Raw genomic sequence first — 56,494 nt, 5'->3', positions numbered from 1 at the left:
CCTTCGAAGTGCGCCGAACCATAGGTGGTCACGTGGTCGAAGGTGTCGATGTTGTCCTTGATCGCTACCGGTATGCCGTGCAGCGGGCCCAGGTCCAGGCCCTGGGCAAACAGTTCGTCGGCCTTGCGCGCCTGCGCCAGCGACACTTCGGCATCCACGGCGACAAAGGCATTCAGTGCCGGGTTCAGGCGCTCGATGCTGTCGAGCGCGGCCTGGGTCAGCTCGACACTCGTCAGGCTGCCGGCGCGCAGGCGCCGCGCCAGGTCGCCGACCGACAGGCCAAAAAAGTATCCAGTGTGGGTTGGCTTGGCCAGGTTCATACAGGCAACTCCATCAAACCGTTGCAGGTGTAGGGGAAGGGACAACCTGCCGGCTGCCGGGGCGCACCATCAGCATCGCGCTCATGCCCAGGGCCGTGGCCACGGCGGCGGCCACGAACATCGACGAGTAGCCATAGCGCACGGTCAGGTAGCCGGTGAGCATCGGCGCGATGAACGAGGCGGTGTTGGCGATGAAGTGGGTCATGCCGCTGTAGGCACCGACGCGGTTGGATGGCGCGGTGTCGATCACCACCGCCCAGTAGACCGAGTTGGGCAGCGCGTTGAGGGCGTTGGCCAGGGTCATCAGGGCGATCACGCCCCATACGGTCTGGGCCTGCGACACCAGCATGAAGCACAGCGTGGTCAGCAGCAGGCAGGTTGCGGCCAGCCAGCTGCGCGCCACCTTCAGGTTGCCGGTGCGACGCAGCAGCAGGTCGGAGATCTTGCCGCCCAGCAGCACGGTGAAGCAGGCGCCGGTCCACGGGATCATGCCCATGTACCACAGCGACGACAGGTTGTAGTGGAACTCGTCCTGCAGGTACTTGGGGGTCCAGGTCAGCAGCAGGAAGGTGACGTACACGAACGAGAAGTAGCCCACCGCATTGAGCAGCAGGTCCTTGTTCTTGAAGAAGTGCCAGATCGGCGCAACGCTGGTGGTCGGGGTGCTGGCGTTGGCGGCAGCGGCGCGCTCCTGGCGCAGGAACTCGCGCTCGGCCTCGGACACCCGCGGGTTTTCATCCGGGGTGTTGGTGAAGCGGGTCATGAAGAAGATCAGCAGCGCCAGGCTGACCACGCCCAGTACCACGAACATGCTGCGCCAGTCGCCGGTCAGGGTCTGCAGGCCGACCGCCACCGGGGCGGTGAGCAAGGCGCCCAGCGGTGTGCTGAGCAGGCCCACCGAGACCACGAAGCCGCGTTCCTTGGGCGTGGCCCAGTTGGCCACGCTCTTGTTGATCACCGAGTACGCCGGGCCTTCGGCAAAGCCGAACAGCACGCGGATGGTGGCAAAGCCGGCCATGGCCGAACCGCCCATGAAGGCCAGGCCCATGTCGCCGGCAAAGGCGGTGGCGATCTCGAAGATCGACCAGGTGCCGCCGGCGATCAGCCATACGCGCTTGGCGCCGAAACGGTCGGCCAGGATGCCGCCGATCAACGCACCGACGATGTAGCCGTAACCGAAATAGCCCAGCACGTTGCCCCAGTCGGCCTTGTCGAAACCGTACTCGGGGAGAATGCTGGCCGAGGCATACGAAATGGCACCACGATCGATGTAGTTGAGCAGCGCCATCAGCATGATCAGGAAGAAAATCTGGTAGCGAAAGCGCGGAACGGGTGGGTTGTTCATAGGGATCTGACTCTTCAAGTGATGGCAGAAGTCAAAAATGCGGCCGCGTCCGGCGTATTTTTATTGTGTTGCCCAAACGTTTGGGTTGAGCGAATGTATTCACACAAAAACATTTAGTCAATCGTTTGGGTAAAGGTTGTTTGCCGAGACAAGCCGTCGATTGGGTTAGAATCGCGCCCCGAAATCAGCCACGGTTGGAAGCCCCTCGAACATGCCCACTCCATCACGCCCTGCCACCTTGAAGTCCATGGCAACCGCCCTCGGGGTGCACGTTTCCACCGTGTCGCGGGTGCTCAATGGCGACCCTGCCGGGGTCGAGCGCGCGGCATCGGCCGAGGTGGTGGCGCGTATTCGCGCGTTGGCGAAAGAGCTGGATTATCGGCCGAACACGCAGGCATCCAACCTGAAGTTGCGCAAAAGCCAGGAGATCTGCGTGCTCATGCCGCGCCTTACCGACCTGGTGATGGCGACCATCTACGACAGCATCGACGCCGCCGCCGAACAGGCTGGCTACCTGACCTTCGTGTCCAATACCGACGATCAGCAACCCCGCCAGCTGGCGCGGGCCGAGCATGCCCTGCGCCGCTCGGTGGCGGGGTTGATCGTGGGCGACTCGCACGTGGGCGAGCAGCAGCCACTGCTGGAGCTGCTGGGGCGCAAGCACATCCCCTACGTGCTGGTCAGCCGGCAGATTGCCGGGCACCTCACGGCGGGCAGCGATGACGAGTTGGGCGGCTGGCTGGCGGCCGAGCACCTGTACCGCCTGGGCTGTCGCGACGTGGCGATCCTGGCGGGCGAGCGGCACGCCTCCACCGGTGCCGACCGCACCCGCGGCTTTACCCGGTACTACCGCGAACAGGGCATTACCCTGCGCCCGGAGTGGACGCTCAATGGCCCGTTCGACAGCCTCACCGGGCACAAGCAGGGCGAGTACCTGCTGGGGTTGAACCCGCGCCCCCAGGCGTTTTTCGCGGTGAACGACTTTCTGGCCATCGGCCTGATGGGCGCCGCGCGGGACAAGGGCCTGGAGCCGGGCAAGGACATCGCCGTGGTGGGCTTCAACGACACACCATTGGCCAACGAACTGATCGTGCCGCTGACCAGCGTGCGCCTGCCGCTGGCCGAGATGGGTCGGCATGCGGTGGAGTTGCTGCTCAAGCGCATCAAGGGTGAAGCGGTGGAGTCGATCATTCTGGCGCCGCAGTTGCAGGTGCGGGCGAGCTCGGGATTGCGGGTGGCTGGCTGAAGAACGGCTGGCAAAGAGGCCCGCACGCCCACCAATTGCATCGCGCCCTGCTCCCCGCATAGAATGCGAACGATTCACAATCACTTCTTGCGCGCAGGCCCCGACCGACGATGCCCACCAGCGACACGCTCCCTCCGTCCGAGGTCGACCTGCTCTACCGTACCCACCACTCCTGGCTCAACACCTGGCTGCAGCGCCGCGTTGGCTGTCACGCCCACGCCGCCGACCTGGCCCAGGATACCTTCGTGCGCCTGCTCAAGGCTCGCCACGCGCACCCGCTCAAGCAGCCGCGTGCCTACCTGAGCAGCATCGCCCGCGGCCTGATGATCGACCAGTTCCGCCGCCGCGCGCTGGAACAGGCCTACCTCGAAAGCCTGGCCCACCTGCCCGCCGCGCACGCGCCCAGCGAAGAACAGCGCTGGATGATCCTCGATACCCTGCAACGCCTCGACCGCCTGCTGATGCAGCTCAAGCCACGGGTGCGCCAGGTGTTTCTGCACGCGCAACTGGACGACATGAGCTGCCCGAAAATCGCCGAACAGCTGGGTGTGTCCCGCGCCACGGTGGAGCGCGACCTGGCCAAGGCCATGGGCGTCTGCTATCGGTTGCGCCATGCCCGGGGCTGAGCCAGCACCGGGCCAGGCCCACGTCGACCAGGCCATCGAATGGCTGGTGCAACTGCGCTACAACACGCCCACCGTACAGGCCGAACAGGCCTTTGGTCGCTGGCTCGACCAGCACCCGCACAACGCCCTGGCCTGGGCCCAGGTCCAGGCCATGAGCGAGGAATTCAGCAGCCTGCCCCGCGAGCTCAGTCGGCGCACCCTGGAGGGCACGCAGCGACGCAGCATCGGCCGGCGCGACAGCCTCAAGCTGCTGGGCCTGCTCGGCGCCGCCGGCACCCTGGGCTGGGTCGGTCGCGATCCGCTCGGGCTGCCCACCCTGCTGGCCGACAAGCACACCGCCACCGGTGAGCGGCGCACCTTCCACAACAACGACGGCAGCGTGATCCAGCTCAACACCGCCAGCGCCATCGACCTGCGCTTCGCGGCCGACCTGCGCGCGCTGAGCCTGATCCAGGGCGAGGTGTCCATCGATACCGGCAACGACCCACGCCCACTGCGCGTGACCACCCGTGACGGTGTACTGCAAACGCAAGGCTCGCAATTGCTGGTACGCGAACGTACCGACGGCACCCTGCTGGCGGTGCGCCAGGGCAGTGTGACGCTGTACCCCGGCAACGGCACCGCGCCGCGCATCGCCCGCCCCGGCGAGCAACTGCTGTTCAGCGCCAGCGGCCAGGTCGGCCCGGCCGTGACTCACGCCGACCCGTGGGGCTGGCGCGAAGGCGTGCTCAGCGTGCAGCGGATGCCCCTGGGCGAGTTCATCGCCGAGCTGTCGCGCTACCGCCCCGGCGTGCTGCGCTGCGCCGAGGCGGTGGCCGGGTTGAAGGTGTTCGGCACCTATCAGCTGGCCGACACCGACCAGATCCTGGCGCTGGTGGCCGAGGCACTGCCGATTCGCATCGACTACCGCACCCGCTACTGGGTCAGTGTCAGCCCGGCTTGAATCTGTTTGAAAAATAAATGAGGTGGTTTCTCATTCAGCTTCGGCCTGTAGGGATAAAGGCGAAACGTCTGTCTCTTCTCAGGAGCCCCGAATGATCCACCCCAGTGTTGCCCGCCCCGATCCCCTTCAGCGCGCCGTGCGTGGCGCCTTGCTCGGCCTGGCCCTGAGCGCCGCCGCTGCGCCGTTGCTGGGCGCTGCCGCACCTGCGGCCACCCAGCAGGTGCAACGCTGGAACATTCCCGCAGGGCCCCTGGACGCAGCGCTTGAGCAGATGGCCCGCCAGGGTGGGCTGAACCTGTCGTATGACGCCGCCAGCCTGCAGGGCAAGACCACCGCCGGCGTGTCCGGCAGCCACGACAACGCCCAGGCCCTGGCGCTGCTGTTGCAGGGCAGCGGCGTGCAGGTGCAGCAGAAGTCGGCCAACAGCTTCCTGCTGCTGCCGGCGGTGGACATCGGCGACGCCCTGGAGCTGGGTGCCACCAGCATCTCCAGCGACCGCCTGGGCGAAACCACCGAGCACAGCGGCTCGTACACCACCGGTGCGGTGACCATCGGCAAGATGCCCCAGACCCTGCGCCACACGCCGCAATCGGTGTCGGTGCTGACCCGCCAGCGCCTGGACGACCAGAACATCACCAACCTCACCACCCTGATGGAGCAGACCCCGGGTGTGGTGGTCGACTACGTCGACAGCGAGCGCGTCACCTACTACTCGCGCGGCTACCAGATCGACGCCATCCAGTATGACGGCGCCACCGTGGTGCAAGGCAGTGGCGGCGGCTCGTTCATCCAGAGTGACTCGGCGATCATCGACCGCGCCGAGATCCTGCGCGGCGCCACCGGCATGCTGCGCGGCGCGGGCAACCCCTCGGGCACCGTCAACCTGGTGCGCAAGCGCCCTACCCGGGACTTCCAGGCCTCGGCCAGCGTCACCGCCGGCTCCTGGGATGCGCAGCGCTACGTGGCCGACCTGTCGGGCGCGTTGACCGACAACGGCGCGATCCGAGGCCGCATGATCGCCGTGCACGATGACAAGGACTCGTTCCAGGACAGCCGCATGGAGCGCAAGAACGTGTTCTACGGCGTGCTGGCCGCCGACCTGGGCGAACGCACCACACTCACCGGTGGCATCGAATACACCGAGCTGGAGGCCACCGGCTCGTGGGGCGGCCTGCCGGCCAACTTCGATGGCTCGCCGCTGAAGCTCTCGCGCAGCACCTACCTGGGCGCCGACTGGAACCGCTGGAACCGCAGCAACCTGCAGACCTTCGCCGAACTCGAACATGTGTTCGACAACGACTGGACGCTCAAGGTATCGGGCACCCGCACGCAGTTTCGCCTCGACGACCACGGCTTCAAGCAGACCTACTTCACCCGCGCCAGCACCACCAACCCCTACCTGATGAACTACCAGGTGACCGAGGGCGACGGCGGCGAAAGCGAGCAGACCAACCTCAGCGCCACCCTCAACGGCCCCTTCCAGCTGCTGGGCCGCGAGCACGAACTGATGGTGGGCGTGGAGCGCATCCGCAACGACTCCACTGCCTCGGCCACCAACTTCACGGCCTCCGGGGTGTTCGACATTCGCGAATGGGACCCCAAGACCAGCCTGCCCGAGCCGTCGATCAACATCAGCGCAAAGCCGGTGATGACCCGCACCACCCAGCAGGCGGCGCACGCCACCTGGCGCATCTCGCTGGCCGACCCGTTGACCGCGGTGATCGGCGCGCGCATCAACTGGTACGACTACGAGCAGGAAAACAACCTCAAGACCTCAGGCAAGTACAGCGTCGACCGCGAGATCGTGCCGTATGCGGCGCTGATCTACGACCTGAACAACAACCTGAGCCTGTACGGCAGCTACACCGAGATCTTCAACCCGCAAAGCGCCACCGATGCGTCCAACGCGGTGCTCGACCCGGTCACTGGCGAAGCCTACGAGCTGGGCATAAAGGGCGAGTTCTACGATGGCAGGCTCAACACCTCGCTGGCGGTGTTCCGCATCTACCAGGTGGGCAACGCCCTGGATGACCTGGGCAGCCCCGACCCGTGCCTGCCCAACTACACCAGCGGCCACTGCAAGGTGGCCGCCGGCAAGAACCGCAGCGAAGGGTTCGAACTGGAAGTGACCGGCGAAGTGCTGCCCGGCTGGCAGGTGTCGGGCGGCTACACCTACACCACCACCGAGTACCTCAAGGACACCCTCAGCAACACCGGCAACGTGCTGCGCCCCACCGACCCCAAGCGCCAGTTGAAGCTGTTCACCAGCTACCGCCTGCCGGGGGCATACGACGCCTGGACCGTGGGTGGCGGGGTCAGTGCGCAAAGCGACATCTACTCGCGCAACGGCAATGCCGTGGCCTCGCAAAGCGGCTATGCGGTGTACAGCGCGCTGCTGGGCTACCGCTTCAACCAGCACTATTCGCTGCAGCTCAACGCCAACAACCTGTTCGACAAGCACTACTACAAGAAGGTAGGCGCCACGGCCACGGGGTACTACTACGGCGACCCGCGCAACGTCTCGCTGACCCTGCGCGCAAGCTTCTGAGGCCGGCCGCTACTGCGCGGTGCGGGCCGCATAGGCCTTGCGCCGCGAGCTGCGGGCAAAGCACACGAACAGCGCGGCCATCGCCGCCAGTGCCATCGGCAGGCCATGGGGGGCGACGTCCATGGCCGCGCCACTGACCAGCGGCCCCACCAGGCTGCCCACACCCCACAACAGGCCGACGCTGGCATTGGCCGTGACCAGGTCCTGGCCCTTGAACTGCTGGCCGATCAGCACCAGCGCCAGCGTATACACCCCGCCCGCCACCGCCCCCAACAGCACCAGCGCCGGCCACAGCAGCCACTGCACCTGGATAAGCCACGGCAGCGCCAGGCCGATCAGCATCGCCACCACGCCGCACACCAGGTGTACCGTGGTGCGCTCGCAGCGGTCGGCCAGCCAGCCCAGCGGCAACTGGAACAGCATGTCGCCGGTCAGGATCACCGTGACCATCAGCGCTGCCACGCCCACCGCATAGGCGTGGTTGGTGGCGTACACCGGCAGCAGCGAGAGAATCACCGCATCGAAGAACGAGAAGAACAGCACGCCCATGCACAGGGCCGGCGCCACACGAAAGAAGCCGCCCAGCGTAAAGCTCTTCTCGCCGTCGTCACCGTGCTCCACATAGTCGTTGGGCACTGTCCACACGATGCTCGCCAGGGCCAGGGCATAGCAGCCGCTGACCACGATGATCACCCAAGGGCTATGGGTGCCGAACAGCGCAAGCATGGTCGGGCCGAGCATCTGGCAACCGGTGAAGGCGGTGGCGTACAGCGCCATGACCTTGCCGCGGTTGTGCTCTTCGCTCAGTTCGTTGACCCAGGATTCGCCCAGGATGATCGCGATCCCCATGCCCACGCCCATGCCCAGGCGCAGCAGGCCGAGCAGCCAGGTGGAGTCGAACGCCCACTCGATCAGCCCCACGCTCAGGGCGCACAGGCCGAAGCTGAGCAGGTAGATGGTGCGCCGGGTGAGGTGGCGGCAGCAGGCGTCCACCAGGAACGCCGAGAGCATCATGCCGGCAGCGGGCGCGGCCGACAGGATGCCGATGTGCAGGGTGCTGGCCCCGGCATCGAGCAGGCGCAGGGAAACCAGTGGCAGGGTGGCGCCCAGGCTCAACCCTACGATCGAAACGGCGAACAGAAGGCCCGCCAGCAAACGCGTGTTCATCTACAACTCCGAAACCCGCCGACGCGCACATGCGCGCAGGCATCAACATGACTGTGTTCTGAAAGCGACGGTCAGTTCAGGCGCGCGGAGGAGAAAAGGTGAAGGCGAACAGGACGCTGCGCCGACGCTTGAGCACCGTATCGCACGGCCAGTCGCACAGCAGGGCCTGGACTACCGGCGGCTTTGCTGCGCAAGGACGGGAGAAACGTTTCATGGGTCGACTACAGGAAAAGGAAGGCCGGCACTCTAGGTGAAACCCCGGCCAGGCGTCAATCGCATCGACGCCTGGCCGGCGCGCTGTCAGCGCTTGCGCGTGGACGGCAGCAGAATCGCCAGCAGCCCGAACAGCGGCAGGTACGAGCACAACGTGTACACGTACTCGATGCCGTGAATGTCTGCCAGGTAGCCCAGCAGCGCCGCGCCGATACCGCCAAAGCCGAACATCAGGCCGAAGAAGATCCCCGCGATCATGCCCACGTTGCCCGGCACCAGCTCCTGCGCGTACACCACGATGGCCGAGAACGCCGAAGCCAGGATGAAGCCGATGATCACGCTGAGCACGCTGGTCCAGAACAGGTCGGCATACGGCAGCGCCAGGGTGAACGGCGCCACGCCCAGAATCGAGAACCAGATCACCGCCTTGCGCCCGATGCGGTCGCCGATCGGCCCGCCGAAGAAGGTCCCGGCAGCCACCGCCCCCAGGAACAGGAACAGGTACAGCTGCGAACTGGCCACCGACAGGTCGAACTTCTCGATCAGGTAGAAGGTGAAGTAGCTGGTCAGGCTGGCCATGTAGAAGTACTTGGAGAACACCAGCAGGCCCAGCACCACCAGCGCGCCGATCACCCGGTTGCGGCTCAGGCCGTGGGTGGCGGCCTGGCCGGCCTTGGCCTTGAACAGCGCCAGGTGGCCGCGGTACCAGCGGCTCAGGCCGTAGGTGACGATCACTGCAAACAGCGCGAACAGGCCGAACCACACCACGTTGCCCTGGCCGAACGGGATGATGATGGCGGCGGCCAGCAGCGGCCCGAAAGCCGAGCCGGCATTGCCGCCGACCTGGAAGGTCGACTGCGCCAGGCCGAAGCGCCCGCCCGAGGCCAGGCGCGCGATGCGCGAGGTTTCCGGGTGGAAGGTCGAGGAGCCGATGCCCACCAGTGCCGCAGCCAGCAGAATCATCGGGAAGCTGCCGACATACGCCAGCATCACGATGCCCACCAGGGTGCACAGGGTGCCCAGGGGCAGCAGGTTGGGCATCGGCTTGCGGTCGGTATAGAACCCGACGGCCGGTTGCAGCAGCGAGGCGGTGATCTGGAAGGTCAGGGTAATCAGCCCCACCTGGGTGAAGCTCAGCCCGTAGTTGGCCTTGAGCAGCGGGTAGATCGACGGCAGCACCGCCTGGATGAGGTCGTTGATCAGGTGCGCCAGCGCACAGGCAGCGATGATTCGCATCACCAGCGGGCTGCTCTGGCTGGGCGCGCCGGTGCTGGCGTGCGTACTTGACGGGGCGGTGCTCAAGGCCATGGGAAAACGTCCATCGGGTGGTCGGGATCCAATTATCCAGAATTCGTTAGCAAGCGCACTATTCTTTTCAGTGAGTGAGTGGGCTACTTGTTAATAATTCTCAGTAACGCTAGTCTGCGGCGCGACCTTTCGCCGGCAAGGCGCCCGCCCAGGCAACATCCACCCCGGTAAGACCATGCCCGACAATCAGGAAGACCGAAGCCTGACGCTGCTCTACCAGCGTCACCGCAACGAGCTGCTGGCCTTTCTCACCCGTCGGGTGCGCTGCCGGGAGACTGCGCGCGACCTCTTGCAGGACGCCTTCGTGCGCCTGATGCACAGCGAGCGCAGCGAGGTCGGCAACCTGCGCGCCTTCCTCTACCGCATCGCCAGCAACCTGAGCATCGACCACGCGCGCCGCAACCAGGTGCGCGGGGTCAGCGACGAGCAGGCCCTCGACCAGTTGCTCACCGACACCAGCCCCGAGCGCAGCGCCGTGGCCGGCAATACCCTCGACCATCTGGAGCGCCTGATCGACGGCCTGCCCTCGCCCACCCGGGAGGTGTTTCTGCTGGCCCGGGTCGAGCAAATGAGCTACAAGGACATCGCCGCACGCCTGGGCCTGGAGCCCCGCGCCGTGGAGCGCCACCTGAACAAAGCCCTGAGCCACTGCGCGGCCGCCGCCCTGCACGCGCGCCAGCCGAACGAAGCCGAATGACGCCCGATCACTCCCCCAGCGCTGAACGCGAACAGCAGGCCTTGCACTGGTTTACCCGGCGCCGTGCCGATGACCTCACGCCCACCGAACGCGACGCCTTCGACGCCTGGGTGCACGACGCACAGAACGCCGCCGCGCTGGCCGCCGTCGAACAGCTCTGGCAGACCCTGGAGCTGCCCGCCCACCGGGTGCGCAAGGCCGACCGGCACCGCGCCAAGAAAAGCCGTTGGCCGCTGTATGCGGCCGCCGCCAGCCTGCTGCTGGGCGCCGGCCTGAGCGGGTTGCTGGTGCCCTCGCTGCACACCCTGGGCAGCGACTACGCCACCGCCGCCGGCGAGCGCCGCGAGGTGCAACTGGCCGACGGTTCGCGCCTGCGCCTGGACAGCGCCAGCGCGGTGGACATCGACCTCGACGGCGACACCCGCACCGTGCGCCTGCGCCAGGGCCGGTTGTTCGCCGACGTGGTGCACGACGGCAGGCCCTTCGTGGTGGAGGTCGACCAGGCCCGGGTGCAGGTGCTGGGCACGCGCTTTTCGGTCAGCCGTGGCGAGCACGATGACGTGGTGCTGCTCAGCGGCAGCGTCGAGGTCAGCACCGCCAGCCAGCGCCAGCGCCTGAGCCCCGGCCAGCGCCTGACCCTGCACGGCGAACGGCTCGATGCGCCGCAGACGGTGGATGCCGAACGCCTGCTGGCCTGGCGCGACGGTCAGCTGCGGGTGCGCGATGTGCCGTTGCAGCAGGTGCTCGAACAGCTGGCCACCTACAAGGGCACCCGCCTGGTGCTGCTCAACGAGGCCGCCGGCCAGCGACGGGTCAGCGGCAGCTTCAACCTGGACCAGGCCGACAGCGCCCTCGATGCCCTGCTCAGCAGCCAGAAACTGCGTGCCGATGCCGTGTTGGGGCACTGGCTTATCGTGCGCTGAAAATATTTTGCCGACGGCGCGGTAATTCCCGTTTCTGCTGCGTCACACCCCCAACATAAGAAGCATTACCATTTGCACCTTCTTGGGGGAGGAACCATGCAGTACCCACGTGACGTCGCATTCACCCGTCGACCCTTGGCCAGCGCGATCCTGGCCGCCAGCCTGCTGGCGTTGCTGCCAGGCGCCGCCGTGCAGGCCGCCGAGGCCACTCAGGCCCAGACGCAACGCATCGATTTCCATATCTCGACGCAGTCGCTGGTCGATGCCATCGAGCTGTTCAGCGCGCAAAGCGGCTACCAGGTGATCTATGACGCCAACCAGGTAGCGGGCATCGTGTCCCCCGAGGTGCAGGGCCAGTACACCGCCGAACAGGCGCTGCGCACCCTCACCGGCAGCAGCGCACGGCTGAGCCAGCCCAACCCCAACAGCTTCCTGATCGAGCTGCCGGTGGATCTGGGCAGCGGCCTGCAACTGGATGCCGTGAGCATTTCGGGCAAGGCGCCAGGCTCGACCACCGAAGGCACCGGGCTGTACACCACCTACTCCTCCAGCAGTTCGACGCGCCTGAACCTCACGCCCAGGGAAACCCCGCAGGCGCTGACCGTGATGACCCGCCAGCGCCTGGACGACCAGCGCCTGAGCACCCTGACCGACACCCTGGAAGCCACCCCGGGCATCATCGTCACCCGTGACGGCCTGGGCGCCGAGAGCGACAGCTACTATTCGCGCGGCTTCGTGATCCAGAACTACGAAGTGGACGGCGTGCCTACCACCACGCGCATGGACAACTACACCCAGAGCATGGCGATGTACGACCGGGTGGAGATCGTGCGCGGCGCCAGCGGCCTGATCAGCGGCATGGGCAGCCCGTCGGCGACCATCAACCTGATCCGCAAGCGCCCCACCTACGAGGGCCAGGCCAGCATCACCGGCTCGGCCGGCACCTGGGACCGCTACGGCAGCGGCTTCGACGTGTCCGGCCCGCTGACCGAAAGCGGCAACGTGCGCGGCCGCCTGGTGGCCGACTACAAGACCGAAAAGGCCTGGGTCGACCGCTACAAGCAGGACACCCAGCTGCTGTACGGCATCACCGAATTCGACCTGAGCGAAGACACCCTGCTGACCCTGGGCTTGAGCTACCTGCGCACCGACGTCGACTCGCCGCTGCGCAGCGGCCTGCCCACCCGGTTCAGCAACGGTGAGCGCAGCAACCTCAGCCGCTCGATCAACAGCGCACCCACCTGGTCGTACAACGACCACGAACAGACCAGCTACTTCGCCTCGGTGGAGCAGCAACTGGGCAACGGCTGGAGCGGCAAGCTCGAGTACAGCCACTCGGAAAACAAGTTCGATGAGCTGTTCGGCTTCGTCATGGGCGATCTGAACCCGAACGGCAGCGGCATGAGCCAGCTGCCGGTGCGCTTCTCGGGCACCCCGCGCCAGGACAACCTGGACCTGTACGTGACCGGCCCGTTCAGCCTGTTCGAGCGCGAGCACGAACTGATTGGCGGCGTGACCCTGTCGCAGTTCAGCCAGAGCGTGCCCGAGTGGGGCGGCTGGCGCTACGACTACAACGCCACCCCGGGTGCGTCGATCGACAACATCTTCGACTGGGACGGCAAGCAGCCCAAGCCGGCGTTTACCGAAAGCGGCAAGTCGTCACAGGAAGAAAACCAGTACGCCGCCTACCTCACCACCCGCCTGCACCTGAGCGACGACCTGAACCTGATCCTGGGCAGCCGCCTGATCGACTGGGAGCGCAAGACCGAGGACCGCCCCTATGGCGCGGCCAGCAGCAACACCGACCGCAAGGAAACCGGCGTGTTCATCCCCTATGCCGGGGTGGTGTACGACCTGAACGACACCTGGTCGCTGTATGCCAGCTACACCAAGATCTTCAACCCGCAGGGGTCGTGGGTGCAGGACGCGCAATTCAAGCCCATCGACCCGATGCAGGGCATCGGCTACGAGATGGGCATCAAGGGCAGTCACTTCGACGGCAAGCTGAACTCCAGCGTGGCGGTGTTCAAGCTCGAACAGGACAACCTGGCGATCTGGCAGCACGACAACGTGTACGAGGCCAAGCAGGACACCACCTCCAAAGGCATCGAGATGGAGATCAACGGCGAACTGGCCGAGGGTTGGCAGGCGTCGGCGGGGTATGCCTATACCCTGACCACCGACAACCAGGACGAGCGCATCAACACCGTGCTGCCGCGTCACAGCCTCAAGACCTTCACCAGCTATCGCCTGCCCGGGGTGCTGGACAAGGTGACCGTGGGCGGTGGCGTGAACTGGCAGAGCAAGGTGGGCAACGACCTGCACACCTTCACCCAGGGTAGCTATGCCATCGCCAACCTGATGGCGCGCTACGACATCAACGAGCACCTGGAAGCCTCGGTGAACCTGAACAACCTGTTCGACCGCGAGTACTACAGCATGGCCGGCCTGTACGGCACCTACGGCGCACCACGCAACGTGATGACCAACTTCACCTACAGGTTCTGAGGGGTTTTTGGCTAAGCGGTTGATCGGGCGTTAAATTTTTTGAAATTGGGTGTTGACACAACATCGTTTCGAGCGAATAATGCGCGCCACTTGGCTACATAGCTCAGTTGGTTAGAGCATAGCATTCATAATGCTGGGGTCCGGGGTTCAAGTCCCTGTGTAGCCACCAAGTACTAAAAAGGGCTTACCGAAAGGTAGGCCCTTTTTTCATGCCTGAAGAAAAGTGCCGGCCGCTTCGCCGGCAAGGCCGGCCCCTGCACGCCCGCAGGAGCCGGCCTGATCCTTTCAGAGCGACCAGCGCAACGTCAGCATCGCATTGCGTGGGTCACCGTAGAAGTTGCCGCCATACACCGTGTTGGTGGCAATGCTCTGGTAGTACCTGGTGTCGAACACGTTGTTCACGTTCAGGCGCACGTCCAGGTGCTCGGAGGCCTTGTAGCTGAGCATCAGGTCGACCAAGGTGTAGGCATCCTGCTCGATGCGGTAGGTGCTGTCGGTGGCGTACCAGTTGTCACCCTTGTTGTAGATCGCATTCTGCCGGTACACCCCGCCGCCGACCTTCCAGCGCTCGAACTCGCCCGGCAGCTGGTAGGTGGTGAACGCCTTGAACACGTGCCGCGGGATGTCGGTGTCGAACAGCCGTCCCTCGTTGGCCGGGTCGCCGTCCTTCACGTACTTGACCTGAGCGAAGGTGTAGCCCGCGCCCAGTTCCCAGCCCGGCAGCACGGTGCCGTTCACTTCCAGCTCGATACCCTCGCTGCGCAGCTTGCCCGCCGCCTCGGAGCAGCTGGGCACCAGGTCGGAGCACTGGTAGCGCTCCAGGGTCTTGGCGCGATTCTCCTGGTCGATGCGAAACACCGCGGCACTGGCATTCAATGCGCCGTCGAAGTACTCGCCCTTGATCCCCACCTCGTAGTTCTTGCCCTCGATCGGCTTGAGTTCGCTGCCGCTGGCGTCCTGCTCGGACTGCGGCTTGAAGATGTCGGTGTAGCTCACGTACACCGAATGCTGCGCATCCAGGTCGTAGATCACCCCGGCGTAGCGGGTCAGGTTGCGCGTGACGCTCACGTTGACAGGCTTGCCCAGGCGCGTGCCGTTGCGGGTCTGGGATTCGCTGTCGTACCAGTCCAGGCGCCCGCCCACGATCAGCTTCAGGTCGTCGGCCAGGTTGAAGCGCGACGTGACGTAGGTGCCGGTCTGCGAGGTTTCGCGGTCCTGGTGCCAGTAGTTCAGGTCCAGGCGACGCTTGGGCAGGCTGCCGGGGTCCCAGGCATGGATGTTCATGCCGATCAGGTCGTCGCTGTAGTTGCCCTTGCCCTCGAAGGTCAGCTCGCGGCGGCTGGCCCCGACTACCAGTTCGTGTGTACGCCCCAGCAACTGGTACGGCCCGGTGGCATAGGCGTCATAGCTGCTCTGCTCGTCGTCGTAGTGGTACTGCCCCAGGTACTGGCCGAACACCTCGCCCTCATCGCCCATGCGCTCGGTCATGCTGCCGAGCATCTTGAGCTTCGACCAGGTGCGGCTGGCCGCCAGTAGCAGCTTCCAGTCGTTGTCCAGGCGATAGTCCAGGCGGCTGAACAGGGTGGTGTTGTCCTGGTCCCAGTATTCCCAGTCGTTGCCCAGGTAGGTGGAGCGCGAAAGGTGCAGGTCGCTGCCGTCGATGCCAGTGGGCAGGCCGCCCCAGGTGGAGGTGTTGTTGACGCTCTGGTTCGACAGCCCCAGGGTGAAGGTGCTGTTGTCGCTCAGGTCGGCCTCGCCGATGGCATAGAACACCGAGCGCTCGGTATCGGCCACGTCCTGGAAGCTGTTGCGGGTCTGGTAGGCGGTGACCATCCGGCCGCGCAGGGTGCCGCTGTCGTTGAGCGCGCCGGAGCCGTCGACCTCGGTACGGTAGTTGTCCCAGCTGCCGGCACTGCCGGTGATGCTCAGGCGCGGGTCGGCCGTGGGGCGCTTGCGCACCATGTTGATCGCCGCCGATGGCGTGCCCGAGCCCTGCATCAGGCCGGTGGCGCCGCGCACCACCTCGACGTGGTCGTAGATCGCCATGTCGGGCGTGGAGTTCATGTCCCGCGAGAGGTAATGCGACAGGTCGTTGGAGAGCCCGTCGTTCATCAGGTTCTCGACGGTGAAGCCGCGAGCATAGAAGGTCGGGCGCTGCGGGCCGTCCTTGGTCATGGACATGCCGGGGGTGTTCTTGAGCACATCTTCCAGGCTCTGCATGTCCTGGTCGTCCATGCGCTGGCGGGTGATCACACTCACCGACTGCGGGGTTTCGCGGATGCTCAGGGGCAGCTTGGTGGCCGTCTGCATCGGCCCGGTGGTGTAGGAGCCGGTACCCTCGGTGGTGCTCCCCAGCACCTGCCCGTTGATACTGGTGGCGCCCAGCTCCACCGCGCCGTTGGCCGCCGGCAGCGCCACCAGCACGTAGCCGTCGCTGCTGGCCTGGGCCTGCAGGCCGTGGCCGTACAGCAGCGCGGCGAAGCCGTCCTGCAGGGCATAGTTGCCCTGCAGCCCGGCGCTGGACAGGTTGGCGACCTGGCCGGCATTGAACGAAATGGCCACCCCCGACTCGCGGGCATAACGGCTCAGCACGTCGCCCAGCGCCCCGGCCGGGATGGCATAGCGCTGCACCTGCTGCTGCGCATGCGCCGGCTGCAGGGCCAGCAGCGGCAGCGTGCCGAGGGCTAGATGAACCGCCAGCGCCAGGGCGCGGCTGGGCTTGAGGGGCTTGTGTGAAGGCATGTTCCCGACTCTCCGATGTATTGGCTAATACAAGGACGCACAGGTAACGGGAACTGGAAGCGTTTGATAAGGATTTCTATTCAAGAGTGACTCGCGTGACCCACGGGGTGTAGTGCTGCACCCGGATCGGGAAGCTGCGCGCCAGCAGGCGCAACGCCCGCTCGCTGTCGTCGGCGGGCAACACGGCGGTCACGTTCAGGTGCGCCAGCGCCTTGGCATCGAACAGCAGGTAGCCGCCGTGATTGCGTGCCAGGCGCTCCAGCACCTCGCCCAGCGGCTGCTCCTTGACCATCATCTGGTGGCTGGCCCAGGCCTGCTCCAGCCCGGCGGCGTCGACCGCCTGGAGTGGCTGGATGCCAGTGGCGTCGAAGCGCACCTGCTGGCCGGCGCTGACCGTGCGGCTGCTGCCGGCGCTCTTGACCTCGGTGCTCGACTCGAGCATGGCCAGGCGTGTGCTGTGCTCGCTGCGCTCGACCATGAAGCGGGTGCCCAGGGCACGGATGCTGCCGTGTTCGGTAACCACGCGGAACGGGCGACTGGCGTCCTTGGCCACATCCAGCAGGATCTCGCCGCTGAGCAGGCGCAGGGTGCGCGATTGGGCGTCGAACTGCAGGTCGACCGCCGACCGGCCATCCAGGCTGATGCGGCTGCCGTCCGGCAATTGCTGTGTAGTCCACTGGCCGCTGCCGGTACGGATATCGGCCATCAGATAAGCCGGCGGATAGTGCTGCAGCACCAGGCCGGCCGGCAGCAGCAGGCCCAGGCTGATTGCCAGCGCCTTGAGCGCGCGCTTGCCACGGGGTTGCGGCGCAATGCGCTTGAGCGCCGCGCGGGCCGGCGCACGGGGCAGCTCACGCAGTGGCGCGAGGCTGCCCTGCAACTGGCGCACGGCCTCCAGGTGCTGCGGGTCGCTGGCCAGCCATGCCTCGAAGGCCTGCTGGTCGCCGGCACTGGCGCTGTCGTCCAGGCGCACCAGCCATTCGGCAGCCTTGCGCAGCGTGGCCGCAGGCAGGTTCACAGGGCAGGATCTGTGGCAGCGTGGCAGTGCAGCAGGGCCTGCACCAGGTGGTTCTGCACCGTCTTGGTCGAGACGTTCAGGCGTGCGGCGATCTCGGCATGGCTGAGCCCTTCGAGGTGACGCAGGATGAACACTTCGCGGGCGCGCACGCTCATCAGGTCGAGGGCACGGGCGATGTGCTCCAGGGCCTGGAGCGCGGCCAGCATCTGCTCGGGAGAAGGTGCCTGGTCGAGGTACTCGACATGCCGGGCGAGCGCTTCGCGGTAGGCCTGTTCGAGCTTCTGCCGGCGCCCGCGGTCGATCAGCAGACGCCGCGCCACGGTAGCCAGGAACGCCCGCGGCTCGCGCGGGGCCACATAGCTGCCGGCGCTGAGCAGGCGCATGAAAGTGTCCTGGGCCGTGTCGGCAGCGTTGTGCGGGCAGTCCAGGCGTTGGCGCAGCCACACCAGCAGCCAGCCGTGGTAGCCCTTGTACAACGAAGCGAGACTGTCGGCGGGTGGGGTGGCTTTCATGTCGGCGGCACTAAATGAGAATGGTTATATCTTATGGCGCCGCTGGTGGGAGATGCAATGGCGGGATCGGTGGTGCGCCTTTCGCTGGCTAGCCAGCGCAGCGGCCAGGCGCTCAGCGCACATTCACGAACACCACCGCCACCCCCAGGCCGATCAACGCCACCCCGATCACCCGGTCCACCATGCGCTGGCGGCGCAGCATCGCCTGGCGCAACGCCTCCCGCGAAAAGAACAGCGCCACCAGGCTGAACCACACCCAATGCGCCAGCGACATGAACGCCCCATAGGCAAAGTTGAGCCCCAGCGAGGCCCCCGGCTGCACCACCTGGCTGTAGGCGCTGACCACGAACAGCATGGTCTTGGGGTTCAGCGCATTGGTCAGAAAGCCCGATGCGAACGCCCCCCATGCACCGCGCCCCGTCACCCCCACCGCGCCCTCCAGGGCCACCGGCGCACGAGTGCGCAGCGACCGATACCCCAGGTAGATCAGGTACCCTGCTCCCACCACCTTCATGGCCATGAACAGCCCCGGCGACTGGCTGATCAGCACTGCCACCCCCAGCACCGTGTACACCACATGCACCTGCACGCCGCAGGCAATCCCCAGGGCGGCGAGCAATCCGCTGCGCCTGCCAAACGCATAGCTGCTGCGTGTCACCATGGCAAAGTCCGCCCCCGGGCTGATCACCGCCAACACGGTAATCAAGGCTACCGCCAGCAATTCACCCACCGTCGATACTCCATGAAATGACGCAGATGATTCTGCGCAGCGCCATTATCGAAAGCTTCAGCACGGCAAAAAAGCGATTTATAGTGGCGCAAATCCGCTAGTTTTCCTCACACATATGAAACTGCCCGCCCTCGCCGCCTTTCGCTATTTCGACGTCGCCGCCCAGACCGAAAGCTTCGTGCGCGCCGCCCAACAGCTCAACGTCACCCACGGTGCGGTGAGCCGTCAGGTGCGTCTGCTGGAAGAATCCCTGGGGGTGCAGTTGTTCGAGCGGCGCAACCGCGCCATTTTCCTCACGCCGGCCGGGCGCGCCCTGCACGACACCACCCTGTCGGTGTTCGAGCAGCTGCACGCCAGCGTGCAACGCCTGCAGCAGGCCCGCGACAACGTGCTGGTGCTGTCATGCGAGCCGACCATCGCGATGAAGTGGCTGATCCCGCGGCTGCCGGCGTTCCATGCCGCGCACCCGGACATCCAGCTGCACCTGGTGGCCGCCGGCGGGCCGGTGGACTTTGCCCGCAGCGGCATCGACCTGGCGCTGCGCCGCGGCGACTTCCACTGGGATGCCAGCCTGCACAGCCTCAAGCTCTGCAACGAGGCAGTAGGGCCGGTGTGTCGCGCCGACCTGGCACTGCCCGACAAGGGCTTTGCCGGTACCCGCCTGCTGCACAGCGCCACCCGTCCCGACGCCTGGAAGCACTGGCTGCGCCTGAGCGGCCAGTCGGCCAGGGGCAGCAGCCGCGCCGGCTACGAACACTTCTACCTGTGCATCCAGGCCGCCCTGGCCGGGCTGGGCGTGGCGCTGGCCTCGCGCATGATGGTGCAGGACGAGCTCGACAGCGGGCAGTTGGTGGCACCCTACGGGTTCACCGAGGACGGTTCGGCCTACTACCTGCTGAGCCCCGAGCCCTTCGCTGCCGGCACGGCGCAGCGGCGCTTTGCCGACTGGCTCACGGGCTCTTGAACAGGCTGCGCAAAAACGCCAGCAAGCCGCCCAGGGTGGCGATCGCCGCCAGCCAGCTGACGGCGGGCAAGCCCAGCCACACCGGCCCGGCAGCGGCGATCTGCGGGCCGAAGGCAATCACCAGCGCACTGATCAGCAACGCCAGCGACAGCCGCGTCGAGGCCAGGCGCAACGAACGCTCCAGGCGCTCCAGCCCCGGCACATCGACGCGCATCTCCAGCACACCATGCTTGAAGCGGTTCACCAGCAGCCGCGTCAGCTGCGGCAATTCACCGAGCAGGCCGCGTCCCAGTTCCAGGCCATCGAGCCCCAGGCGCCTGGCAATCTTCCAGCTCAGCTGCGCCTTGAGCTGAGCCCTGATCGCCGGTCTGGCGGTGGCCACCAGGTCCAGTTGCGGGTCCAGCCGGGTCAGTACGCCGTCGGCGGTCACCAGGGCCTTGAACAGCACCAGCAGGTCGGGCGGCAGCAGCAGGCGGTATTCGCGCATCAGCCCCAGAAAATCCTCGATCAGCGCGCCCATCTTCAGCGCCTTGCCGCCGTGACGCGCCATGTACTCGCCGGCCGCCTGCTCGATGGCGGGCATGTTGCGCACGCCGTCGTCGTTCCAGTCCACCAGTACCGTCACCAGTGCATCGCTGTTGCCCTCGGTCAGGGCGCGCATGAACGTCATCACCTCCAGCCGACGGCGCTCGCCAAGGCGCCCGACCATGCCGAAGTCGATGAAGCCCACGCGGTTGTCGTCCATGGCCTTGAGGTTGCCCGGATGCGGGTCGCCATGGAACAGCCCGTCCTCCAGCAGCATCTTGATGAACGCGGCGGCGCCGCGGCTGGCCAGCAGGCTCGGGTCCAGGCCCTGCTCGATCAGCGCCTCGCGCTCCAGCGGGGTATGGCTGGGCAGGTACTGCTGCACCAGCAGCCGCTCGCTGCTGTGGGCCCAGTAGATGCGCGGAATGACGATGTGCGGCTGGCTGGCGAAATTGGCCGCCACCGCGTCGCAGTGGCTGCCTTCCTGGGTGAAGTCCAGCTCTTCGAGCATGGACCGGGCCAGTTGCCGCACCATCTTGCGCGGCTGGTAGTCGGCCAGGGCGGTGTTTTGCTCGACCAGTTGCGCAACGCTTTCGAGCAACTGCAGGTCGGCGGTCATCTTGCGCCGCAGCCCCGGACGCTGAACCTTGACCACCACCTCCTCGCCCCCGAGCAGGCGTGCCCGATACACCTGGGCCATGGACGCCGCCGCCAGCGGGGTGGTGTCGAACTCGGCGAATACCTGGTCCAGTTCGGCGCCCAGGTCTTCGAGCACCTGGGCCTGCAGCTGCGCCCAGGGCAAGGTAGCGGCGCTGCTGTGCAGGGCCTGCAACTCGTCGATCCATGCCGCCGGCAAAATGTCGCTGCGGCTGGAGAGGATCTGCCCGAGCTTGACGAAGGTCGGGCCCAGCGCCTCCAGCGCCCGCCGCACGCGTTGCGGGGTGCCTTCGTCGGCGGGCAGGCCGGCCACCGTTTCGGCCTCCCCCAGCAGCCTACCCAGCCCCAGGCGGAACAGCACGTCCTGGGCGCCGAAGTTGGCCAGCACCACGACAATCTCGCGCACACGCTGATGATGCTTGAGCGCAGTCCAGGTCGATTCGAGCATGGGGCGATTCCTCGGGGCGGGTTGATGTGCAGGGGGTGAACTACTTCCGTACCTTGCGGGGCCCAGGAGTTCCTCGCCCCGCCATCGCCGAGCTGTTCAGGAGCTGGGCGCCAGGCGCGGGCAAAACGACGAGTCGGCACTCAGGTCGCCGCCCCAGGTGCGGTAGCCGGCGGTGTCGATATGGATGCGCCCCGACGGGTAGCGGCCAAGCCCCATGTTCCAGGCCTGGCCCTGGGTCTGCCAGAACTCGCACAATGGTCGCGGATCGGCCCACGCCGGCAGCAGCAGGTCGACCGCGAAGGCGCGGGTATGCGCACTGTCGCGGGCACCACCGGCGCAGCGGTTGAGGGTGGGGTTGCGATAGGCCGAGACCACTTCGTAGGTTTTCAGGCGCTGCTGCTCGCCCAGGGTCTTGAGCAAGTGCAGGGTCGAGCGTACCGCCGGCCACTGGTCGGGCGGCGCCACGGCGAACGGCTCGGCGTTGCACAGGCGCCAGTCGCTGGCCGAGCGCAGCAGCTGGTACAACGGCACTACCCCATACAGCCGCGCCTGCACCAGCATTTCGCGAAACGCGCGCGTATCGTGGCTGCCCGTCCACTGCGCGAACGACCACAGGTCGCGCTCGTCGGCGTGGGCCGGCAACACGCTCAACAGCCCGGCGAACAGTGCAATGCCCGGATACCCCTTCATGGTCCTGCCCCCTTCCCCTCGTCCTGAGAACTACCCCAGTATGGCAAGCCTTCCGCACATCGGGAGTTCATCGACAAGGAGTTGAACATGCGTACACCTTTTGCCCTGGGCCTGATCGCCCTTGCCGCCAGCAGCGCCGTGCTGGCCGACGCCCGCGTACCGCTGGGCGATGCGCAGCGCGTGACCCGCCTATTCGCCTACCCCAACAACTGCGGGGTGATCTGCTTTCGCGACTGGTCGCTGGAGCGCACCGTGGAGCACTACCTGACACAGAGCGTGCAGCGCGATGGCTACCCGACCGCCACGGTGACGGTGCGTCGCGAGCACGACCAGCTGCATGCCGACATCAGCGGCGTACCGACCACCTACGCTGCCCCGCTCAAGGCCCTGCTCGACAGCGGCGAACTGGCCTATGCAGGTGCCGACCGGCTCAATCGCGAGGGCAAGTGGGCGTACAACTGGGCGTTGTTCCTGCCGTTGGGCATGGCCCTGGAGAACCGGCGCAGCATCGAGCTGCTGCACTTTCCGCCGGACTACTCGCTGACCCAGGCCCAGGACTACCTGCGCTCCAACACCACCGACCGCTGGGCCCAGCTGCTGACCTTCAACGGCGTGCCGGCGCAACACACCCCGGCCTACCAGACCATCGTGGACATCGCGCCGATTGCCGCGCCAGCCAGTGCCGGCAAGGACCTTGAAGGGGTGTACGGGTATTTCACCGACTACCAGGTGCGCATGGTCAGGGACATGACTGCGGCCGCTGACGGCGCCAGCCTGCCGATAGTGGCGTTCGGTGCGCCGGTGCGCAGCTGGGTGCAGCAGCAGTACGGGCCAGAGGTGAAGGTACTGGGGCTGGTGAGCATCAGCCCGGTGCCTGGGCGCAACGTGCCGGTGCTGGGCGCGAATCACCCGAGCGCGATCTGGTACGCCGCCGACCCGAAGAACAACGACAACGACCCGGACAAGGCCGATGCGGCCGGTTTGCGGATGATGGGGCAGGACTTGAGCGCGGCGTGCTGGCAGGCGGGAATGGGGCGCAACCCGAAGGCTGATGCAAGTGCCACGCTGGGGGCATGCACGCAAAAATGGCAGGTGAAGGAGAAGAAGCAGACCTGCGGGCTGTTTTTCCGCACGGTACGCCAGATGACGCCGGAGCAGGCCCATGCCAAGTGCAATACGGGGGTTATGACGCGGGCGTTACGCAACCTGTAGGAGCCGGCGTTGCCGGCGAAGGCCGCACCACGGACAGGTAGCACGGCCTTCGCCAGCCAGGCTGGCTCCTGCAACAGCCAATGGGCGGTCAGTCCTGCGGACGCAACCGGTACTGCGGCGGCAGCTGCTCGAACCCGCTGATGGTGGTGTTCAGGCTTTTCCACAGGCCGTCCTTGATCCCGTAGATGCACCCATGGATCGACAGGCTCTGCCCGCGATGCCAGGCGTTCTGCACGATGCTGGTGTGCCCCACGTTCGCCACCTGCTGGATCACGTTCAGCTCGCACAGGCGGTCGACCTGCTCTTCCTCGGTCGCCAGCTTGGACAATTCCACACGATGCTCGTAGTACACGTCGCGAATCGCCCGAAGCCAGCCGTCGATCAGGCCCAGCTGACGGTCCTGCATCGAGGCCCGCACGCCGCCGCAACCGTAGTGCCCGGTCACCAGGATGTGCTTGACCTTGAGTACGTCCACCGCGTACTGGATCACCGACAGGCAGTTGAGGTCGGTGTGCAGCACCACGTTCGCCACGTTGCGGTGCACGAACAGGTCGCCCGGCAGCATGCCGACGATCTCGTTGGCCGGCACCCGCGCATCCGAACAGCCGATCCAGAGGAATTCCGGAGTCTGCTGACGCGCCAGCTTGGCGAAGAAGTCCGGATCTTCCTGCTTGATCGCATCGGCCCAGCGCGCGTTGTTATCAATCAGTTCTTGTAGATCGTGCATGGTCAAGCCTCATGGGAATGCGCATGTGTGACTGGCGCCACCCCGTTCGGGTCACGCCTTTGAATCTTCCCGCCAGTGGCCGGTCCACCCCTTACAGGCCACCCGCAGGAGAATAGACATGACCGAATCACATCGCCCGCCGCATGCCCCGGAACCCGCACCGATCGATACCATCGAGGACCAGATGGGCTCGGTGCAGCCGCTGGACTTCGATCAAGACCCACCGGTGACCGACACGCACTACGACCCCAGCGACGATGACCTGACGCCCGAAACCCTGATCCCCGAAGACGGCGCCCGCTCAGCCGATGAAGTCGGCGGCGACCACCCGGCCGACTGGGACCTGAGCGTAGTCGACGAAGATGACATTGGCGGCGGCAACGGCCTGGACGAGGCCGAACTGGCGCGCCGCGACCCGCTGGACGGCAAGCGCGAGCGCTGAAGGGTTATTCTTCGAACAGCGTGCAGGCCATCACCAGCGCATCTTCGCGGCCACCCGCCACCGGGTAGTAGTCTCGTCGTCGGCCGATCTCGTTGAAGCCGAAGCGCTCGTACAGGCGATACGCCGACTGGTTGCTGGCGCGCACTTCGAGGAAGCACTCGCGGCCGTTGCTGGCGTAGGCGCGCTTCATCAGCTCTTCGAGCAGGCGCAGGCCCAGGCCACGGCCCTGGCTTTCGGGCTTGACGGTGATGTTGAGCAGGTGCGCCTCGTCGATGATCACGTTGATCACGCCGTGGCCCACCTGCTGCTGGCCTTCGAACATCAGCCAGATTTCGTAGTTCTTCAGCCCGTCGAGAAAGATCCCCCGGGTCCACGGGTGGCTGAAGGCGGCGTATTCGATCTTCAGCACGGCATCCAGATCCGCCTCGGTCATGCGGCGAAAACTGATGTTGTCACTCATTGCGTGGTTTCCAGCGCGCCATCAGCCGGCGCATGGCTTGCCAGACGTGCGCCTTGCGGGCGGGCTCGTCCATCAACAGTTCAAGGCCGGGCAAGGCCCAACAGTTGCCCAGGCCCTCCACCGGCAATTCGCGGTAGTACGCCTGCTCGTCGGCTTCACCGGCAAAGCGCACCGCCGGCAGGCCGACCAGCCACAGGCAGCTGCAGGGCGCCTCTTCAAGGCGGGCCTGGATGAAACCCTGGACAAAATCACGCGCCGCCAGCGGGCCCTGGTCGAGGGTGCCGCGCACCAGCAACGGCCAGCGTACCGGCTCGCCGATGATCTGCGGGCTGTCGGGCAGGCCGGCGGCGCGCAGCATGTCCTTGAGCAGCAGGTAGGACGGGTCGCGGCTCTGGAACGGCTGACCGGTGACCAGCTCCACCAGCACCAGGCAATCGCCGGCACGCAGCAGCTGCAAGGCAAAGCGGGGCGGCGGTACCAGCGCTGGCTTGACCACGGCGGCGGTTTCTTCGGCGTCGAGCACCGGCTTGCTGGCCGGCTTGGCGCTGACCGTCGGTCGCGGAATCTCGATTTTTGGCCGCTCGGCCGGCTTGGCAGCCGGTGCAGACGCCTTGGCCACCACTGCCGGCAGCACCACCGGCGCCTCGACCAGCGGTTCGGGTACCCGCAGCAGCTCGGGGCGCGATGGCGCGGCGAACGGCAGTTCGGCGCGCGGCAGCCAGTGCACCACTTGCATGGCGTTCAGGTAGGCGCGGCGGCGGGACTCGGTAAGCAAAGGGCGGCCATCTGTGGATAAGTCGGGGCGAGCATTCTACCGCCGTTACGCCGCCGTTGCAGGTACAAAACCGCCCGACAACACCGGCAAACGATCAGGGGGTGAATCGATCCCCCCCTGATGCAGTACAATCGGCGCTTTTACTTGGCAACGAGTCGACCCGCCAATGATCGAACCCAAGCGCGTCCTGCGCGCCCTAGCCGAACACTGGGCCCTGCTCGAGCCGTTGTGCGAGCGCTTCGACGGGGGCACCCTGAGCCTGGCCGAGCTGCGCGGGCAACTGGCCGCACAACAGCTCGACAGTACGCCCCAGGACATCACCAACCTGCTGGACGTGTGGATTCGCCTGGACATCCTGGTCCCGGTGGCCAAGAGCCCGAACCGCTTCGAGCTCAACGCCCAGATCCACGACTTCCTGGCCTACCTGCGGCGCGAGCACCGCCTGGGCCTGTGCCTGGAGATCGAAGCCTACCTGCGCCACCTCGAGCGACTGGCCGGGCATATCCAGGACGCCTTCGACATCCGCGACGGCAACGACCTGGCGCGCCAGCTGCGTCTGCTCGACATGCGCGTGCGTGACGTGCTGAAAAAACTCGACAACGACGAGCAGGCGCTGGTGGCGGTGGCCGAGCGGGCCAAGACCAGCGACCGGCAGATCCCGCTGCGCCAGCGCTACGCCGAAGTGCTGGCCACCTGGGACGAATACGTCGAGCCGATGATCCAGCTGGTGAACGCCGACGGCGCCTTCGAACAGGGCGTGCGCAAGGTCGAGACCGTGCTGCTGCGCCTGCTGGGCGAGCAGGCGCGACTGGGCCACCTGGTCGACGACGACATGCTGCTGCGCACCCACGCGCGCATCCTCGAGATGCAGACCAGCGCCCAGCTGACCCTGCGCCACGCCCGCGAGCTGCTGCTGCCGCTGCGTGAAGAGGCGCGCCGGCACAACGCCGTGACCCGTGGCGCCGCACTGGCGCTGTCGGTGATCCGGCGCAAGGGCATCGACGCCGTGCCGCAGGCGGCCATGCCGCTGTTCACCCGCCCGCAGAGCACCTTCCTCGGCAGCGCCAGCCAGGTCGAGGCCTACGTGTATGCCCTGGCCCGCTTCGAAGCCAAGCCGGCGCAGTTCCCCAAGGCGCACAAGAGCCACAAGGGCGCCGCGCCGCGTGCACCGCGCACGGTCAAGGAGATGCTCGAGCGCTGCGAAGACGCCCTGCCGCTGCCCGACCTGATGGTGTGGCTGCTGGAGCAGGAGCCCGAAGGCGCCACCGACGAACTGCTGTACTGGTTCTCGCGCCTGTCGCGGGAAAAACGCTTTACCCGCGCGCGCCTGGAGCGCCGCGAGTACACCACTCAGGAACACCTGGTCAGCCTGCGCTCGTTCGCCCTGACTTCAAGCCGCGAACCGTCGCCCGAGCCTACTGCGAGCCCTACCCATGCATCTTGATCTTTCCGAACTGTCCCAGCTCGCACCGATCTTCCGCGAGCTGTTCAAGGGCTTCCACATCAGCCGGCGCGACCCGGAGCTGTACGCCCAGCTGTCGAACTTCCAGGACCAGTACCGCGGCCTGTTCAAGGCTCTGGGCTTCGAACTGGTGTGCGACACCCGTGGCTTCTACTACTTCGTGCCGGAACTGGCCGCTGCCCAGGTCAACAAGACCGCCCAGCGCCTGTCGCTGTTCACCTTCATCCTGGTGGAGCACCTGGCCGACCAGGGCCGCGACCCGATGTCGGTGCTCGACGGCGGCAGCCTGGGGCGCGACGAGCTGCCCTCGCTGCTGGAAAAGTACCGCGACCTGTTCCTGCAGGCCGAGGTGCAGACCCCCGACGAGCTGGAAGAGAAGATCATGCGCCGCATGACCCAGCTCGGCTTTGCCAGCGAAGACAACGGCATCTACCGCTTCCTGCCGCCGATGCACCGCTTCCTCGACGTGTGCCTGTCGGTGCAGCAGGACCGCGACCTGGCCGCCAGCCTGCACAGTGCCCTGCCGCTGCCGACCCCGGTGCTGGTGGTGGAAGAAACCCCTGAAGAGCTGAACAGGACCGACGACCCGCTCGACCTGAGCCCGTTCGAGGAAAGCGAAGAAGACGCCTTGGCCCGTGCCATTGCCCAAGAGCAACAGGAGATTGACGCATGAGCCAGGACCGCTACGGCATTCGCCGCTTTGCATTGCTCAACACCGCCGGCTACAGCCTGGGCCTGTTCCCGCTGGAGCACCCGCTGTCGGTGTACGGCGCCAACAACCTGGGCAAGAGTGCGTCGATCAACGCCCTGCAGTTCCCGATCCTGGCGCGCATGTCGGACATGAGCTTCGGCAAGTACAGCCTGGAGCAGTCACGCCGCTTCTACTTCGCCAGCGACACCAGCTACATCCTCTGCGAGGTCAACCTGCCCCACGGCCCGCACGTGATCGGCGTGGTCGGGCGCGGCCCTGGCGGCGGCTTCGGCCACCAGTTCTTCGCCTATGCCGGCGAGCTGGACCTGGGCCACTACCAGAAGAACGACACCTGCCTGCGCCAGAAGGAGCTGTTCACCAACCTGGAGCGCAACGGCCTGAAAGCCTACGAGCTCAAGCCCGACGAACTGCGCCGGCTGCTGGTGGGCGGGCACACCTCGGTGCCGCTGGACCTGACTCTGATTCCGCTGCGCTCCACCAGCGAGCAGAGCCTGAAGACCTTCCGCGCCCTGTTCATCAACCTGCTGCACATGCGCGAGATTACCGCGGCCAAGCTCAAGCAGCTGTTCCTCGATGCGTTCGAGCACAGCCTGCGCTCGGGCAGCGTCGACTACATCGCTGCCTGCGAAGAAGCCTTCCGCGACGTGCGGCGCATGGAACAGGACTACAACTCGCTGGTAGCCGCCGGCCCGCTGGTCGAGGCCCTGGCCAATGGCGTGGCCCAGCGCGACATCCTGCGCGGCAAGCTGCACCGCCTGTCACCGCTGCTCGACCAGTTGCTCGGCACCTGGCAGGACTACGCCGGCGCACGCAAGGAAGAACTGGTGCTGCAGGCCGAGCACTACAGCCACGAGCAGGACGCGCTGCAGAACAACCAGCGCGGCGGCACCCAGGAGCTGATGCGCCTGGAGCGAGAAATGACCGGTATCCAGCGCTGGCTGGGCGAACTGTCGGTGCTCAAGCACCGCTTCGCGCTGGTGGATGACGTCAAGGTGCTGGAGCAGCAGCTGCTGGCCGCCAAGGACGCCCACGACGAACTGGCCGGTGCCCTGGCGCAGTCGCGCCAGTTCAGCGCCGAGGACCTGGAAGAGCGCCTGCGCGACCTGGAGAAACGCCTGAAGTCGGTCAAGCAGCAGCTCGACCATGCCGACAACAACAGTTATGCACGCCTGCGCGAAGAGTTCTCGCAGCAGGACGTCGAGCGCCTGATGCGCCTGTTCAACGGTGCGCTGTTCAGCCTGCCGCTGGGCGAGCGCGGCATCGAGCTGGATGACAGCGACGTGTGGGTCAAGTCTCTGGAAGCGGTACTCGACGGCTTCAAGGGCGAGCGCTTCGAGGCGCCGGGGCTGTCCATCGACCTCAGCCATATCGAGCCGCCGGCCTTGCAGGCTCTGGCCGACCGCGCCGCGCTGCGCGACCAGAAGGAGCGCCTGGAAAAAGAGCTCAAGCAGCTCAAGACCCAGCAAGCCGTGGCCGCCGACCGCGCCGCGAGCAAGACCCAGACCGAAGCGCTGTACCAGCAGGTGCTGGATGCGCAAAAGGCCCTGGAAGACTACCGCCGTACCCAGACCCTGTCGGCCGAGGAAGGCGACAAGCTGGAACAGCTGGCGCAGATGGAGGCGGCCCAGGACGAGCTCAAGCGCTCCAGCGACGCGTTCACCGAGCGCGTGCAGCAACTGTCGGCCAAGCTGCAACTGGTCGGTCGCCAGATCGCCGACATGGAGGCCAAGCAGCGCACCCTCGACGACGCCCTGCGCCGTCGCCAGCTGCTGCCGGCCGACCTGCCGTTCGGCACGCCGTTCATGGACCCGGTCGACGACTCCATGGACAACCTGCTGCCGCTGCTCAACGACTACCAGGACAGCTGGCAGGGCCTGCTGCGAGTGGATGGCCAGATCGAGGCGCTGTACGCCCAGGTACGCCTCAAGGGCGTGGCCAAGTTCGACAGCGAAGACGACATGGAGCGCCGCCTGCAGCTGCTGATCAACGCCTATGCGCACCGTACCGACGAAGCCCTGACCCTGGGCAAGGCGCGGCGCGCGGCGGTGACCGACATCGCGCGTACCCTGCGCAACATCCGCAGCGACTACGACAGCCTCGAGCACCAGCTGGCACTGTTCAACCGCGAGATCAACAAGCGCCAGGTATCCAACCTGCAGAGCTTTCGCATCGTGCTGGCGCCGAACAAGGAAGCGCTCAAGCACATCGACCAGATCATCCACAGTGCCGGCCAGTACGAGGAAGGCGAGACCCTGTCGGTGTTCGACCTGAGCCAGAGCGCCGAGCAGGACAACAAGAACGAAGAGGCCAAGGAGTACCTGGCGCGGCTGGTGGCAGCCAACCACAACCAGCTGGGCCTGAAGGACCTGTTCGAGCTGGCGTTCGAGATCACCAAGGTGGGCGGCCAGCCGATCATCCATACCGACATCGATGGCGCGGCCTCCAACGGCACCACCATGACCATCAAGGCGCTGACCAACATGTACCTGTTGCTGCACCTGATGGACCGCGACCAGGCCGGGCGCGTGCGCCTGCCGTACTACCTGGACGAGGCGGCCGACATCGACGAACGCAACCAGGCGGCATTGCTGGAGACCAGCCTGCAGTTGGGCTTCGTGCCGATTCTGGCGAGCGTGAAGCCGCAGGTATCGGCGCACGTGGCGATCGACCTGGAGGGCGGTAGCGGGCCGAACGGGATCTACATCGACGAGGCGGACTGGAAATACATCAGCCGTCGCGATCAGGTGAAGGTCGAGGTGCGGGAAGTGGAGGTTGAGCCGGCGTCGATCTGACGGCCTTGGGGGCCCTTTGGGCCCCATCGCGGGTCAAGCCCGCTCCCACAGAGGGCACCATTTAACCTGTGGGAGCGGGCTCGACCCGCGATGGATTCAACGCGGTCTTATTCTGCCCAAGGCAGAATCGGAATCGCCGTCACCGCGTTCTGCGGGCTGCCTTCGATCAGGCGGTCGCTGTACACCAGGTACACCAGCGTGTTGCGCTTCTTGTCCAGAAAGCGCACCACCTGCATGGTCTTGAACACCAGCGAGGTGCGCTCCTTGAACACTTCATCGCCATCCTTGAGCTCGCCCTTGAAGCGAATCGGCCCCACCTGACGGCAGGCGATCGACGCCTCGGCACGGTCTTCGGCCAACCCCAGCCCACCCTTCACGCCGCCGGTCTTGGCGCGCGACAGGTAGCAGGTCACGCCCTCCACCTTGGGGTCGTCGAACGCCTCGACCACGATGCGGTCGTTGGGCCCGACGAACTTGAACACCGTCGACACCTGGCCGATTTCCTCGGCACCGGCCAGCATCGGCAAGGCCAGCAAGACGGCTGCAAAAATCCCTTTGATCACGCTCATTTCCTCATACCAGAATCAGGTTGTCGCGGTGCACCAGTTCCGGCTCGGCGCTGTAGCCCAGCACGGCCTCGATGGCCTCGGATGACTGGCCGATGATCTTCTGCGCTTCCAGCGCGCTGTAGTTGGCCAGGCCGCGGGCCACTTCAAGGCCGTCCGGCCCTACGCACACGACCATCTCGCCACGCCGGAAACTGCCCTGCACGGTCTTGACGCCCACCGGCAGCAGGCTCTTGTTGGCCTGGCGCAAGGCCTGCACCGCACCGGCGTCCAGCACCAGGGTGCCGCGGGTCTGCAGGTGCCCGGCCAGCCATTGCTTGCGTGCCGCGAGCATGCCGCGCTCGGGCGAGAGCAAGGTGCCCAGGCGCTCGCCGGCCTTGAGGCGGTCGAGCACGCGCTCGATGCGACCGCCGACGATGATGGTGTGCGCCCCCGACCGCGCGGCCAGGCGCGCCGCACGCAGCTTGGTCTGCATGCCGCCACGCCCCAGTGCGCCACCGGTGCCGCCGGCCACGGCGTCCAGCGCCGGGTCATCGGCGCGCGCCTCGTAGATCAGCTGGGCTTCGGGGTTGTTGCGCGGGTCGGCATCGAACATGCCGTCGCGGTCGGTGAGGATCACCAGCAGGTCGGCTTCCACCAGGTTGGCCACCAGTGCGGCCAGGGTGTCGTTGTCGCCGAAGCGGATCTCGTCGGTGACCACGGTGTCGTTCTCGTTGATCACCGGTACCACGCCCAGCTCCACCAGGGTACGCAGGGTGCTGCGGGCGTTGAGGTAACGCTTGCGGTCGGAGAGGTCGTCGTGGGTCAGCAGGATCTGCGCGGTGTGCCGGCCATGCTCGGCAAAGCTCGACTCCCAGGCCTGCACCAGGCCCATCTGGCCGATGGAGGCGGCAGCCTGCAGCTCGTTCATCGCACTCGGTCGCTTGCTCCAGCCCAGGCGGCTCATGCCGGCAGCCACGGCCCCCGAAGAGACCAGCACCAACTCGACCCCTGCCTCATGCAGGGCCACCATCTGCTCGACCCACACGCCCATCGCCGCGCGGTCCAGGCCCTTGCCATCCGCCGTCAGCAACGCGCTGCCGATTTTCACGACCCAGCGCTGCGCACCCGTCACCTTGCTCCGCATCTTCTTCCAACCTATAGAGATCTTTAGATACCAAAACGCCGCTTGAAAAAGCGGCGTTTAGTGTACTGCAACGAATCAGTCGCGCACGTAAATGATTTCCGGGCCGTCTTCGTCGTCTTCCCAGTCGTCATCGTCATCATCGTCGCCGATGTCGTGCACGCTCTTGACGCCGGTACGGCGCAGGGCGCGCGCGTCGTCCAGGGCCTGCAGCTGGGCACGGGCCTCGTCTTCGATGCGCTGGTCGAGGTCGGCCAGCTCGTCGCGGTAGGCCGGGTCGGCCGCCAGGCGGTCGGCACGGTCTTCGAGGTAGCGCATGATGTCGCGGCTGAGCTGCTCGGTGCCCTGCTTGGAGATCGCCGAGATCACGTACACCGGGCCTTCCCACTGCAGGCGCTCGACCACTTCCTTGACGCGCTCGTCGCGCTCGTCGTCCATCAGCATGTCGGTCTTGTTCAGCACCAGCCAGCGGTCACGCTCGGCCAGCGACGGGCTGAAGCGGGTCAGCTCGTTGACGATGACTTCGGCGGCGTCGGCGCTGCTGCTTTCATCCAGCGGGGCCAGGTCGACGAGGTGCAGCAGCAGGCGGGTACGCGCCAGGTGCTTGAGGAAGCGGATACCCAGGCCGGCGCCTTCCGAAGCGCCTTCGATCAGGCCGGGGATGTCGGCGATGACGAAGCTCTTCCAGCGGTCGACGCTGACCACGCCCAGGTTCGGCACCAGGGTGGTGAACGGGTAGTCGGCGACTTTCGGCTTGGCGGCCGACACCGAACGGATGAAGGTGGATTTGCCGGCATTGGGCAAGCCCAGCAGGCCGACGTCGGCCAGCACTTTCATTTCCAGTTTCAGGTCACGCTGCTCCCCGGGCTTGCCCGGGGTGGTCTGGCGTGGCGCACGGTTGGTGCTGGACTTGAAACGGGTGTTGCCCAGGCCGTGCCAGCCGCCCTGCACCACCATCAGTTTCTGCCCGGCCTTGACCAGGTCGCCGATCACTTCCTGGGTGCCCGCGTCGATCACGGTGGTGCCGACCGGCACGCGCAGGATCAGGTCGTCGCCCTTCTTGCCGGTGCAGTCGGTGCTGCCGCCATTGGAGCCGCGCTGGGCCTCGAAGTGACGGGTGTAGCGGTAGTCGACCAGGGTGTTGAGGTTTTCGTCGGCAACCATGTACACCGAGCCGCCGTCGCCACCATCGCCACCGTTGGGGCCACCGTTCTCGATGAACTTCTCGCGGCGGAAGCTCATGCAACCGTTACCGCCGTCACCGGCCTTGACCTTGATCGATACTTCGTCAACAAACTTCATAAAAACCGCCTCTCGTCAGTTGGACGAGCTGAGTGACACAAAGACATAAGGCTCTTGCAAAAGTGAGCGCGGCGGCCCCGATACGGCCAGAACACCAGCGCCGGCAGCCCATACAAACAGCTTTGCAAGAGACTCACCCCACAAACGAAAAAGCCCCGTCGCGAGACAGGGCTTTTCCAGCGATCGCGCGATTACTCGGCAACGACGCTCACGTAACGACGACCGAAGGCGCCTTTTACTTCGAACTTGATCTTACCCGCGATCTTGGCGAACAGGGTGTGATCCTTGCCCATGCCAACGCCGTAGCCAGCGTGGAATTGGGTGCCGCGCTGACGCACGATGATGTTGCCCGGGATGATAGCCTGGCCGCCATACATCTTCACGCCAAGGCGTTTGGCTTCTGAGTCGCGACCGTTACGGGTACTACCACCAGCTTTTTTGTGTGCCATGGTTCAATTCTCCAGAAATGGGGATTTGGGCGATTAAGCCGAAATACCGGTGATCTTGATTTCGGTGAACCACTGGCGGTGGCCCATACGCTTCATGTGGTGCTTACGGCGGCGGAACTTGATGATGCGCACTTTGTCGTGACGACCTTGCGAGATCACTTCAGCAACAACCTTGGCACCAGCAACGACTGGAGCGCCGATGTTCACGTCGTCGCCATTGGCAACCAACAGAACGCGGTCGAAAGTCACGGATTCGCCAGTGGCGACTTCCAGTTTTTCGATTTTCAGGTATTCACCTTCGGCGACTTTGTACTGCTTGCCACCGGTAACAATTACTGCGTACATGGGTATTTCTCCGATAATCCTGCTCACCCAGCTCTTTATAGGAAGAGTATTGGCTGGCATGGCTGCATAGGGCTGGAACGGCCCAGTGCAATTGCGTAAGGCAGGTGCTGCCCAGGAAGTTCAGGGTGCGCGATTGTACGCAAGCCAGCTTTGCCTTGCAAGTGTGGCCATTGACCCCACGGGCAGTGCGCCTTGACACGCCGGGACCCGCAACCTAGCATGCCGCGCAACCCTTATGGAGCACCTGTGGCCGATGCAACCCCAAGCTTTCTACCGTGCGGTAGCGGACGACTTCAGCGCCGTTGACGAGATCATCAAGAAGCAGCTGACTTCACGTGTGCCGCTGGTATCGAAAATCGGCGACTATATTACCTCGGCTGGGGGCAAGCGTCTGCGCCCGCTGCTGGTGTTGCTGTGCGGCAAGGCACTGGGCCGCGAAGGCGACGACCTGCGCCTGCTGGCAGCCACCATCGAGTTCCTGCACACCGCCACCCTGCTGCATGACGACGTGGTCGACATGTCGGGCATGCGCCGTGGCCGCTCCACCGCCAATGCCCTGTGGGGCAACGCGCCAAGCGTGCTGGTGGGCGACTTCCTGTACTCGCGCTCGTTCGAGATGATGGTCGAGCTGGGCTCGATGCCGGTCATGCAGATCCTCTCCAAGGCCACCCGCGTGATTGCCGAGGGTGAAGTGCTGCAGCTGTCGCGCATTCGCGACGCCAGCACCACCGAGGAAGTCTACATGGACGTCATCCGCGGCAAGACCGCCATGCTGTTCGAAGCCTCCACCCACAGCGCCGCCGCACTGGCCGGCGCCAGCGATGAACAGCGCGAAGCCCTGCGTACCTTCGGCGACCACCTGGGCGTGGCCTTCCAGCTGGTCGACGACCTGCTCGACTACAAGGGCGACGCCGAGACCCTGGGCAAGAACGTCGGTGACGACCTGGCCGAAGGCAAGCCGACCCTGCCGCTGATCTACACCATGCGCGAAGGCACCCCCGAGCAGGCGGCGCTGGTGCGCCAGGCCATCCAGAAAGGTGGCCTTGAAGACCTGGAGAGCATCCGCAACGCAGTGGAGGCCGCCGGCGCGCTGGAGTACACCGCACAGATGGCGCGTGACTACGTGGCCCGTGCCATCGCCTGCCTGGACGTACTGCCGGCCAGCGAATACCGCGATGCGCTGGTCGAACTCAGCGAATTCGCCGTCGCCCGCACGCACTGATCCCCTGCCCCGGCCCATCGCTCGATGGGCCTGCTTTTCCTCTGGCCGGCAAAACCCTATACAATGTGGGTTTTCTGCACGTAGTCCTGAGGAACCGTAGTGAGCACTTTGCCACCCTGCCCCAAATGCAACTCCGAATACACCTACGAAGACGCCAGCCAGCTGATCTGCCCCGAGTGCGCCCACGAGTGGTCGGCCAGCGGTGAAGCCGAAGCGGCCAGCGACGAAGCGGTGAAGAAGGATTCGGTGGGCAACGTCCTGCAGGACGGCGACACCATCACCGTGATCAAGGACCTCAAGGTCAAGGGCACCTCGCTGGTGGTCAAGGTCGGCACCAAGGTCAAGAACATCCGCCTGTGCGACGGCGACCACGACATCGACTGCAAGATCGACGGCATCGGCCCGATGAAGCTGAAATCGGAATTCGTGCGCAAGGTCTGACCCCTGCCTGCCCGGGGCTGCACTCGCAGCCTCGACCCTACCGCCCGGCGGTAATCGCAAGAAAAATCCAATAGTCACTTGCTATTTTGATAATAAGAATTATTCTCATTGAACGCTTTCAAGGAGAATAGCCATGACTTATCTGATAGACGCCTGGCTTGACCGCCCCCATCCGTACCTGCGCATCCTGCACCGCGAAACCGGCGAGGTATGCGCCGTGCTCGAAGAAGACGCGCTGGGCGAACTGCGCGACCAGGGCGACCTGGATCTTCACGGGTTGAACTCGAGCGAGCCTGTGGTGCTCAAGGAGCTGGTGAGGAATCTGTTCCTGTTCTGCTATGCCCGGGCGTTGCGCCCTGGGGGTGGCGCGCAGTGGAACTGAAAGTATCGCGGGTCAAGCCCGCTCCCACAAGGATCACTGCAATCATGAGACTGGCAGTGTACCTGTGGGAGCGGGCTTGACCCGCGATGAGGGCCGCAAGGTCCTGCGACGTACTTACAGTACGTCCAGCAGCTCGACGTCGAACACCAGCACGCTGTGCGGCGGGATGCTGCCAACGCCCTGGGCGCCGTAAGCCAGCTCGCTCGGTACGTACAGGCGCCATTTGCTGCCCGCGTTCATCAGTTGCAGGGCTTCGGTCCAGCCAGCGATCACGCCGCCGACCGGGAATTCTGCCGGCTGGCCACGCTCGTAGGAGCTGTCGAACACGGTGCCGTCGATCAGGGTGCCGTGGTAGTGGGTGCGCACGCTGTCTTCACGGCTTGGCTTGGCGCCTTCACCGGCAGTCAGTACTTCGAACTGCAGGCCCGAGGCCAGGGTGGTGATGCCGTCACGCTTGGCGTTCTCGGCCAGGAAGGCCTTGCCTTCGCCAGCGGCCGCTTCGGCCTTGGCAGCCGCTTCGGCCTGCATGATTTCACGGATGACCTTGAAGCTGGCCGACAGGTCTTCTTCGCTGACGCGGCTGGCCTGGCCATTGAAGGCGTCGGTCAGACCGGCCAGGATCGCGTCCAGGTTGACGCCCGGTGGCGGGTTGTCACGCAGCTGGCCACCCAGCTGACGGCCAATGCCGTAGCTGACGCGGGTTTCGTCGGTGGACAGGTTGAGTTCGGACATGTTTCTGCTCCGCTACAGGGCGCACAAAAGCCGCGCCCGCTGTGAAAAGGGCAAGCAGCCTAGCACACTGCGGCAAAGCAGTTCAGCTACCAGGCAGTACGTCGCGGCATCGGCACCTTGAGGTCTTCTTCGGGGGTGCCGTGCAGGCCGCACATCTCGTCCTGCACCGACCAGTGCACCAGGTGCAACGGCACGGCGGGCAAGCCATTGAGCAGGCGCTGGCCATCGACCACCGAGTGCACCTTGAGACGTACCCCCTTGGCATCCAGCAACGGGTGCGCCTTGCCCTTGACCCGGGCCTCGAGCACGAAGTCCCCCCCTTCGATGGCGATCAGGTTCAGTTCGTCCACCCGGCCGGCCCTGGCCTCGCTGTTCAGTTCATGCAGGTTCATTGCGATACCTCGCTACTGGAACATTCCACAGGCCGTTCATTTTTTGTACAGCATCGACCAAAGCACAAGCCAGAAACGCAACCGCCCGTCCGTTATGCAACGGACGGGCGGCTGACAAGGCGTGATACCCCGCAGGTCAGTGCTTGGTCATCTTGTCCAGGTAGCCCATGGCGAACGCCGAGACCACGAAGGTCATGTGGATGATCACGTACCACATCAGGTACTGGGTCTCGATGTTGCGCGCGTCCATGAACACCCGCAGCAGGTGGATGGAGGAGATCGCCACGATCGAGGCGGCCACCTTCATCTTCAGCGAGGAAGAGTCCATCTTGCCCAGCCAGTTGAGCTTTTCGGTGCCTTCGGCGATATCCAGCTGCGACACGAAGTTCTCGTAGCCCGAGATCATCACCATCACCAGCAGGCCGCCCACCAGGGCCATGTCGATCAGCGACAGCAGTACCAGGATGAGGTCGGACTCGGCCAGCGAGAAGACGTTGGGCAGCACATGGAAGATCTCCTGAAAGAACTTCAGCGCCAACGCCAGCAGCCCCAGGGACAGGCCAAAATAGATGGGTGCGAGCAGCCAGCGCGAGGCGTACATCGCATTTTCGATAAAGCGTTCCATTGAGCAGATCACCAGGTGGCTGGAAAAAAACGAGCGCGAGTATAGCAGCCACCTGTGACAGGAAAAGCCCGCGACACGCTGCCACAGGCCAGTGGATGATCCGGTCGGCTCAGGTGTCGGGGTTGGACTGCAGGTCACCCACATGATGAACCCGCTCGCCGTTGATGCGACGCAGCTGCGCCTGCAGGTGCACGCACCAGATCTGCGGGTCGTCGGCCACCTGGTAGCCGTGCAGGGTCAGGCTGTCGACAATCGCGCTGAGCACCGACTCGGCCACGAACGGCCCGTGAAACGGCCCCTGGGCCTTGATCGCGGAGGGTTGCTCGCCGGCCATGCCGGCGGCGAACAGCAGTGTCCACATGCCGGTGTCACCGGCCAGCGGGCGGATACGGCACTCAATGCGGGTCACCAGGCCCAGGCATTGACGGGTAAGGCTGAGGGTACGCGGCATGGCGACGGTCCTCGGTGAGGCGTTGCGTAGCCTGTGGCCAGGCTGGTTTCGATCCTTTTGCGCACGACGGTCCATGCCTTGAGGATAGAAGAAATCCGCCGGCGACAAGCGGTCGGCGCCGAGCGGTCATGTGCCATGCGCCGAACTGCCCCCTTCGCCCGTAATGCCGACTCCCACATGTAGGAGCCGGCATTGCCGGCGAAGAACCCAACGCGGTCAGGAAGGCTTCACCTGCGCCAGCGCCTCTTCGGCCTGCTCCTTCTCGGCTTCCTTGAGGTCCTCTTCGCTGATCATCTCGGCAATCACCCGCAACCGCTCGACTACCCGCGCATTGATGCTGCCTTCGGGGAACTCGCCCTCCTCGTTCGGCTGCCCGGCCGGCTCGCCCACCAGCAGGCTCAGGGCCTCGTCGGCCTGACTGACTGCGTACACATGGAATTGCCCGGCGCGCACCGCCTGCAGCACGCGCTCGTCGAGCATCAGCGTGGCCACGTTGGCCCGAGGGATGATCGCGCCCTGCTCACCGGTCAGGCCACGAGCCTCGCACAGGCGGAAGAAGCCCTCGATCTTCTCGTTGACCCCGCCCACCGCCTGCACTTCACCGAACTGGTTGATCGAGCCGGTGATCGCAAAGCACTGCTTGAGCGGGGTTTTCGACAGGGCCGAGATCAGCGTGCAGGCCTCGCCCAGCGATGCGCTGTCGCCATCCACATAGCCGTAGGACTGCTCCAGCGCGATGCTGGCCGAAATGGCCAGGGGGAACTCCTGGGCATAGCGGCTGCCCAGGTACCCGGTGAGGATCATCACGCCCTTGGAGTGGATCGGCTGGCCCAGGTTGACCTCACGCTCGATATCCACGATGCCGCTGCCGCCCGGGTACACCGTGGCGGAAATCCGCGCCGGCACGCCGAACGCCGAATCGCCCACCTCCAGCACGGTCAGGCCGTTGCACTTGCCCACCGCCGCGCCTTCGGTGTCGATCAGGATGATCCCGGCCAGCATGTCGTCGAGAATCCGCGCCGATACCCGCCCGGTACGCGTGGCCTTGGCCTTGAGCGCCCGCTCGATGTGCCCGGCGTCGGTCATCTCGTCGTTGGCCAGGTGGCGAATGAAATCCGCCTCGCTGACCAGCTGGAACAGGTCGCCGATGCGCGCCGAAAGACGCCCCTGGTGCTCGGCCAGGCGGGCGCTGTAGGTGGCCAGGCGCGCCACCGCATCGGCGGTCAGCGGGGCCATGCCCTCCTCGCTGGTGCGGGTCTTGAGCAACTGGGCGAACTGCTCCAGGCTCTCCTCGACCATGGGAATGTCTTCGTCGAAGTCCACCAGCACCCGGAACATCTCCTGGAAGTCCGGGTCGTGGTCCTGCAGCGCGTAGTACAGCTGGCGGGCGCCGATGATGATCACCTTGACCTGCAGCGGGATCATCTGCGGGGTGAGGGTCACGGTGGCCAGGCGACCGAACTCGCCCAGCGGCGACTCCATCTTCAGCTTGCGCGATTGTAGGGCGCGCTTGAGCGCATCCCACACGAACGGCTCGCCGAGCATCTTCTCGGCTTCCAGAATCAGGAACCCGCCATTGGCGCGGTGCAGCGCCCCCGGGCGCAACTGGCGATAGGTGGTGTACAGCGCGCCCTGGTCGTTGCCGTATTCGATGCGGCCGAACAGGTTGTCGTAGGTTGGGTGCGGCTCGAACACCACGGGCGCGCCGCCGCTGGCGTGATGGCCGACCACCAGGCTGGGGGCGTACTGCTCTTCGAGCATCTTGCGCGCCACCGCGTCGGTCTTGCTGTCGTCGACCAGTTGCTCGACCACGGTGCGCAGCAGGTTGACCTGCATGGCCTGCAGGTAGGCGCACACCGCAGCGTTCTCGGCGTACTTCTCCGACAGCGGGGCCAGCAAGGGCTGCAGGGCCAGGGTGATGGTTTCTTCGTTGAGCTGGCGCAGCTGGTTGTTCGACTCGCGCTTCCACTGCGGCAGGCTGGCGAGCTCTTCGTTGAGGCGCTCTTCCAGCGCGGCGATGTCCTCGTGGAAACGCTCGCGCTCGGCCTCAGGCAACTGGGCGAACTCGGCCTCGTCCAGCGCCTTGCCATCGGCCATGGGGGTGAAGGCGACGTTGCTGCTGTCGCGGTACAGGGCCACGTCCTTTTCCAGCGAGGCGCGCTCGATCACATCCAGGGCACGGTCGTAGCGCTGGTTGAAGGCGCGGTCGATGGCGCTTTTCTTCTGCTGATAGGACGGGTGCTCGAACACCGCCGGAAAGGTCGCCAGCAGGTTGTCGATCAGGCCCCCGATATCGGCGATGAAGGCCCCGGCACTGCCGGCCGGCAGCTCGAACGCCTTGGGCTCGCGGGGCTCGTCGAAGTTGTTGACGTACAGCCAGTCGGACGGCGTCTGCAGGCGCTTGCCTTCTGCCTTGAGGTAGCGCTTGACGAACGAGAAGCGGCCGGTGCCCGGCTCGCCCATGACAAACACGTTGTAACCGGGGCGTGGCATGGCGACGCCGAACTGCAAGGCTTCGACTGCACGTTCCTGGCCTAGCACACCGCGAAAGGGCTCCAGATCATTGGTGGTGGAAAAATCGAACTGTTCAGCGGAAAACGGCCGGGTCAGGGCTTCGGGCGCAAGACGCAGGCTCGCAGCAACAGGATCGGGCATCGGGCTTCCTTACTTCGGCGGGGCGGATGACGGCATTCTGGCGCCGCCTGCGCCCGGCTTGCAAGGCTCTTCAACGCTTTAGCGCGCAGGGTCGAAAACCTGCTCCGCGTCAATTATTTCAAGCAATCTTTTGCAATTAATCACGGAACCCTTAGATCGTGCCTAAACTCCAAACTGCGCGGCTGGGTAAACAACCGACCCGTCCTGGCAACTAGTCCTACAGACATGCCAGATAACCCTGACCTTTGGTTTGAACATCAGAAAGAGAACAATGCTATGAAACGGATTCTTCTGGGTACTCTGTTCACCGCGGTTTCGCTCAACGCCATGGCCCAGGCGCCAGGCGGCCCGGACTGCGGCTGGGGCAACATGCTGTTCGAGGGCCAACGCGGCACGCCGGCTCACTTCCTCGCATCCACCACCAACGGTACCTCGGGCAACGCCACCTTCGGCATGACCTCGGGCACCAACGGCTGCTCCACCAATGCGTCGCTGACCTATGGCGGCAAATCCTGGTTCGCCATGAATGGCATGATGAACGAGCTGTCCGAAGACATGGCGCAAGGCCAGGGCGAAGCACTGACCACCTACGCGGTGGTACTGGGCGTCGCACCGGAAGACCGTGCGCACTTCGCGGCCGTGACCCACCAGCACTTCCAGGAAATCTTCACCACAGCCGACGCTACCGCTGAAGATGTTCACACCAACACCCTCGCCGTCCTGAAAAGCGACGCCCGTCTGGCCAAATACGCAACCCCGGCCTAAGCTCGGCACACCCGCCCCGACCACGGGGCGGGTTTGTTTGCCCGCCTCTATCGGCATCATTCAGACGTAGTTGCCCGACATGCTCAAACGCCTTGCCTACCTGGCGCTCTGTGCCTGCGCCCCGCTGCACGCTGCTACCGTGCTGGACGATGCTCGTCTGCACGCACTGGCCAACGACCGCTACTGGATCTCCCTGGGCCATTACGAAACCGCCAAGCTCGGCGGATGGCGCAGCTACGTGGACGACCCCAAATTCTTCCTGGCCAAGGACGGTGCGCACCACCCTGACCAGGAACTGCGCGCCACCTATGAGGCGCTGTACGCCCCGGCCAGCCTGGGCGACCAGCACGCGCAATGCGTATTCCCGGCGCGCACCCGCTGGCTGCGTGAGCAGTTGCAGCTCACCGACCTGCCGGCGCCGGACTGCACGGCCTACACCCAGTGGTACTCGGATGTGTCGCCGCACAGCGCGGTGATGATCTTCCCGGCGGCCTACCTGAACAGCCCCTCGTCGATGTTCGGGCACACGCTGCTGCGTATCGACCAGGCCGACGTGCAGAGCGACAACACCGCACTGCTGAGCTACGCGATCAACTTCGGCGCCTACATCGAGGGCAACGACAACAGCATCCTGTATGCCTGGAAGGGCCTGATGGGCGGCTACCCCGGCCTGTTCGCGCTGGTGCCCTACCAGGAGAAGCTGTCCGAGTACCGCAGCCTGGAAAACCGCGACCTGTGGGAGTACCGGCTGAACCTCACGCCCGAGGAAACCGGGCGCATGGTCGAGCACATCTGGGAACTCAAGCAGATCCAGTTCGACTATTTCTTCTTCGACGAAAACTGCTCGTATCGCCTGCTCGAACTGCTGCAGGTGGCACGGCCGAGCCTGGACCTGACCTCGCAGTTCCCGCTCACGGCGATCCCCACCGACACGGTCAAGGCGGTGAAACAGTCCGGGCTGGTGGCGCGTACCGACTACCGCCCATCGCGCGAGCGCGAGCTGCTGGAGCGGGCCAAACCGCTGGACCATGCCGAACAGCAGCAGGTGCTGGCCGTGAGCGCCGACACCGCGCAACTGCAGAGCCCCGCCTTCACCGAGCTGCCGCGCGAGCGCCAGGCGCTGGTGCAGGACGCCGCCTATCGCCTGGAGCGCTACCGCGCCAATGGCCTGGAGCGCGACCCGGAGCGGGCCAGGCGTAGCTTCGAACTGCTGCGCGCGATCAACCGCAACCCGCCACCGCCGTTGCAGATCGAACGCCCCGGGCTGCCGGAGGACGGCCACGAGTCGCGCACCTGGCAGCTGGGCGTGGGTACCCGAGAAGACCGGGCCTTTGCCGAGTACGGGCTGCGCATGGCCTATCACGACCTCAACGACAACGCCTACGGCTTCCCACTGGGGGCGCAGATCGAGATCCTGCAACTGAAGGTGCGCCAGTACGAACACAACGACTGGCAGGTGCAGCGCCTGGACCTGGCCACGATCCGCTCGCTGACGCCGCGCAACGACCTGCTCAAGCCGTGGTCGTGGCAGGTGGCCGGCGGGTTGGAACGGGTGCTGGGCAAGCATGAGAACGAGGTGCTGGTCAGCCATGTGAATGGCGGCGCCGGGGGCACCTGGCAGTTGGGCGAGGACATGCTCGGGTTTGCCCTGGGCACGGTGCGGGTGGAGCACAACAATGACTTTGCCGGGTTCATCGCACCCGCGGCAGGGTTCAACACCGGCGTGCTGTGGCGCAACGGGCTGGGCAACCTGAGCCTGGAGGCCAAGGGCGACTACTTCACCAATGGCGAGGTCCGCCGCAGCCTGAGCCTCAACCAGCAGTGGGAACTGTCGCGCAACCTGGGCCTGCGCCTGAGTGCCAGGCGCGAGTTCAGCCAGCTGGCGACGGCGCAGAACGAGGTGATGCTCGAGGTGAAGTGGTACAACTACTGAAGTCATCGCGGGTCAAGCCCGCTCCCACAAGGGCAGTGAGAAACCTTGTGGGAGCGGGCTTGACCCGCGATGCGATCCAATTGTTTGACATCTTTTTGACCTCTCTTGCACACACCAGCACCTAGACTTCCCCCCAACAGGTGGAGAGTTCGAACATGCGCGGGCACTGGGTACTGGTGGCAATGATACTGGGCGGTTGCGCCAGCACCCACGATCAACTGATCGAGCAAGGCTACCCTGCCCCCTACGCCGACGGCTTCCAGGCCGGTTGCAGCAGCGGCCACCAGGCCGCAGGCGTGATGATGGGCGAGTTTCGCAAGGACGTGCCGCGCTATCTGCACGACCGCCAGTACGAGACCGGCTGGGACGACGGCTTTCGCCAGTGCCAGGCCATGCAGCAGAGCCAGGACCAGGACACCTACCGCAGCCGCCACTGGGACGAGCGCGACCAGCAGTGGCAGCAGGAAAAGGACCGCGACGCCGCCCGCGCCTATCGACGCCAATAGGTCGCCCTCGAACATTCGATGCAACCGGTGACCGCGCATCATGGTCTTCCTACAAAGGAGGCCAACCATGAGCCGAGCATTCGTCAACGAAGACCAGGCCGCCGATCAGGCCAATCAACCGGTAGAGCGGCGCATCAGCGAACAACCCAACCACGTCACCGCCCAGGGCCTGACCCTGCTCAAGCAGCGGGTCAGCGAACTGGAGACCCTGCGCAGCACGCTGCTGGGCGACCCCGACAAACAACGCCTGGCCGAGGTCGAGCGCGACCTGCGCTACTTCAGCGCCCGCGTGCTGAGCGCCCAGGTGGCCGCACCCGCCACCTCGCAGAGCAAGGTGCAGATCGGTAGCCGGGTGGTGTTTGTCGATGAAGAAGGCCGCCAGCATGAAGTGCAACTGGTCGGCGAAGACCAGGCCTATGCCGCCAGTGGCCTGATCAACTGGGGGTCACCCCTGGGCCGGGCACTGCTGGGGGCAGCGCCCGGTGACGAGGTGCTGTGGCGACGACCGGCGGGTGATCAACTGATCGAGGTCGTCGCCATCGAGCCGCAGGCCTAGACCACGCCCTGGGCCAGCATGGCGTCGGCAACCTTGACAAAGCCGGCGATGTTGGCGCCCTTGACGTAGTTGATGCGGCCGTTCTCTTCGCCGTAGTACACGCAGGCATGGTGGATCGACTGCATGATGTTGTGCAGCTTGCTGTCCACCTCGCCGGCCGTCCACAGCAGGCGCATGGCGTTCTGCGACATCTCCAGGCCGCTGACGGCCACGCCGCCGGCGTTTGAGGCCTTGCCCGGGGCGAACAGGATGCCGGCTTCAATGAAGAGGTCCACGGCGTCCAGGGTGGTCGGCATGTTGGCGCCTTCGGCCACGCAGATGCAGCCGTTGCGCAGCAGGGTGCGTGCGTCTTCGGCGTCCAGCTCGTTCTGGGTGGCGCACGGCAGGGCGATGTCGCAGGCCAGGCTCCAAGGGCGCTGGCCGGCGCGGAACTCCAGGCCGAACTCGCCGCCCAGCTCGCTCAGGCGGCCGCGCTTGACGTTCTTGAGCTCCATCAGCGCATCCCACTGCGCATCGTTCAGGCCGGCTTCGCAGTACAGGGTACCCTCGGAGTCGGACAGCGAGATGACCTTGCCGCCCAGGTCCATGACCTTGCGCGCGGCATATTGCGCCACGTTGCCGGAGCCGGAGATGGCCACGCGGCGACCGTCGATGCGCAGGCCGTCGCGCTTGAGCATTTCTTCGGCGAAGTACACGCAGCCGTAGCCGGTGGCTTCGGGGCGAATCAGGCTGCCGCCGTAGTTCATGCCCTTGCCGGTCAGCACCGAGGTGAACTGGTTGGCCAGGCGCTTGTACTGGCCGAACAGGAAGCCGATTTCGCGACCACCTACGCCGATGTCACCGGCCGGCACGTCGAGGTCGGCGCCGATGTGGCGGTACAGTTCGCTCATGAATGCCTGGCAGAAGCGCATGACTTCGGCGTCGCTCTTGCCCTTGGGGTCGAAGTCCGAGCCGCCCTTGCCGCCGCCCATGGGCAGCGAGGTGAGGGAGTTCTTGAGTACCTGTTCGAAGGCCAGGAACTTCAGCACGCCGAGGTTCACCGAAGGGTGGAAACGCAGGCCGCCCTTGTATGGGCCGATGGCGCTGCTCATCTGGATGCGGTAGCCGCGGTTGACACGCACCCTGCCCTTGTCGTCGACCCACGATACACGGAACAGAATGGCCCGCTCCGGCTCGACCATGCGTTCGAGAATACCGGCCTGCAGGTAGTGCGGGTTGGCTTCGAGGAAGGGCCACAGGCTGCGCAGTACCTCTTCCACGGCCTGATGGAATTCGGGCTGGGCAGGGTCGCGTTTTTGCAGGCGTGCGAGGAAGTCTTCGACGGATTCGATCATTTAGACATTCACCAGATAGAGTTGGACTTATTAGTTTTTTCAGGACTTTACCAAGAACCGCTCGCACCGCAACAGGGCAAAATGTCGTTTTTATGGAAATAAATGGTGCATTTCTATAAATGTATACACCTTCGCCGGCAAAGCCTGCTCCTACAGCAGGCCGCACAACCCTGTAGGAGCCGGCCTTGCCGGCGAAGGATTCACCCGGATTCCAGGCAAAAAAAACGGGGCCCGAAGGCCCCGTTTCAGTGCAAGACCGTGAAGGTCATGCCAGTTTCTTGTGCCGTACCCGGTGCGGCTGGGCAGCGGCTTCACCCAGGCGCTTCTTGCGATCGGCTTCGTACTCGGTGTAGTTGCCTTCGAAGAACACCGCCTGCGAATCGTCTTCGTAGGCCAGGATGTGGGTAGCCACACGGTCAAGGAACCACCGATCGTGAGAGATCACGATAGCGGCGCCCGGGAAGTCCAGCAGGGCTTCCTCCAGCGAACGCAGGGTTTCGACGTCGAGGTCGTTGGACGGTTCGTCGAGCAGCAGCACGTTGCCGCCCTCTTTGAGCGTCAACGCCAGGTGCAGACGGCCACGCTCACCACCGGAGAGGTCCTTGACGAACTTCTGCTGGTCGCCGCCCTTGAAGTTGAAGCGCCCCACGTAGGTACGCGCCGGAATCTCGTAGTTGCCGATGCGGATCTGGTCGGAACCGTCGGAGATCTGCTGGAACACGGTCTTGCCGCCGTCCAGGTCTTCGCGGCTCTGGTCGACGCAGGCCAGTTGCACGGTTTCACCGATCTCGATGCTGCCCGAGTCCGGTTGCTCCTTGCCCATCAGCATGCGGAACAGGGTCGATTTACCGGCGCCGTTACCGCCGATCACACCGACGATGGCGCCTTTTGGCATGCTGAACGACAGGTTGTCGATCAGAACGCGGTCGCCGTAGCCCTTGGTGACGTTCTTGAACTCGATGACCTTGTCACCCAGGCGCGGGCCGGCCGGGATGTAGATCTCGTTGGTTTCGCTGCGCTTCTGGAATTCCTGCGACTGCATTTCTTCGAAGCGTTGCAGACGCGCCTTGGATTTGGACTGGCGGGCCTTGGCACCTTTGCGCACCCATTCCAGTTCTTCCTTCATGGCCTTTTCATGGGCCGACTGCTGCTTGGACTCCTGGGCCAGGCGGTCCGACTTGGCTTCCAGCCAACCCGAATAGTTGCCCTCGTAAGGAATACCGGCGCCGCGGTCGAGTTCCAGAATCCAGCCGGCGACGTTGTCCAGGAAGTAACGGTCGTGGGTAATAGCGACCACGGTGCCCGGGAAGTCGTGCAGGAAGTGCTCCAGCCAGGCGACCGAGTCGGCATCCAGGTGGTTGGTCGGTTCGTCGAGCAGCAGCATGTCGGGGGCCGACAGCAGCAGGCGGCACAGGGCCACGCGGCGCTTCTCGCCACCGGACAGGTGTTCGACCTTGGCGTCCCAGGCCGGCAGGCGCAGCGCGTCGGCGGCGACTTCCAGCTGGCGCTCGAGGTTGTGACCGTCGCTGGCCTGCAGGATCGCTTCCAGCTTGGCCTGTTCGGCGGCCAGCTTGTCGAAGTCGGCGTCCGGGTCGGCATAGGCGGCGTAGACCTCGTCCAGGCGGGCCTGGGCGTCCTTGATCACGCTGACGGCCTCTTCGACCACCTCACGCACGGTCTTGGTGGGGTCCAGTTGCGGCTCTTGCGGCAGGTAGCCGACATTCAGATCGGGCATCGGACGCGCTTCGCCGTCGAACTCGGTGTCGACGCCGGCCATGATTTTCAGCAGGGTGGATTTACCCGAACCGTTGAGGCCGAGCACGCCGATCTTGGCGCCGGGGAAAAAGGACAGCGAAATGTTCTTGAGGATTTCCCGCTTCGGCGGCACAACTTTGCTCAGCCGATGCATGGTGTAGACGTATTGAGCCAAAACGTGAGCTCCAGTAAGTAGGTCAATCAAAGGAGCTGATTGTAGACACAATTGGGTACCCCGGCCATCGTCGCGACTGGCGGTGCGGCCGGGGGGGGAAAGTGCACGTTGCGGGCAATGCCTAGCTGATGACTGCGCCCTTGGGGCCACTGGCGATCAGCGCGGCGCCGCAGGCGGTCTTCATGCCATCCAGCGCCACGGGCGTACCGCCGACGCTGTAGGTGCTGCTGCCCTCGGCAATGGGAAATACCCCTTTGCACAGGGGGCAACTGACGCTGTGCCCTACCCCGGCAATCGGCTTGCCATTGAGGTTGGTGTTGGAAAAGGCTTCGAGTACCACGCCACCGTGGGTGGTGGCATCGCCCAGGCGAACAATGTCTTTCATGAGGTGGGTCCGTCCTTGTGTGATGGGATGTATTACGTGTGGAGGTGCAGGCCTTTGCACTCACGTCCGATGGTGCCTGATTGGAAGAGGGCTGAACATCAACATGCCGTTGCATGTCGTGGGAAGGCGGGCGTCATCGAGCGGGTATCACGCTGGGCAGCCCAGATCCTCATAGTCGCTGTCAAACATTCAAGCCATCCAGGGCTACTGATGATCGTTAAGGAGCAGGATCAACGCTACTCAGCCATTGCTCAAAGTCATCCGCAACACGGCGGGCACTGCCCGTTTCATGATCCCACAACACCACGGCAGGTTCGCCTGAGGCGCCTCGCGCGTCATAATCAAAGCAATAATAATCACCTGTTCCAAACTCTGCGAAGGGCAACAGCGGTGCAAAACGCTCAGGCGATTGCGAGAAATTTTCCAGCCACGCCTGCCACCCTGACGTGTAATTTCGGACGATCGAGTCCCAGGTCTTCCTCGGGTCTCGGCTGTCGAACACGGGAAACACCACCAGGCCACCCAGTGACCGTCCATTGTTGGCAAGCAGCCAGCGGGAAAAGGATGTGGGGAACGTTCTGTTCAGTTCCTTCTCTGCAGAAGCGATTGCAGAAAGCGTTGTGCCGATGACACGCGTTTTTGACATTCGGTTTCGAAATCCATCACTGGAGGCTACAAGAATCCCGCGTTGAGCACTGTATTGGTGGCCCTGACTCACGTCCAGAAGATCATCGTGCAGCAAGTAGTGATTCAAGCAGGTTTTCAACACGTCTGAGGACACTGCGCTGTCCTGCGAATACGCCAGATCGGTAACACCCTGAAACGGCTCCATCATGTAACAGAATTTGAGATCCAACTCCTTGGCACGCTATGGCCTGGTCGATCACGCCGCATGAGGTCGCTTGTATTTTCGTTCACATGCCAGTAACTGCTTTCGGACCTGCACACCGTTGTGCAACCGGTGGCTCAGGTTGCCCCGCTCGTCATAGGTGTAATGCGTGTCCGCATATTCGCGCAGCAGGTGTCCATCAACCGGTTGCGCCTGGGCGCACGCTCAAGCGGCCGCGTCAGTTCGTGGCACTTGTCGTCCAGCAGATTGCCGGCCGGGTCGAAGGCGAAGGTCTCCACCCCCAGCCGGCTGGTAGCCTGCAACAGGCGGCCAATCGGGTCGCACTGATACTCACGCTTGAGCAGGGTCGATTTGCCGTCCTGGCTGCCCAGCAAATGCACTCATCCTTCTATTTAGTTCTCTTCCTGGTTGACCACGACCTAAACAAAGTGTCCACCTCGTTAGCTAAGCCAATAACTTTCTGCTCAGCTTCGCTGTTACCAATCCTCATATTTTCAGGAAGTTTTTCCATCAAAAACTGATCTTGGCCACCTAGAATTCCTGACAGATGCGCATTCACACGAAAAATAATATGATGCATTCTCCAACAAGTCGCTCCCTCACAACTAGCAGAACGAGAGAAACCACGATCCCCGATTGCTTTAGGAACACTCTTTCCACCAACCCAACATTCTGAATGGAGCTCGATAACTATATCCTTATAATTTGAATCCTCTCTTACATACTCTGGATCACTGAACAAAATCTTCCACCTCGGTATTTCGGAAAACCGAAGTGAGCATAAGATAGGGCGAAACAATCTCTCTGATAAATCAACCTCATGAATATTTTTCGGTGGTTCCAAATAGAAGTTCTTGAATACTTCTATCAGAGCACCCAGATTGCACTCGACGTGTTCAATAAACCGTGCCAGAACAAAGCCTACACGCCCATCTTTTGACATGGCCGGAATATAAAAAACATCACCCGACCTAACATCATTTCTTAGTAACCGCATTCCGCCCCTCTCGAAACCTCATAAAGTCAAGATTTTTTTTCAGCAGCCTTACTAGCGCGTATTTCTGCTAGTGCTTTTTCTAGAATTTTCATGTCGGGAGGATTTTTCTGCCCCCCCTTAGATCTCATCCATTTCCCCACTGGATTTTTTGGCCCTCGTGTTAGGAGTCGCCCCTCTTCAGTTATTTCGCTTGCTTTAATAGAGCGCTTAACCACTTCACCCAGTTCATTACTCACCTTACAATTAAGAAGACCATTTCTCTCCATAAACAAAAAAAGTGACTTATAACCAATCTCTACACTTTCTCTCCACTCAGGAACTTCACGATACGCCTCCAACACGCCGTCAATATCCCAGACTGTATAATCCGAATACATTTAGATTCTCCTTTCAACTGTTGAAATTCCTAATACAGGGACCAATTCCCCCGTACTTCGATCTTTGACAAACACCCCACCGGCTTCGCGAATCCGACGTTCCTTATCAATTTGATCGCGTTTATCTGCGCTCATACTAGTAACCTCATGAGTTGTGGCAGCGCCGCCTTCAATGATTGCAGTATCAACTCTACGTCGCTCTCCCGTCTCAGGATCCTTCACAGATCTGCCATTCGAGTCCCGTAAGTAGCATTCACTTTGAATAGTGGCATTTGGATGCTTAATTCTCATTTCCGCATTAAACTCCTGATGCCGCCTATCTCCCTCAACTGCGTTTTTGATCCGCGCCAGCCCCCAAGGGTCGATCCAATCAATAGGGTTTGGTGCGTATACGAATAAGTTCAACCCACCCGCATAGCTGATCGGATCCTGCCCAACAAACCGCCCAACCGCCGGATCATAGTACCGATACCGGTTGTAGTGCAGACCCGTCTCATGGTCGTGATACTGGCCCTGAAAGCGGATCGGGTTGTTCAACCCCACCTGTTTCGCCCAGGCCGAACGTTCTTGTTTCACCTCACCCCACGCCTTGTACTGCGCCGACCACGCCACGTCGCCGTTGTGGTCGGTCAGCTCCATCGGCGTACCCAGGTGGTCACACTGGTACCAGGCAATCGCATCAAAGGGTTGTGGTGAGGCCGCTTGCTGCCAGAGCGGGTCCTGATCGATGTCGTAGGGGCGGTTGCTCCAGTCCGGCTCCTTGTACAACCGTATCGGGGCCTTGCGCAGAGCCTGCGCCACCGGCACAAAGCTGCCGGGTTCGTACAGGTAGTGCACCGTGCGCCCGGTGTCACCTTCATCCTGCGCAGGCGAGCTTTCCCAGGCGAGGGTGTCGCCGTCCCAGCCGAACAGGGTGAAGCCGCAGTTCAGCTCGCGCTGGCGCTTGGCTCGCTCCAGCTGGTTCCAGCCAGTACCGGCTTCAGGTTTGTTCCAGTAATGCGCCGTCGAGTGCTTGTGCAACCGTCGCCCAAGGGCGTCATAGCTGTACTCGACCTTGAGCTTGTCGTCGCTGTAAGCCTGCAAACGGTCGAACAGGTCCCAGGTGAACCGGGCCTGCACACCGTTGTGCAACCGATGGCTCAGGTTGCCCCGCTCGTCATAGGTGTAATGCGTGCCCGCATACTCGCGCAGCAGGTTGTCCATCAGACGGTTACGCCTGGGCGTGCGCTCCAGCGGCCGCGTCGGCTCGTGGTGCTTGTCGTCCAGCAGGTTGCCGGCCGGGTCGAAGGCGAAGGTCTCCACCCCCAGGCGGCTGGTGGCCTGTAACAGGCGGCCAATCGGGTCGTACTGGTAGGCCAGATGACCACGACGGGTGTCGTGGATGTCGCTCAGCTGGCCTACCGCGTCGTACTGATACTCACGCTTGAGCAGGGTCGATTTGCCGTCCTGGCTGCCCAGCAGCTGTTCCTGCAGGCGCCCCGCCGGGTCCCACGCCTGGGTCTGGCTCAACCTGTTGCCCTGATGCCGCACAACCTCGCGGTGCAGGTCATCGCGCTCGTAGGCCAGCAGTTCATGCTGATCGACCGTCATGCCCAGCAGATGACCGCTACCGTAGGTCAGCCAGCTGACCTTGTGCCCGTCCGGACGAGTGGTGGAGGTACGCAGGTTGAGGGCGTCGTACTCGTGCTGCCACACCGCGACCATCGGGGTGCCGGTGGCCAGGTAGTGCTGGTGTTCACGAACGAGGTTGCCGGCCTCGTCATGGAACCACTGCAGTTTGCTCGCGGCGTTGATGGCCTGGATCAGCCTGCCGTTGCCGTCGTAGGCAAAGGTTTCTTCCTCGCGCTGGTCACCCTGGCTGGCCACGCGGGAAATGAGACGGCCGACGGGATCGAAGGTGACGTCGAGGCGGCGTTGCCCGACGTGGGTGGAGGTCAGGCGCCCAGTGTTCGTGTCGTACTGGTAGCGCGTGGTGAGGCCGTCGAAGCCGCTCTCTTCCAGCAGACGGCCGACCGGGTCGTAGCGGAAACTGGCGTGGCTTTCGTTTTCGTTTTCCAGGCCCGTGAGGCGGCCCAGTTTGTCCCAGCGGTAACGCAGGGTGTTTTCGGCCGCGTCGACCCGCTCGGCGAGCAACCCGGCGACGGTGTAGGTCCAGGTGGTGCAGCGGTCGAGGGCATCGACGTGGGCCAGCAGGCGACTCTCGGCATCGCGCTCGAAGCGCTCTTCGGTCTTGTCCGGATGGATGACCAGGGCGAGCTGGCCGGCCTTGTACGTGTACTGGGTCTTGTTGCCGGCGGCATCGGTGAACTGCACCAACTGCCCGATATCGTCATAGGCCCATTTGCTGGTCTTGCCCGAGCAGTCGGTGTACTCGACCAGTTGCCCGGCGTCGTTGTACACCAGCGCCTTTTCGTTGCCGTTGGCGTCCTTGATCGCCTTGACCAGACCGGAGGGTGTGTAGGCGAACTCGGTCTTGTTGCCCAGCGGGTCGACGGTTTCGCTGAGGTTGCCCTTGAGGTCGTACTGGCGCTCCCACACACCGGCCTCGGCGTCGCGGATCCTGATCGGGCGACGGCGGTCATCGTAGGCAAAGTGAACCTGGCTGTGGTCGGCACGGATATGCCGCACCACGCTGCCTTGCTCGTCGTAGTCGTAACGGTCTTCGCTGCCATCGACGTGGACATGCCGAACGATGTGCTTGCGCTCGTCGCGAAAGATCCACTCCGAGCGCTCGTCGGGGTAACGCACACGGTACAGATGTCCAAGGATGTCGTAGTAGTACCAGGTCTCCTGGCCATGGGCGTCGGTGACGTAGGTGAGGCGAATGTTGCTGTCCCACTCCAGGTGCAACTCGTAGCTGCCGTCATCGGCCCATTCGCGGATGGCCTTGGCATCGAACGCACTGCCCTTCCACTCCAGGTTCATGCCCCGGCCGGTACGGTCGGTGTAACGGGTCACCAGGTGATTTTGATAGTGGTAGTGCCAGGTGCCTGCGTGTTCATCCTGCGCGGCGACCAGGTCGCCATGGGCATCGTAGTGATAGGCACACAGTTGGCGTAGCGGTTGGCCGTCACGCATTTCCCACAGGCCGGTGATACGGCCATGGTCATCGATCAGGGTGCCTAGGTGACGCAGCACGTCACTCATGTCGCCTTGAAAGGTGATGATGTCGGACAGTACCGGCCGGCCCTCGTGCCGATGCTCGTAATGCAGCATGCAGCCGGCATCGTTCTGCAACAGGATCTTCTGCAGGTAGTAGCGCTCGCCCACGCGCAGATAGTGTTCCTTGCGCACGAAGCCGCGGCAGATCACCAGTTCGTCTTCACGACTGCGAACCAGCAGCAGGTCTTCGATAGCGTTGTACTGCGCCTTCTCGACCTTGGGCAGGTCGAACGCATGGCTACGGCCATCGTAGTCGTGAAACAGTAGACCCGTGCCGACCACATCGATGCAGGTGGTGAACGGCGTGACCCAGCGAGCGCCCAGGTTGCCTTGGTCGTACTCGGCCAGGCGCGAGTGGTAGATACGCTGCCACTCGATGGGAAATGCACCCGGCAGGCTGAAGTCGGTATGGATGATGAATTCCGAACCCAGGGCAAAGCTGATGTGGTTGCCTGAGTGCGCCTTGGGCGCTGGGCGCGGGATCGGGCAGGTATCTGGAAGCGGGCTGGTCGAAGCCACGGCCTCATGCTGCCTGGCCGTCGCCCCCAGCTCCCCCTTGGGTTTCTCCCGTTCCACCTGGGTCACGGTGCCCGGCTTGCTCACGCCCGACTGCCCGTTCTTGTTGCGCTTGCGAAAGCCCTTCACGGCGCCATCCAGCACATTGAGCATCGAACCGATGCTCATCGCCAGCGACGGGTCCGCCAGCCTGTTCAACTGGCGCGCCAACTCCGGCCCCAGCTTGCGCAACTGCCCGGTCTGGGCCAGTACCTGAGCCTTGATGTCATCCGACACCAACTTGCTCACGGCGCTGTTCACCACCCCCTTGCCCGCAGCCTTGCAGGCACTGTGCATCGCACCGAAGATATTCCTGATCGCCGCCCTGGGGCTGTGCGTGAGCTGGTCGCCAGCCGCAGACAACTGCTGGCTCATCGCCGTGCGGTCGCTCCTGGCATCGAGCTGGCCGGTGGCCACGGCGTCCAGGCCGTCGGCGATTTCGCCGAGCATCTGGGTGCCCTTCGCACCCGCTGCGTCAAGAATCTCGGCCAGCCTGGGCTTGGCCTGGGTGACGAAGTCGTCGATGGTGCCGGCGATGGTGGCGTTCAAATGGCCGATCAGCACCTGGATAAGCGAGTCGCCCAGCAGCATCTTGGCGCTGTTGCGCAGCTCCTGGCGCACCAGGAACAACGTCGGGCGCAGGCTCATGCGCGCGGCCGCCATGGTCGGCGGTGCCGGCAGTACGCCGATCAGGTTGATGCCCAGGCTGACCCAGTCCAGCACCTCGCGCTGCTTGCTCTTGACCAGGGTGACCACGTCCCCCAGTGCATCCACCAGGGCCATGATGTTGCCCACCACCGGCAAGGCGCCGGCCACGGACTTGATGCGCTCCAGGGTGACGGTGCCACCACTGATCGATTGCAGCCAGGCGTCGAATTCGGCGGCGCCGCGGCCCACGTCCTTGGCGTCGATGGTGTTGAGCGGGGCGACCGCGACCTGGGGTTCGCGGGGTTTGGCGGACTCGCTCATGCCAGCACCTCGCGGCTGGCCAGAGCCTTGGCCGGGCTGCTCGGCAAGGTCGGCTGGGCCAGACCGGGCAAGGTGTTGAGCGCCCTTGCCGCTTCCAGCGACGCCGCTGCGCCGGGCACCACGCTACTGGCCAGGCCGGCCATCGCGGCAGGCTCGCCCTTGAGTGCAGCGCCCACCTGCTGTGCCTGCTGCAAGGCCGCCTGGCCACTTCTGGCCAGTTGCAGCCCGCTGCCCGCAAGCGCCTTGCCATCGTCCATCACTGCAGAGCCACCGGGGCCCATGAGGCCCTGGGCCATTGTCTTTCCTTGTGCCATAACGTCCTGTACCAGTCCTTTGCCCTTGTCCATGCCTTGCTGCACCAGTGCCTTGCCGTTCTCCAGGCCATCCCTGGCCGCGCCCAGCACCTCGCCGACCACTGATTGCTGGCCGGGTGCGATATCGTCGAGTGAGGGGCTGAGCGGCCACGTGCTGGCGCCAAAGTGGCTGGCTTCGGCCCAGGTGTCAGCCGGGTCCAGGCCGAAGTCGGCCCACAGCGGGCCGAGGGCGGCACCGCTGGCGAGGTTGAAGCCGTCGGCGTCGAGCGTGCCCTTGATCGATTTGCCCAGTGCGTCGGTCACGTTGTAGTCGCCGGTTTTCACGCCTTTGCTGTTGGCGTACTGGTACAGCAACTCCAGATCGCCCTTGCCCGGTTTCGGCGGCTCGGGGAAGGTCCCGGCCAGGCTCTTGGGCCCCACATGGGCGAAGTTCGCCGCGTGCGCGGTGTACGGCCCGGTGGTCA

General features: G+C 64.5%; 52 protein-coding genes, 1 tRNA gene and 1 pseudogene (1 of these 54 cut by a window edge). 21 read left to right on the top strand and 33 right to left on the bottom strand.

Going from position 1 to position 56,494, the window contains the following annotated elements:
* Both NJH59_RS11025 and NJH59_RS11020 read right to left on the bottom strand, forming a co-directional pair.
* Nucleotides 1-320, bottom strand: partial view of an amidase gene (locus NJH59_RS11025; protein ID WP_054916250.1) — the beginning only. It extends 1,036 nt beyond the left edge of the window; only the first 320 of its 1,356 coding nucleotides appear in the window; its start codon is at nt 318-320; the stop codon falls past the left edge of the window.
* A 13-nt stretch (nt 321-333) separates the two neighbouring features.
* The gene (locus tag NJH59_RS11020; RefSeq protein ID WP_043864317.1) at nt 334-1,665 is read right to left on the bottom strand and encodes an MFS transporter; all 1,332 of its coding nucleotides are present in this window, start codon (nt 1,663-1,665) and stop codon (nt 334-336) included.
* Nucleotides 1,666-1,912: 247 nt separating this feature from the next.
* On the opposite strand from NJH59_RS11020, the gene NJH59_RS11015 reads away from it, so the two are divergent.
* The 4 genes from NJH59_RS11015 (at nt 1,913) to NJH59_RS11000 (ending at nt 7,028) form a co-directional block, all read left to right on the top strand.
* On the top strand, nt 1,913-2,911 hold the full coding sequence (locus tag NJH59_RS11015) for a LacI family DNA-binding transcriptional regulator (protein ID WP_229589130.1): 999 nt from the start codon (nt 1,913-1,915) through the stop codon (nt 2,909-2,911).
* A gap of 110 nt (nt 2,912-3,021) precedes the next feature.
* Nucleotides 3,022-3,537, top strand: coding sequence for a sigma-70 family RNA polymerase sigma factor (locus NJH59_RS11010; RefSeq protein ID WP_043864315.1), 516 nt, complete (start codon nt 3,022-3,024; stop codon nt 3,535-3,537).
* Entirely contained in the window at nt 3,524-4,480 is a 957-nt protein-coding gene (locus NJH59_RS11005; RefSeq protein ID WP_253086777.1) for a FecR domain-containing protein, read from the top strand. The genes NJH59_RS11010 and NJH59_RS11005 overlap by 14 nt, the downstream gene beginning before the upstream one ends.
* A gap of 91 nt (nt 4,481-4,571) precedes the next feature.
* Complete coding sequence (locus NJH59_RS11000) at nt 4,572-7,028, top strand: TonB-dependent receptor (RefSeq protein ID WP_116052783.1); 2,457 nt, start codon at nt 4,572-4,574, stop codon at nt 7,026-7,028.
* A 9-nt stretch (nt 7,029-7,037) separates the two neighbouring features.
* Here the strand turns inward: NJH59_RS11000 and NJH59_RS10995 are convergent, their stop codons facing one another.
* From NJH59_RS10995 to NJH59_RS10985, 3 genes are all read right to left on the bottom strand, one after another.
* Nucleotides 7,038-8,195, bottom strand: a complete 1,158-nt coding sequence (locus tag NJH59_RS10995) for an MFS transporter (RefSeq protein WP_043864312.1) — start codon at nt 8,193-8,195, stop codon at nt 7,038-7,040.
* Between the two features lie 76 nt (nt 8,196-8,271).
* The gene (locus NJH59_RS10990) at nt 8,272-8,409 is read right to left on the bottom strand and encodes a hypothetical protein (protein WP_168186857.1); all 138 of its coding nucleotides are present in this window, start codon (nt 8,407-8,409) and stop codon (nt 8,272-8,274) included.
* Nucleotides 8,410-8,495: 86 nt separating this feature from the next.
* Nucleotides 8,496-9,716, bottom strand: coding sequence for an MFS transporter (locus NJH59_RS10985; RefSeq protein WP_043864311.1), 1,221 nt, complete (start codon nt 9,714-9,716; stop codon nt 8,496-8,498).
* A 175-nt stretch (nt 9,717-9,891) separates the two neighbouring features.
* Between NJH59_RS10985 and NJH59_RS10980 the strand changes: the two genes are divergently transcribed.
* The 4 genes from NJH59_RS10980 (at nt 9,892) to NJH59_RS10965 (ending at nt 14,013) form a co-directional block, all read left to right on the top strand.
* Nucleotides 9,892-10,413 carry a sigma-70 family RNA polymerase sigma factor gene (locus NJH59_RS10980; RefSeq protein ID WP_054916253.1) on the top strand — a complete coding sequence of 174 codons (522 nt, stop codon included), beginning with the start codon at nt 9,892-9,894 and terminating at the stop codon, nt 10,411-10,413.
* On the top strand, nt 10,410-11,336 hold the full coding sequence (locus tag NJH59_RS10975; RefSeq protein ID WP_253086776.1) for a FecR domain-containing protein: 927 nt from the start codon (nt 10,410-10,412) through the stop codon (nt 11,334-11,336). Before NJH59_RS10980 ends, NJH59_RS10975 begins: the two co-directional genes overlap by 4 nt.
* Before the next feature lie 96 nt (nt 11,337-11,432).
* A complete protein-coding gene (locus tag NJH59_RS10970) occupies nt 11,433-13,844 on the top strand; it encodes a TonB-dependent receptor (RefSeq protein WP_043864308.1) in 2,412 nt (803 codons plus the stop codon).
* 92 nt (nt 13,845-13,936) lie between these two features.
* A tRNA-Met gene (locus NJH59_RS10965) sits at nt 13,937-14,013 on the top strand.
* Between the two features lie 116 nt (nt 14,014-14,129).
* On the opposite strand, the gene NJH59_RS10960 is transcribed toward NJH59_RS10965, so the two are convergent.
* The 4 genes from NJH59_RS10960 to NJH59_RS10945 form a co-directional block, all read right to left on the bottom strand.
* Nucleotides 14,130-16,586: a TonB-dependent receptor gene (locus NJH59_RS10960; protein ID WP_043864307.1), complete on the bottom strand. Its 2,457-nt coding sequence runs from the start codon at nt 16,584-16,586 to the stop codon at nt 14,130-14,132.
* A gap of 76 nt (nt 16,587-16,662) precedes the next feature.
* Nucleotides 16,663-17,604: a FecR family protein gene (locus tag NJH59_RS10955; RefSeq protein ID WP_052504321.1), complete on the bottom strand. Its 942-nt coding sequence runs from the start codon at nt 17,602-17,604 to the stop codon at nt 16,663-16,665.
* On the bottom strand, nt 17,601-18,116 hold the full coding sequence (locus NJH59_RS10950; RefSeq protein WP_043864306.1) for a sigma-70 family RNA polymerase sigma factor: 516 nt from the start codon (nt 18,114-18,116) through the stop codon (nt 17,601-17,603). Before NJH59_RS10950 ends, NJH59_RS10955 begins: the two co-directional genes overlap by 4 nt.
* A 112-nt stretch (nt 18,117-18,228) precedes the next feature.
* On the bottom strand, nt 18,229-18,846 hold the full coding sequence (locus tag NJH59_RS10945; RefSeq protein WP_058540620.1) for a LysE family translocator: 618 nt from the start codon (nt 18,844-18,846) through the stop codon (nt 18,229-18,231).
* Between the two features lie 115 nt (nt 18,847-18,961).
* On the opposite strand from NJH59_RS10945, the gene NJH59_RS10940 reads away from it, so the two are divergent.
* Nucleotides 18,962-19,810: a LysR substrate-binding domain-containing protein gene (locus tag NJH59_RS10940; protein WP_253086775.1), complete on the top strand. Its 849-nt coding sequence runs from the start codon at nt 18,962-18,964 to the stop codon at nt 19,808-19,810.
* Here the strand turns inward: NJH59_RS10940 and NJH59_RS10935 are convergent.
* Nucleotides 19,797-21,440 carry an AarF/UbiB family protein gene (locus tag NJH59_RS10935; RefSeq protein WP_253086774.1) on the bottom strand — a complete coding sequence of 548 codons (1,644 nt, stop codon included), beginning with the start codon at nt 21,438-21,440 and terminating at the stop codon, nt 19,797-19,799. The two genes, NJH59_RS10940 and NJH59_RS10935, sit on opposite strands and share 14 nt — an antisense overlap.
* A gap of 96 nt (nt 21,441-21,536) precedes the next feature.
* Nucleotides 21,537-22,130: a D-Ala-D-Ala carboxypeptidase family metallohydrolase gene (locus NJH59_RS10930; protein WP_054916259.1), complete on the bottom strand. Its 594-nt coding sequence runs from the start codon at nt 22,128-22,130 to the stop codon at nt 21,537-21,539.
* Between the two features lie 87 nt (nt 22,131-22,217).
* Here NJH59_RS10930 and NJH59_RS10925 point away from each other — a divergent pair, with 87 nt between their 5' ends.
* The gene (locus NJH59_RS10925; RefSeq protein WP_123752263.1) at nt 22,218-23,342 is read left to right on the top strand and encodes a hypothetical protein; all 1,125 of its coding nucleotides are present in this window, start codon (nt 22,218-22,220) and stop codon (nt 23,340-23,342) included.
* A gap of 88 nt (nt 23,343-23,430) precedes the next feature.
* Here the strand turns inward: NJH59_RS10925 and can are convergent, their stop codons facing one another.
* On the bottom strand, nt 23,431-24,069 hold the full coding sequence (can, locus tag NJH59_RS10920) for a carbonate dehydratase (RefSeq protein ID WP_043859818.1): 639 nt from the start codon (nt 24,067-24,069) through the stop codon (nt 23,431-23,433).
* Between the two features lie 118 nt (nt 24,070-24,187).
* On the opposite strand from can, the gene NJH59_RS10915 reads away from it, so the two are divergent.
* Complete coding sequence (locus tag NJH59_RS10915; protein ID WP_054916260.1) at nt 24,188-24,511, top strand: hypothetical protein; 324 nt, start codon at nt 24,188-24,190, stop codon at nt 24,509-24,511.
* Nucleotides 24,512-24,515: 4 nt separating this feature from the next.
* Here NJH59_RS10915 and rimI read toward each other — a convergent pair whose 3' ends face one another.
* Nucleotides 24,516-24,971, bottom strand: coding sequence for a ribosomal protein S18-alanine N-acetyltransferase (rimI, locus tag NJH59_RS10910; RefSeq protein WP_043859816.1), 456 nt, complete (start codon nt 24,969-24,971; stop codon nt 24,516-24,518).
* Nucleotides 24,964-25,746: a hypothetical protein gene (locus NJH59_RS10905; RefSeq protein ID WP_043859815.1), complete on the bottom strand. Its 783-nt coding sequence runs from the start codon at nt 25,744-25,746 to the stop codon at nt 24,964-24,966. Before NJH59_RS10905 ends, rimI begins: the two co-directional genes overlap by 8 nt.
* 166 nt (nt 25,747-25,912) lie before the next feature.
* Between NJH59_RS10905 and mksB the strand changes: the two genes are divergently transcribed.
* Genes mksB through mksF form a run of 3 tightly spaced genes read left to right on the top strand, consistent with a single transcriptional unit; the run spans nt 25,913 to nt 30,712 of the window.
* Complete coding sequence (mksB, locus tag NJH59_RS10900) at nt 25,913-27,190, top strand: Mks condensin complex protein MksB (protein WP_043859814.1); 1,278 nt, start codon at nt 25,913-25,915, stop codon at nt 27,188-27,190.
* Entirely contained in the window at nt 27,180-27,881 is a 702-nt protein-coding gene (gene mksE / locus NJH59_RS10895) for an Mks condensin complex protein MksE (protein ID WP_043859813.1), read from the top strand. The genes mksB and mksE overlap by 11 nt, the downstream gene beginning before the upstream one ends.
* Nucleotides 27,878-30,712 (top strand): Mks condensin complex protein MksF, encoded by a 2,835-nt coding sequence (mksF, locus tag NJH59_RS10890; RefSeq protein ID WP_054916262.1) that lies wholly within the window; start codon nt 27,878-27,880, stop codon nt 30,710-30,712. The genes mksE and mksF overlap by 4 nt, the downstream gene beginning before the upstream one ends.
* Nucleotides 30,713-30,819: 107 nt before the next feature.
* Here mksF and NJH59_RS10885 read toward each other — a convergent pair whose 3' ends face one another.
* The 5 genes from NJH59_RS10885 to rplU all read right to left on the bottom strand — a co-directional run bounded on the left by NJH59_RS10885 (nt 30,820) and on the right by rplU (nt 34,497).
* Nucleotides 30,820-31,281 (bottom strand): CreA family protein, encoded by a 462-nt coding sequence (locus NJH59_RS10885; RefSeq protein WP_253086773.1) that lies wholly within the window; start codon nt 31,279-31,281, stop codon nt 30,820-30,822.
* Nucleotides 31,282-31,285: 4 nt separating this feature from the next.
* On the bottom strand, nt 31,286-32,404 hold the full coding sequence (gene proB / locus NJH59_RS10880; RefSeq protein ID WP_043860222.1) for a glutamate 5-kinase: 1,119 nt from the start codon (nt 32,402-32,404) through the stop codon (nt 31,286-31,288).
* Between the two features lie 75 nt (nt 32,405-32,479).
* Nucleotides 32,480-33,703, bottom strand: a complete 1,224-nt coding sequence (gene cgtA, locus NJH59_RS10875) for an Obg family GTPase CgtA (protein WP_043860221.1) — start codon at nt 33,701-33,703, stop codon at nt 32,480-32,482.
* A 191-nt stretch (nt 33,704-33,894) separates the two neighbouring features.
* Nucleotides 33,895-34,152, bottom strand: coding sequence for a 50S ribosomal protein L27 (gene rpmA / locus NJH59_RS10870; RefSeq protein ID WP_010225698.1), 258 nt, complete (start codon nt 34,150-34,152; stop codon nt 33,895-33,897).
* Between the two features lie 33 nt (nt 34,153-34,185).
* Nucleotides 34,186-34,497, bottom strand: coding sequence for a 50S ribosomal protein L21 (gene rplU, locus NJH59_RS10865; RefSeq protein WP_038614793.1), 312 nt, complete (start codon nt 34,495-34,497; stop codon nt 34,186-34,188).
* A 253-nt stretch (nt 34,498-34,750) separates the two neighbouring features.
* Between rplU and NJH59_RS10860 the strand changes: the two genes are divergently transcribed.
* From NJH59_RS10860 to NJH59_RS10850, 3 genes are all read left to right on the top strand, one after another.
* Nucleotides 34,751-35,719: a polyprenyl synthetase family protein gene (locus NJH59_RS10860; protein WP_054916263.1), complete on the top strand. Its 969-nt coding sequence runs from the start codon at nt 34,751-34,753 to the stop codon at nt 35,717-35,719.
* A 99-nt stretch (nt 35,720-35,818) separates the two neighbouring features.
* Nucleotides 35,819-36,160 (top strand): zinc ribbon domain-containing protein YjdM, encoded by a 342-nt coding sequence (locus NJH59_RS10855; protein ID WP_043860219.1) that lies wholly within the window; start codon nt 35,819-35,821, stop codon nt 36,158-36,160.
* 133 nt (nt 36,161-36,293) lie between these two features.
* Nucleotides 36,294-36,542: a hypothetical protein gene (locus tag NJH59_RS10850; RefSeq protein ID WP_043860218.1), complete on the top strand. Its 249-nt coding sequence runs from the start codon at nt 36,294-36,296 to the stop codon at nt 36,540-36,542.
* A gap of 114 nt (nt 36,543-36,656) precedes the next feature.
* Here NJH59_RS10850 and NJH59_RS10845 read toward each other — a convergent pair whose 3' ends face one another.
* The 5 genes from NJH59_RS10845 to NJH59_RS10825 all read right to left on the bottom strand — a co-directional run bounded on the left by NJH59_RS10845 (nt 36,657) and on the right by NJH59_RS10825 (nt 41,397).
* Complete coding sequence (locus NJH59_RS10845) at nt 36,657-37,274, bottom strand: FKBP-type peptidyl-prolyl cis-trans isomerase (RefSeq protein WP_043860217.1); 618 nt, start codon at nt 37,272-37,274, stop codon at nt 36,657-36,659.
* A gap of 86 nt (nt 37,275-37,360) precedes the next feature.
* On the bottom strand, nt 37,361-37,666 hold the full coding sequence (locus tag NJH59_RS10840; protein ID WP_043860216.1) for a DUF6482 family protein: 306 nt from the start codon (nt 37,664-37,666) through the stop codon (nt 37,361-37,363).
* A 136-nt stretch (nt 37,667-37,802) separates the two neighbouring features.
* Nucleotides 37,803-38,291 (bottom strand): TIGR00645 family protein, encoded by a 489-nt coding sequence (locus tag NJH59_RS10835; RefSeq protein ID WP_043860215.1) that lies wholly within the window; start codon nt 38,289-38,291, stop codon nt 37,803-37,805.
* 109 nt (nt 38,292-38,400) lie between these two features.
* Complete coding sequence (locus NJH59_RS10830) at nt 38,401-38,742, bottom strand: hypothetical protein (RefSeq protein WP_043860214.1); 342 nt, start codon at nt 38,740-38,742, stop codon at nt 38,401-38,403.
* 216 nt (nt 38,743-38,958) lie between these two features.
* Nucleotides 38,959-41,397, bottom strand: a complete 2,439-nt coding sequence (locus tag NJH59_RS10825) for a Lon protease family protein (RefSeq protein WP_043860213.1) — start codon at nt 41,395-41,397, stop codon at nt 38,959-38,961.
* 276 nt (nt 41,398-41,673) lie between these two features.
* Here NJH59_RS10825 and NJH59_RS10820 point away from each other — a divergent pair, with 276 nt between their 5' ends.
* The 4 genes from NJH59_RS10820 (at nt 41,674) to NJH59_RS10805 (ending at nt 45,157) form a co-directional block, all read left to right on the top strand.
* Nucleotides 41,674-42,162, top strand: a complete 489-nt coding sequence (locus tag NJH59_RS10820) for a DUF3015 domain-containing protein (protein ID WP_043860212.1) — start codon at nt 41,674-41,676, stop codon at nt 42,160-42,162.
* Between the two features lie 79 nt (nt 42,163-42,241).
* Nucleotides 42,242-44,095 carry a DUF4105 domain-containing protein gene (locus NJH59_RS10815; RefSeq protein WP_058540658.1) on the top strand — a complete coding sequence of 618 codons (1,854 nt, stop codon included), beginning with the start codon at nt 42,242-42,244 and terminating at the stop codon, nt 44,093-44,095.
* A gap of 155 nt (nt 44,096-44,250) precedes the next feature.
* A complete protein-coding gene (locus NJH59_RS10810; RefSeq protein WP_253086772.1) occupies nt 44,251-44,601 on the top strand; it encodes a hypothetical protein in 351 nt (116 codons plus the stop codon).
* 67 nt (nt 44,602-44,668) lie between these two features.
* On the top strand, nt 44,669-45,157 hold the full coding sequence (locus tag NJH59_RS10805) for a GreA/GreB family elongation factor (protein ID WP_253086771.1): 489 nt from the start codon (nt 44,669-44,671) through the stop codon (nt 45,155-45,157).
* Here the strand turns inward: NJH59_RS10805 and gdhA are convergent.
* The 9 genes and pseudogenes from gdhA to NJH59_RS10760 form a co-directional block, all read right to left on the bottom strand.
* Entirely contained in the window at nt 45,154-46,491 is a 1,338-nt protein-coding gene (gene gdhA / locus NJH59_RS10800) for an NADP-specific glutamate dehydrogenase (protein WP_043860208.1), read from the bottom strand. The genes NJH59_RS10805 and gdhA overlap by 4 nt on opposite strands.
* Before the next feature lie 265 nt (nt 46,492-46,756).
* Complete coding sequence (ettA, locus tag NJH59_RS10795) at nt 46,757-48,421, bottom strand: energy-dependent translational throttle protein EttA (protein ID WP_043860207.1); 1,665 nt, start codon at nt 48,419-48,421, stop codon at nt 46,757-46,759.
* 121 nt (nt 48,422-48,542) lie between these two features.
* Nucleotides 48,543-48,806 carry a PAAR domain-containing protein gene (locus tag NJH59_RS10790; protein WP_054916267.1) on the bottom strand — a complete coding sequence of 88 codons (264 nt, stop codon included), beginning with the start codon at nt 48,804-48,806 and terminating at the stop codon, nt 48,543-48,545.
* A 217-nt stretch (nt 48,807-49,023) separates the two neighbouring features.
* On the bottom strand, nt 49,024-49,662 hold the full coding sequence (locus NJH59_RS10785; protein ID WP_231390903.1) for an SMI1/KNR4 family protein: 639 nt from the start codon (nt 49,660-49,662) through the stop codon (nt 49,024-49,026).
* A 110-nt stretch (nt 49,663-49,772) separates the two neighbouring features.
* On the bottom strand, nt 49,773-50,030 hold the full coding sequence (locus NJH59_RS10780) for a hypothetical protein (protein WP_253086770.1): 258 nt from the start codon (nt 50,028-50,030) through the stop codon (nt 49,773-49,775).
* A 14-nt stretch (nt 50,031-50,044) separates the two neighbouring features.
* Nucleotides 50,045-50,653: a hypothetical protein gene (locus NJH59_RS10775; RefSeq protein ID WP_253086769.1), complete on the bottom strand. Its 609-nt coding sequence runs from the start codon at nt 50,651-50,653 to the stop codon at nt 50,045-50,047.
* 26 nt (nt 50,654-50,679) lie between these two features.
* The gene (locus tag NJH59_RS10770) at nt 50,680-51,030 is read right to left on the bottom strand and encodes a hypothetical protein (protein WP_146095045.1); all 351 of its coding nucleotides are present in this window, start codon (nt 51,028-51,030) and stop codon (nt 50,680-50,682) included.
* The gene (locus NJH59_RS10765) at nt 51,031-55,716 is read right to left on the bottom strand and encodes an RHS repeat-associated core domain-containing protein (protein WP_253086768.1); all 4,686 of its coding nucleotides are present in this window, start codon (nt 55,714-55,716) and stop codon (nt 51,031-51,033) included. It abuts the gene before it with no gap.
* Nucleotides 55,713-56,494: pseudogene (locus NJH59_RS10760) on the bottom strand (type VI secretion system tip protein VgrG); the annotation flags it as partial. The gene NJH59_RS10765 and the pseudogene NJH59_RS10760, both read right to left, overlap by 4 nt.

Source organism: Pseudomonas sp. VE 267-6A, from assembly GCF_024126555.1.
GTDB lineage: Bacteria > Pseudomonadota > Gammaproteobacteria > Pseudomonadales > Pseudomonadaceae > Aquipseudomonas > Aquipseudomonas palmensis.
This window is presented reverse-complemented; position numbering and strand designations above follow the sequence as displayed.

Excerpts from the sequence above, each read along its gene's own strand:
- NJH59_RS11020 (WP_043864317.1), bottom strand. The coding sequence starts at position 1,665 with ATGAACAACCCACCCGTTCCGCGCTTTCGCTACCAGATTTTCTTCCTG.
- NJH59_RS11015 (WP_229589130.1), top strand. The coding sequence starts at position 1,913 with ATGGCAACCGCCCTCGGGGTGCACGTTTCCACCGTGTCGCGGGTGCTC.
- NJH59_RS11010 (WP_043864315.1), top strand. The coding sequence starts at position 3,022 with ATGCCCACCAGCGACACGCTCCCTCCGTCCGAGGTCGACCTGCTCTAC.
- NJH59_RS11005 (WP_253086777.1), top strand. The coding sequence starts at position 3,524 with ATGCCCGGGGCTGAGCCAGCACCGGGCCAGGCCCACGTCGACCAGGCC.
- NJH59_RS11000 (WP_116052783.1), top strand. The coding sequence starts at position 4,572 with ATGATCCACCCCAGTGTTGCCCGCCCCGATCCCCTTCAGCGCGCCGTG.
- NJH59_RS10995 (WP_043864312.1), bottom strand. The coding sequence starts at position 8,195 with ATGAACACGCGTTTGCTGGCGGGCCTTCTGTTCGCCGTTTCGATCGTA.
- NJH59_RS10990 (WP_168186857.1), bottom strand. The coding sequence starts at position 8,409 with ATGAAACGTTTCTCCCGTCCTTGCGCAGCAAAGCCGCCGGTAGTCCAG.
- NJH59_RS10985 (WP_043864311.1), bottom strand. The coding sequence starts at position 9,716 with ATGGCCTTGAGCACCGCCCCGTCAAGTACGCACGCCAGCACCGGCGCG.
- NJH59_RS10980 (WP_054916253.1), top strand. The coding sequence starts at position 9,892 with ATGCCCGACAATCAGGAAGACCGAAGCCTGACGCTGCTCTACCAGCGT.
- NJH59_RS10975 (WP_253086776.1), top strand. The coding sequence starts at position 10,410 with ATGACGCCCGATCACTCCCCCAGCGCTGAACGCGAACAGCAGGCCTTG.
- NJH59_RS10970 (WP_043864308.1), top strand. The coding sequence starts at position 11,433 with ATGCAGTACCCACGTGACGTCGCATTCACCCGTCGACCCTTGGCCAGC.
- NJH59_RS10960 (WP_043864307.1), bottom strand. The coding sequence starts at position 16,586 with ATGCCTTCACACAAGCCCCTCAAGCCCAGCCGCGCCCTGGCGCTGGCG.
- NJH59_RS10950 (WP_043864306.1), bottom strand. The coding sequence starts at position 18,116 with ATGAAAGCCACCCCACCCGCCGACAGTCTCGCTTCGTTGTACAAGGGC.
- NJH59_RS10940 (WP_253086775.1), top strand. The coding sequence starts at position 18,962 with ATGAAACTGCCCGCCCTCGCCGCCTTTCGCTATTTCGACGTCGCCGCC.
- NJH59_RS10935 (WP_253086774.1), bottom strand. The coding sequence starts at position 21,440 with ATGCTCGAATCGACCTGGACTGCGCTCAAGCATCATCAGCGTGTGCGC.
- NJH59_RS10930 (WP_054916259.1), bottom strand. The coding sequence starts at position 22,130 with ATGAAGGGGTATCCGGGCATTGCACTGTTCGCCGGGCTGTTGAGCGTG.
- NJH59_RS10925 (WP_123752263.1), top strand. The coding sequence starts at position 22,218 with ATGCGTACACCTTTTGCCCTGGGCCTGATCGCCCTTGCCGCCAGCAGC.
- can (WP_043859818.1), bottom strand. The coding sequence starts at position 24,069 with ATGCACGATCTACAAGAACTGATTGATAACAACGCGCGCTGGGCCGAT.
- NJH59_RS10915 (WP_054916260.1), top strand. The coding sequence starts at position 24,188 with ATGACCGAATCACATCGCCCGCCGCATGCCCCGGAACCCGCACCGATC.
- rimI (WP_043859816.1), bottom strand. The coding sequence starts at position 24,971 with ATGAGTGACAACATCAGTTTTCGCCGCATGACCGAGGCGGATCTGGAT.
- mksB (WP_043859814.1), top strand. The coding sequence starts at position 25,913 with ATGATCGAACCCAAGCGCGTCCTGCGCGCCCTAGCCGAACACTGGGCC.
- mksE (WP_043859813.1), top strand. The coding sequence starts at position 27,180 with ATGCATCTTGATCTTTCCGAACTGTCCCAGCTCGCACCGATCTTCCGC.
- mksF (WP_054916262.1), top strand. The coding sequence starts at position 27,878 with ATGAGCCAGGACCGCTACGGCATTCGCCGCTTTGCATTGCTCAACACC.
- NJH59_RS10885 (WP_253086773.1), bottom strand. The coding sequence starts at position 31,281 with ATGAGCGTGATCAAAGGGATTTTTGCAGCCGTCTTGCTGGCCTTGCCG.
- proB (WP_043860222.1), bottom strand. The coding sequence starts at position 32,404 with ATGCGGAGCAAGGTGACGGGTGCGCAGCGCTGGGTCGTGAAAATCGGC.
- cgtA (WP_043860221.1), bottom strand. The coding sequence starts at position 33,703 with ATGAAGTTTGTTGACGAAGTATCGATCAAGGTCAAGGCCGGTGACGGC.
- rpmA (WP_010225698.1), bottom strand. The coding sequence starts at position 34,152 with ATGGCACACAAAAAAGCTGGTGGTAGTACCCGTAACGGTCGCGACTCA.
- rplU (WP_038614793.1), bottom strand. The coding sequence starts at position 34,497 with ATGTACGCAGTAATTGTTACCGGTGGCAAGCAGTACAAAGTCGCCGAA.
- NJH59_RS10860 (WP_054916263.1), top strand. The coding sequence starts at position 34,751 with ATGCAACCCCAAGCTTTCTACCGTGCGGTAGCGGACGACTTCAGCGCC.
- NJH59_RS10850 (WP_043860218.1), top strand. The coding sequence starts at position 36,294 with ATGACTTATCTGATAGACGCCTGGCTTGACCGCCCCCATCCGTACCTG.
- NJH59_RS10845 (WP_043860217.1), bottom strand. The coding sequence starts at position 37,274 with ATGTCCGAACTCAACCTGTCCACCGACGAAACCCGCGTCAGCTACGGC.
- NJH59_RS10840 (WP_043860216.1), bottom strand. The coding sequence starts at position 37,666 with ATGAACCTGCATGAACTGAACAGCGAGGCCAGGGCCGGCCGGGTGGAC.
- NJH59_RS10835 (WP_043860215.1), bottom strand. The coding sequence starts at position 38,291 with ATGGAACGCTTTATCGAAAATGCGATGTACGCCTCGCGCTGGCTGCTC.
- NJH59_RS10830 (WP_043860214.1), bottom strand. The coding sequence starts at position 38,742 with ATGCCGCGTACCCTCAGCCTTACCCGTCAATGCCTGGGCCTGGTGACC.
- NJH59_RS10825 (WP_043860213.1), bottom strand. The coding sequence starts at position 41,397 with ATGCCCGATCCTGTTGCTGCGAGCCTGCGTCTTGCGCCCGAAGCCCTG.
- NJH59_RS10820 (WP_043860212.1), top strand. The coding sequence starts at position 41,674 with ATGAAACGGATTCTTCTGGGTACTCTGTTCACCGCGGTTTCGCTCAAC.
- NJH59_RS10815 (WP_058540658.1), top strand. The coding sequence starts at position 42,242 with ATGCTCAAACGCCTTGCCTACCTGGCGCTCTGTGCCTGCGCCCCGCTG.
- NJH59_RS10810 (WP_253086772.1), top strand. The coding sequence starts at position 44,251 with ATGCGCGGGCACTGGGTACTGGTGGCAATGATACTGGGCGGTTGCGCC.
- NJH59_RS10805 (WP_253086771.1), top strand. The coding sequence starts at position 44,669 with ATGAGCCGAGCATTCGTCAACGAAGACCAGGCCGCCGATCAGGCCAAT.
- gdhA (WP_043860208.1), bottom strand. The coding sequence starts at position 46,491 with ATGATCGAATCCGTCGAAGACTTCCTCGCACGCCTGCAAAAACGCGAC.
- NJH59_RS10790 (WP_054916267.1), bottom strand. The coding sequence starts at position 48,806 with ATGAAAGACATTGTTCGCCTGGGCGATGCCACCACCCACGGTGGCGTG.
- NJH59_RS10775 (WP_253086769.1), bottom strand. The coding sequence starts at position 50,653 with ATGCGGTTACTAAGAAATGATGTTAGGTCGGGTGATGTTTTTTATATT.
- NJH59_RS10770 (WP_146095045.1), bottom strand. The coding sequence starts at position 51,030 with ATGTATTCGGATTATACAGTCTGGGATATTGACGGCGTGTTGGAGGCG.
- NJH59_RS10765 (WP_253086768.1), bottom strand. The coding sequence starts at position 55,716 with ATGAGCGAGTCCGCCAAACCCCGCGAACCCCAGGTCGCGGTCGCCCCG.